Here is a 52740-nt window from a genome sequence, read left to right on the forward strand (position 1 = left end):
ACCTCTTCGAGGTAGCCGGCCCGGGCCGTGCCCTCGACCACCCCGGCCACGTACTGGCCGCGGACGGTGTCGTGCGCCACGTTGTCCTTGGTGAAGGGCCGCAGGGACCGCAGCACCTTGACCTTCTCGTCACGGACGGCGTCGGGATCGAAGCCCGACGGCGCCTCCATGGCCACCAGGCACAGCAGTTGCAGAAGGTGGTTCTGCAGCATGTCGCGCAGGGCGCCGTACTCGTCGTAATAGGGCCAGCGGTCGCCGACCTTCTCGGTCTCGGCGATCGTGATCTGGACGTGGTCGATCGACTTGTTGTCCCACAGCGGCTCGAACAGCACGTTGGCGAACCGCAGGGCCGTCAGGTTCTGGACCGTCTCCTTGCCCAGATAGTGGTCGATGCGGAAGATCTGGCTCTCGTCGACCACGGCGCCGACCGCGGCGTTGGTGATCTTGGAGCTTTCGAGGTCGCGGCCGATCGGCTTTTCCAGGATCAGACGCGTCGTGGGGCCGGTCAGGCCCGCGCTTTGCAGCGCCTGGCAGGCGGACGGATAGAGGCTGGGCGAAACGGCGAAGAAGATCACCAGCGAGTCGTGCGGGCCGATCTTGTCGGCCAGGGCCTTGGCCCCCTCCTCCTTGGTGATGTCGACCGGAAGATAGTCGAGGCGGGCGGCCAGGCGCTCCCAGGCGGCCTCTTCCACGTTGGCGCGCTTGCCCAGGTGCTCGCGCACCAGCTCGCGGTAGCCAGCGCCGGTGAGGTCGCCACGCGCCACGCCGAAGATGCGCAGGTCATGCGGCAGCAGCCGGTCGACTTCCAGGAAATACAGCGATGGCAGGAGCATGCGCAGGGCCAGGTCGCCGGCGCCGCCCAACAGCACCAAAACCTCGCGGCCCGCTTCGCCGTCTTCGGTCTTTTTCTTGGTCACTTTTCGTCCACCCTATGACAACGTTGTCATGACACGCCCGTGCGCGCTTGGCAAGCACGCGGTCGACCCGGCCCCTGGGTCGCCTCTGGCGCGCGCCCTACCTAGGCGGTTTGTCGGCCGGTCGCCATAAGACCAATCGCTTTTCGAAAACGCGCGAGGGCGCTTGTCCGCCCAGCCTTTTTCGAGGCATCACCTGCCCATGAGCACGACCCTGCGCCGCGCCGTCCTCGATGACGCCCCGATCCTGTCGGCGCTGGGGATGTGCACCTTTTCGGACACCTTCGCCCATCTCTATCCGCTCGAGGATCTCGAAGCTTTTCTCGCCTACGCCTACAGCCTGGAGCGCACCGAACGCGACCTCGCCGATCCGCAAAAGGCCTGCTGGATCCTGGAGAAGGACGGGACGGCGATCGGCTACGCCCTGGCCGGCCCCTGCGCCCTGCCCCATGCCGACGCATCGCCCGACCATGGCGAGCTCTACCGAATCTACGTGCTGAAGGCCCATCAGGGCGGCGGAAACGGCTCGCTGCTGCTGAACACGGCCCTGGACTGGCTGGAGAAGGACGGCCCGCGCCCTCTGTGGATCGGCGTCTGGTCCGAGAACTTCGGCGCCCAGCGTCTCTACGGCCGCCTGGGCTTCGAAAAGGTCGGCGAGTACTTCTTCCCTGTCGGCCGGGTGCAGGATCTGGAGTTCATCCTGCGTCGGGGGTGATCGCTCTCTTCCTCCAATCCCGTCATCCCGGCCGCAGCGAAGCGGAGAGCCGGGCCCCAGGGGGACTGGGTGCGGCAGTCAGATCAGGCGACTTCCGCAGAGGCCATCGCACTGCGGCGGCCCTGGGTCCCGGGTCTGCGGCCCGCTGCGCGGGCCTCCGCCCGGGATGACGGCTTAGAAGGTCAATGCCCCGGACGCGGCTCGAACGAGCGCTTCTCGTCCTTCAGGTCCACGCATTCCTTGGCCGGCTTCTGGCCGTGCTGAGCCTTGGGCTCGGACTTGGGGATGCAGTAGTTGGTCATCGGGTTCTGGTGTTGGAACGTCTTCGTCATCATGGCCTCGCCTCCCGTCTCAAATCTCATCCTGCGCGCCTTGCCGGCGTCTGTCGTTGATCCTGGTCACGCCGCCTCGCACAGCGCGTCCTGCTGCTGCACGTCGACAACCACGCTGAGCTCCGAAAGCCCCGGATCGCCGATCACCGTGCCCGACACCGGCAGGGCCTCCGCCGGCGTGCGGGTGGCCGCCACGCGGATCAGGTCCTCGGACTCCGCCAGCCCATTGGTGGGGTCGAACTCGGTCCAGCCGAGGTCCGGCAGGAACACCTCGCACCAGGCGTGGGTGGCCCCCGCCCCCCTGATGCCACCGTGCGAGGGGCTGTAGAGGTAGCCGGTGGCGAACACGGCGGCGTAGCCCAGCCGCCGCAGCGCCTCGACCATCAGCCAGGCGAAGTCGCGGCAGGTGCCCGCCCCGCGCGCCACGGTCAGGGCGGGGCTCTGGGTGCCTTCGGCCGCGCGGGCCTGGTACTCGAACTGGTCGTGGATGGTGGAATTGAGCCGCAGCAGGAACTCCAGCGCCGGCTCGTCGGGCCGCTCCATCTGCTCGCGCAGCCAACGCAGCATCACGCGGTCGGCGTCCTCGGTCGCCGGGCGGATGAAGGGGTCCAGCACCGCCCGGTCCTCGCGCCCGTAGACGATCGGCGACACCGTGTGCGGGTCGGCCACGGCCTGATCGGTCAGGGGCGCCGGATAGCGGTCGATCACGAGGCGGCTGGTGATGGTCAGATAGTCGGCCCGCCCTTCCGGCTGGAAGGTGCAGACGCAGTTGCCGTTGGCGTCGTAGCTCCACCGCGTCTGGCCGGGCAGCGAGGTCGCCAGCGAGGCGTCGACGATGCGGATGGCGTGGCTGTCGCGCGGCCGGATCAGCAGCCGGTGCGGCCCGAACGCCACCGGGCGCTCGTAAGCGTATCGGGTCTCATGGGTGATGCCGAGCCGAGCCATGGGGCCACCTTAACCCTCGGCCCCGACGAACGTTCCTCACATACCGGTGATTTGTGCAGATGATCGGAATGAGCGGCGGTGCGCGTTTTGCAAACCGCCGGCCCCTCCTCCATCCGTCCGTCATTCCCGCCCTTGTGGCGGGAACCCCTCTTTCAGCCGCAGGTGCAGATGTGGCGGCGTGCTCAGCACGCCGCTTGCGCCTCACGTGGAAGCGGACCCAGGGTTTCCCGCCACAAGGGCGGGAATGACGGGAAGGAAGAAGGCGAGGCCTAAGCCGCGAACCCGGCGTCGGCGAAGCCCAGCATCCGCTCCAGCAGCGACACCACGTCGGCCTCGCTGGTCTGGCCTTCCGACAGCACGTTCAGGCGGTCGAACTCGGCGAAGCGGTTGTTGTGCAGCATCCCCAGGGTGAAGTGCAGCCGCCAGTAGACCTCCTCGGCCGACAGTTCGGGCCGCGCCTTCAGCAGGGCGTCGGAGAAGCGGCGCAGGTGCGAGACGTCGGTCTTCAGCACCTGGCGGATCTCGTCGGTGCCCTCGCTGCGGGCCCGGATCAGGAACTGCAGCGAGATGCGGCGCTCGTGGTCGGGGGCCAGCCAGCGCAGCGGCGGGGTCAGCAGGGCCGCCAGGATCTCGCGCACCGGCGGGGTCCCGGCGTTGCGGTCGTTGGCCTCGTGCAGCATCTTGGCCCGCTCGCGATTGAGCTCGGCCGTGCGCCGCTTGAAGATTTCGAACAGCAGGGCGTCCTTGGAGCCGAAGTGATAGTTCACCGACGCCAGGTTCACGCCCGCGGCGGCGGTGATGTCGCGCACCGACACGTTCTGGAAGCCGTGCAGCGCAAACAGCCGCTCGGCGGCCGTGAACACCAGGTTTTTGGTGACGGCTTCGGTTTCCTGGGCCTCGACCTCTTGGCCGGCGGCGATCTCGGTGGTCGAACTCAAGACTTCAATCCCCTTACCCATAGGGAACCCTTACAAGCGTTTGATTTCGGCGCAAGCGGCAAGATGCGCCGCGGGCTGAGGAATTCTCCAACCGGAGCCAGGAAACGAAAAAGGCCCAGCGTCGCCGCCGGGCCTTTTCAACGTCTCGCGTGGTACCACCTCTCGGGCTCGAACCGAGGACCTCTAGATCCACAATCTAGCGCTCTAACCAACTGAGCTAAGGCGGCTCCGCGAGAGGCGTGTTCTTAGTCGGACCCGCCGTCGGGATCAAGCGGCGAAAAGCCCCGAAACGGAGAAAATCGCGCCCCGAAAACGCCCCGCTCCGACGGCATGAGAGCAGGCAAAGAAAAACGCCCCGGAGCGGATGCTCCAGGGCGTCTTCTTGGGATCGTTCCCAGGCCGTCGCTATTGCGGGACCTGGAAGGTGATCGGCACCGTGATCTCGCCGCCGTCCACCGGAGCCCCATCGAGGGTCTTCGGCTTCATGCGGAAGAGGCGCGACAGCTTCAGGGCCGCTTCGCCGAAACCGTAGTCGGCCGGAGATTCCGACACGACCGAGCAGTTCTCGAGCGAACCCTTGGCGTTCACCGTGCAACGGATCGTCGCACGACCACCGGTTTCCGTCCGCTGTGCACGGTCCGGATAGTACCGGGCCATGTCGTCGGCGTTCGGCTTACGCGCCCAATCGGGACGCGTCACGACCGAAGCCCGGGCGGGCGGAGCCGTCACCGGCGCCGGCGGAGCCGACGAGATGATCGGCGGCGCCGTCTGCTCGACCCGCTCCTTGACGGGCGGGATCGGGAGCGGCGGCGGCGGCGTCACGTCCGGCGGCGGCGCGATCGGCGGCCTCGGCTGCACCACCGCGGGAGGCGGCGGCGGAGCGTTGGTCGGCGGCGGCGGCGGGGGCGGAGGAGGCGGCGGCGGAGGCGGCGGAGGCGGAGGCAGCTCCACGTCCACAGCTTCGTCGCTGTACTCCTTCAGCACCGCTTCGAACTTCTGCTTCGCGAGGTACGCGAACAGAAGGCCGTGCAGCCCGAGGACGATGATCAGGGCCACGCCGAAGGTGCCGAGGCCCTTCTTGCGGCGCGGACCTTCCGAGGTCAGCGGATCGTAGTGGCGATGCTCGGGCGTTTGTTGTTCAGCCATGCATCACCCCTCAGCTGTTCTCATCCCGGCCGATAAGGGCCACGCTGTAGAACCCGTTGTCCTGGAGGGCGTTCATGACCTCCATAAACGAGCCGTAGCGAGTCTTTTCGTCCGCGCGGATGAAGATGCGTTCCTTGGAGGGATCGCGTCTGCCGATGTTCTTCGTCAGGTCTTCACCCATCGTGTCGATCGAGGTCCGGTCGTCGCCGATGTACAGCTGACCGTTCGCCTTGATGGAGATGTAGACCGGTTTCGGCGGGTTGGGGGTCGCTTTCGCCACCGCCGGCGGCAGGTTCACTTCGATCGACACGGAGGCCAGCGGAGCCGCCACCATGAAGATGATCAGAAGGACCAGCATGACGTCCACGAAGGGCGTGACGTTGATCTCGCTGTTCTGTTCGACGTTGAACCTGTCGCCGCCGCCACCCGAAAGTTTGGCGGCCATCGGTCTTACGCCCCCTTGTCGAGCTGACGCGAGATAGCGTTCATCAGTTCAGCAACGAAACCTTCCGAACGCGTGCCGTAGGCCGAGATGCGGGTCTGGAAGTAGTTGTAGAAGATAACCGCCGGGATAGCGGCGAACAGACCGATACCGGTGGCGAGCAGGGCTTCAGCGATACCCGGCGCGACGACGGCGAGGTTGGTCGTGTTGGTGTTCGCGATGCTGATGAACGAGGTCATGATGCCGTACACGGTGCCGAACAGACCGATGAACGGACCACCCGAACCGACCGAGGCCAGGAACACCATGCCGCCCGACAGGCGCTTGGCCAGCGAGGCCTGCACCGCGTTGATGGCGTAGGTGGCGCGAGCGATCGTCGAGTCGCGGTGTTCGCCGCCGACTTGCAGACCGGCTTGACGCGACAGTTCGACTTCTTGGGCGGCCGCGGCGGCCATGTCGGCCAGCGGGTTGCCTTCGAATTCTTCCGACGAGCCGATGCGGGCGATGTCGGCGATCGAGCGAGCGCCGCGGAAGGCTTCCAGGAACTGGTCGGTTTGCTTGTTCAGGCTGCCGAACTCGAGCAGCTTGGTGATCAGCAGAACCCACGAGAAGACCGAGGCCAGCAGCAGGCCGATCATCACGACCTTAACGACGATGCCGGCCGCGAGGAACATGCCGACCGGGGTCAGCGAGTGCGACTTCATCTTTTCGGTCGCGGCTTCACCGGCGTTTTCCTCGGCCGGAGCGGCGTCGGCGGCGGGAGCCGGGGTTGCGGCCGGGGTCGCGGCCGGGGCGGCGGCTTCGGCGGCGGCCGGCGCAGGCGCGGCGGCGTCCTGAGCGAAGGCCGGGGCGCTCGCCATCAGCGCCACGGCGCCAACGAGAGCGATGAGGGGGGTCTTCCGTTTAATGTCGAGCATCTGTCGCCAGTTCCTGATTGGTCTAGCACGTTTGGACCGAGGGTCGTCGCGCGAGAGCGTCTCCACCCTAACTTGAAAAGCCCGCTTTCCCATCCGATCTCTCGGATGTTGGGCAGACCCGCTTCGCTGCGCTCGACCCGTTACGCCCCCCTCGCCGAGCTCATGCCCGCCCAGAAGGATCGTTTCGAAGCGCGAGTGACCGCGGCCCCTTTCGAGGCTCTGGTCTTACCGCAATGTTAGAATTGCGGCATGGGTCCTTTGGCAACCCCTTTTCGCACCGTCAAGGGGGCGTCCAGGGCATAAATTTACGACAGTCAGCGCTAGAAACCGGTTATTGCTGCACTGCACAAAAGGCAAATCAGGAATTCAAGGCGGTTTTTCCCTAACAAAGGGAATATTGGCGCCGCATCGCAGCATGCCGACAAAACAGCGATCTCCCGGCGACTGCCTGGAAGCTGGTCAGACAACCTCCTGAGGAGGCGCCGCAGAATCCCTGGCAGCGCCCCCAGATGTCCTGACCGGACAAGAATCCGTCGGCCGGGCGACTTAAGGGAAAGCGATGCTTCTGGCCAGAACTGATCACCCGCACTCATAAGTGCGAAATCCCCGACTACCCGCTGCTTCCGACTGGTCTTCGTCTGGACGCCCGCCGGCCCGACCGACGTCGAGTTCGTGGACTATCATTGACGCATGTTCGGGGTCGCGCTCGGCTCGTATTTCAGAGGATTTTGCGATGGGCACGATCGCAGCCTCAGCAGCCCCCCTCTCCCCGGTGCACCCGGGCGAGATCCTGCTCGAAGAATTCATCAGGCCGCTCGGTTGGTCGCCCGGCAAGACGGCCGCCAAGCTGCATATCGCGCGGCCGCGCATCGAGAAGCTGGTGCGGGGCCTGACGCCGGTGACGGTCGACACCGCCCTGCGGCTCGAAAAGCTGTTCGGCGCCACGGCCCAGTTCTGGCTGAACCTGCAGAACCGCTACGACTTGGAGATCGCGCGCGCCAGGCTGCCCGAAGACATCGCCAGCATCGAACCGATGGACCACGCCGCCTGATCCGGCCGAGCGCGCGGAAGTCGCTTCGCGCGACTTGGATCGCCACCGCTCCAGAAAGGAAGCTGGAAACCGCTACTTTTGAGAAAAAAGAAGGTGGTGCCTGGGGCCGGAATCGAACCAGCGACACGCGGATTTTCAATCCGCTGCTCTACCAACTGAGCTACCCAGGCCCTTGGACCTTCGAGGCGGTTAAGGCCGCCCCGGCCTCGCCCTGCGGCGAGGAGCCGGGTCTATAGGAGAGCCCACCCGGCTTGTCCAGCGCCCTTTTCGACTAATTATCGAAGTCTGTGGACAGCGGGTTTTCCTCGTCGTCCTGGGCGCCCGGAACCACGTAGCGGTCCGACAGCCAGCGCTGCAGGTCGACGTCCGCGCAACGCTTGGAGCAGAAGGGCCGGGCCTCCGGCGTCGCCGGCTTGCGGCAGATCGGACAGGGGGCGCTCATGCCGGTTTCACCTCGATACGGTCGTTCGGCCAGCCGGGTTCGGCCGTGACCGTGAAGCGCCGGCCCAGGCGGTCGGCGACGCCGGCGTCGAGGTCGGCGAAGGAATCGGCCACAGACGGCGCGCAGCGGGCCGAGAGGCGGGCGCCGGGATCGGCCCGCCCTTCCCGCTCCAGCGCCCGCGCCAGGCGGCGCGCGGCGTATTGCGGCGTCCAGGCCCCGTCGCGCCCGACCAAGCGCTCCATGACCGGCGTGGCGCGGCGCGGCACGGCCATCTCCAGCGCCCCGAACTTGCTGAGCCCCCCGATGGCGACGCCCGGATTGTCCGGCGCGAAGGCCACCCGCGCGGCCGAGGTCAGGGCCTGGCCGTCATGGCCGCGCCCCACCAGGTCGAACACCACCAGCCCACCCAGCCCCTTCAGGCGCAGCACGCGGGCGGCGACGGCCAGGGCCGCCAGGTTGGCCTGGCGGGCGGCGCGCTTGGCGTCCCCCTCGCGGCCGCCCAGATCGACGTCGATCGACACCAGGGCGCGCGTGGCCTCGACGGCCACGTCGCCGCCGCCGGGCAGCGAGAAGACGGTCTCGAGGATATCGGCCTCGGCCGCCTCGACGGCCTCCATGGCGCGCTCGCCCTGGGTGGGCGAGCCGGCCTTCACGAAGTGGCGCAGCTGCTCCTCGAGCGTCGGAGCGGCGCTCAGCACGCGCGGCTCGCCCTCACCTTCGGCGATAAAGCGGGCCACCGCCGACTTGTCGGCGCGCGAGGCGGTGCGGATCTCGATCTCGACGAGGCCGCCCTGCACCAGCTTGGGCATGTCGGGCTTGATCGGCAGCAGCACGTCGGCGCCGCCCGGCAGGGCCACGAAGGCGGCCCCGAAAGCCCGCTCGATGGATTTCACCCGGGCCACGCCGCGAACGCCCTCGGCGTCCAGCGGATCATCGCCCGGCCACTGCACGATCAGCCGCTCGGGCCGGCCGTCCAGTGTGACGACGCCGACAGTCTCGCCGACGCCCTTGTGGAGGTATGCGCGGCGCTCGCTCATGCGGCGGCCGCGCGGCGGGTCCAGCCCCGTCCTTCGAGCATGCAGAGGGTCTCGTACAGCGGCAGGCCGACCACGCTGGGATAGGAGCCCTGCAGATCGACGATGAAGCCGCCAGCCACGCCCTGCACGCCGTAGCCGCCGGCCTTGCCGCGCCACTGTCCCCCGGCGACGTAGGATTCGAACTCGGCGTCCGACAGCCGCTTGAAGACCACGCGGGTCTCGATCACCCGCGAGCTGGTCCCGCCGTCCGGCCCGATCACGGCCACGCCCGTCAGCACCTTGTGGGCGCGACCGGTCAGCAGGCCCAGGCAATAGCGGACGTCAGCCTCGCTCTCGGCCTTGGGCAGGATGCGGCGGCCCACGGCCACCACGGTGTCGGCGGCCAGCACGAAGTCGCCCGGCGAACGCGCGGCCACGGCGCGCGCCTTCTCCTGCGCCAGGCGCAGGGCGTGGCGACGCGGGGTCTCGTCGCGCAGCGGCGACTCGTCGATGTCGGCGGGATCGACCCGGTCGGGCGTTACGCCGACCTGGGCCAGAAGGTCCAAGCGCCTGGGGCTCGCACTGGCCAGGACCAGCGAAGGCTGGGCGACCGTCATGTGCGCGCCCGGCTTACTTGAAGCGGTAGGTGATACGGCCCTTGGTCAGGTCGTAGGGCGTCATTTCCACGAGCACCTTGTCACCGGCCAGCACGCGGATGCGGTTCTTGCGCATCTTGCCGGCGGTGTGGGCGATGATCTCGTGATCGTTCTCGAGCTTCACGCGGAAAGTGGCGTTGGGCAGCAGTTCGCTGACCGTGCCGGGAAACTCGAGCAGTTCTTCCTTAGCCATCAGGCCTCTCAAAAGGGGTTCAATAGCAACGCGGCCCGCGCGACCCGGAAACGAGTCGTGACGCGAGCCGCGGCTGCGAGGCGGGGCTTATAGCGCATTCACCCCCCGAACGTCGATGGTGTCCCGAAACGCCGGCGAATCGCGGCCGAAAGCATGTCGCGAACCTCGCGATAGGCCGTCAGCATCGCCTCGCGCGACCCCTCGCTAACCAGCGTCGGATCGTGGGTCGGCCAGTACTCGATCTCGACCGCGCGGTCGCGCGACAGCTCCACGGCCCGGTGCTGGGCTTCCGGCGTCAGCGACACGACGACATCGAAGCTGTCGTCCTCCAGCTCGGCGAAGGTCTTGGGCTTGTGCGTAGCCACGTCGACGCCCAGCTCGTCCATCACCGCCACCACGAAGGGGTCGATCCCCTCCCCGGCCGGATCCGGCTTCAGGCCGCAGGAATCCACATACGCTCTCGTTCCATAAAAGCGCTTGAACAGCGCCTCGGCCATCGGCGAGCGCACGCGGTTGTAGTTGCAGGTGAACAGCACCGCATCGGGCAGGTCCGTCACCCGCTCAGCCCCGCCAGTGCAGCGCGCAGATCAGGGTGAACAGGCGCCGGGCCGTGTCGAGGTCGGTCTTGACCTTGCCCTCCAGCCGCTCGCGCAGCAGGCCCGAGCCTTCGTTGTGCAGCCCCCGTCGGCCCATGTCCAAGGCCTCGATCTGCTGCGGCGTCGAGTTGCGGATGGCCTGATAGTAGCTGTCGCAGATCATGAAGTAGTCGCGGATCACCCCGCGGAACGGCGACAGCGACAGCAGGTGCCGCTTCTCGTAGCCGCCGCCGGTGATGTCGAGCGCCAGCCGGTTCTCGATCAGCGACAGCTTCAGGTCATAGGGCCCGCCCTCGGCCTCGGCCGGCTGGAAGTAGTTGCCGTCCAGGAGATCGAAGATCGCCACCTGGCGCTCCTGCTCCTGGTCGCGCGAGGCGGCCGCCAACGAATCCTCGTCGATGGCGATGCTCTTCAGGAAGTGCTTGCTGCGGTCTTCGGACATCTTGGCGGCGAGGTTGGCGCGTCAGTCTTTGGAAGGCAACCGGCCCGGAAGCCGAATGGACGCCGACAGGGCGTGGGCCGGCAGCCCCTCGGCCTCCGCCAGCGCCGCCGTGTGCGGTCCAAGGATGCCGAACGAGGCCGCGTCGCACTTCACGATCGAGGTGCGCTTGATGAAATCGTAGATCGACAGGCCCGACTGGAAGCGCGCCGCGCGGCTGGTCGGCAGCACGTGGTTGGAGCCGGCCACATAGTCGCCGATGGCTTCCGGCGTCAGGCGGCCAAGGAAGATCGCCCCGGCGTGGCGGACGCGGTCCGACAGGCGTTCGGGGTTCTCCAGGGCGAACTCGACGTGCTCGGGGGCGATGGCGTCCACCAGGGCCGGGCTCTCGTCCAGCGGCGCGATGATCACAGCGCCGTGGTCGCGCCACGAAGCGGCGGCGTCCTCGCCGGTCGACAGGGTCTTCAGGCGCTCGGTCACGGCGGCCTCGACGGCGGCGGCGAAGCCTTCGTCGTCGGTGATCAGGATCGACTGGGCGGCCGGGTCGTGCTCGGCCTGGCTCAGCAGGTCGGCGGCGATCCAGTCGGGATTGTTGTCCTTGTCGGCGACCACGACGATCTCCGACGGACCCGCCAGGGCGTCGATGCCGACCACGCCGTACAGGCGGCGCTTGGCGGCGGTGACATAGGCGTTGCCGGGACCGACGATCTTGTCGACCGGCTGGATCGGACCGGCCCCGTAAGCGAGGGCGGCGACGGCCTGGGCCCCGCCGATGCGCCAGATCTCGGTGACGCCGGCTTCTTTCGCTGCGGCCAGCACGGCCGGCTGCAGCTTTCCGGGCGGGGTGACCATGGCGATGCGGTCAACGCCGGCGACCTGGGCCGGCACGGCGTTCATCAGCACGGTCGACGGATAGGCCGCCCGGCCGCCGGGCACGTAGACGCCCACGGCCTCCAGCGGCGTCCAGCGCCAGCCCAGCTCGACCCCGGCCTCATCGGTCCAGGCCTGGTCAGCCGGACGCTGGCGGGCGTGATAGGCGCGGATGCGCTTGGCGGCGAAGGCGATGGCCTCGCGCACTTCCGGCGACGTCTGGGCCGCGCCCGCCTCGATCTCCTCGGCCGTGACGCGCACGGTCTCGGCGGTCAGCTCCACCTTGTCGAAGCGGCGGGTGTAGTCGAGCACGGCGTCCAGGCCGCCATGCTTGACCGCCTCCAGCACGTCCGCGGTCGCGGCGTCGACATCGGCCGGCGAACCGCGGCGCTCGTCGAGGAAGGCCTTGAAGGCCCGGGCGAAGTCGGGGCTGGAGAAGTCGAACCTGCGCATGGCGCCTAGATGCGCGTTTTTACGGCCGGGGCAAGGGGATTTGGCCTTTTCCTTCTCCCCTTGCGGGAGAAGGTGTCGCCGCCAGGCGACGGATGAGGGGTCTCTCAAATGGCGCCGCAGCGCCCAGCCGCACCGCTTTCGCGGCGGCGCCGATCATCGACCCCTCACCCGACCTCGCTCCGCGAGGCCACCCTCTCCCGCAAGGGGAGAGGGATCGAAACCGGCTAGGCCCAGCCCGGCTTCCTCTTGGCCAGGAACGCCCGGACGCCCTCCTGCCCCTCGTCCGACACGCGGCGGCGGGCGATGCGGCGGGCGCTGTCGTCGATCAGGCCGCGGTCGATCTTCTCGAAGGCGAAGTCGTTGACCAGGGCCTTGGCGTCGCCGATCGCGCCGGGGGCGCAGGGGGTGACTTCCTCGATCAGCGCATCCTGGGCCGCGACCAGGCCGGCCACGTCGTCGAACACCTCATCGACCAGGCCGTAGCTCCAGGCGGCGTCGGCGTCGAACACCCGGCCGGTGGCGAACAGCAGCTTGGACGTGCGCGGCCCCAGGGCGGCAATAACGTAGGGGCTGATGGTCGCCGGGGTCAGGCCCAGCTTCACTTCCGAGAAGGCGAACTTGGCGTCGGCCGTGGCCAGGGCGTGGTCGCAGGCCGCCACCAGCCCCGCCCCGCCGCCGAAGGCCGCGCCCTCGACCAGAGCCACGGTCAGGGCCGGGATGTCGTGCAGGGCCTTCAGCATGTGCGCCAGCTCCAGCGCGTCGGAGCGGTTGTCGTCCTCGCTCCAGTCGGCGGCGGCGGCCATCCATTCCAGGTCGGCGCCGGCGCAGAACGTGCCGCCCACGCCGCGCAGGAACACCACCCGCACGCCCTCGGCCCCGTGCAGGGTCTCAAAGGCCTGGGCGAGCGCGGCGATGGTCGCCGAATCGAAGGCGTTCTTCTTGTCCGGACGGTTGATCCACACCGTCACCGCGCCCTCGGGCGTCGAGTCGATATGGACCAGCGGGCTCATGGCGTCGGTGTCCGGCACCTCGACGATCGGGTCGGCGATGGGATTGGTCATGAGCACGCTCCTTTGAAGAGTTCTGTGGTCCGTCGAATTTCGTGGCGAAAACCTCGTCCTTCGACAGGCTCAGGATGAGGTTTTTCCAACGCCGGCCCGTCCATGGACCTCACCCTGAGCTTGTCGAAGGGCGAGGTCCACGCAAGGTCCTCACCAACGATACGCCCAAAGCCGAGGTTCCGCTTGAACCGTCACATCCTGAAGACGCCGAAGGTCGTCTCGGGAATCGGCGCATTCAGACTGGCCGATATGGCCAGACCCAGCACGTCGCGGGTTTGAGCCGGATCAATGATCCCGTCGTCCCACAGCCGCGAAGTGGCGTGGTACGGATTGCCCTCGTCCTCGTAGCGCTGGCGGATCGGGGCCTTGAAGGCCTCGGCCTCTTCGTCGGTCCAGGTCGCCGCATCGCGGTGCACCGTGGCCAGCACGCTGGCGGCCTGCTCGCCGCCCATCACCGAGATCCGGGAATTGGGCCAGGTGAACAGGAAGCGCGGGCTGTAGGCCCGGCCGCACATGCCGTAGTTGCCGGCCCCGAAGCTGCCGCCGATCAGCACCGTGAACTTCGGAACCTCGGCCGAAGCGACCGCCGTCACCAGCTTGGCCCCGTCCTTGGCGATGCCGCCTGCCTCGTACTTGCCGCCGACCATGAAGCCCGAGATGTTCTGCAGGAACACCAGCGGGATCTTCCGCTTGCAGGCCAGCTCGATGAAGTGCGCGCCCTTCAGCGCGCTTTCGGAAAACAGCACGCCGTTGTTGGCCAGGATCGCCACCGGCTGGCCCCAGATCCGGGCGAAGCCGCAGACCAGGGTCGTGCCGTAGAGGGCCTTGAACTCGTCGAACACCGAGCCGTCGACGATGCGGGCGATGATCTCGCGCACCTCGTAGGGGGCGCGCACGTCGGTCGGCACGACGCCGTAAATCTCCTGCGGGTCGTACAGCGGCGGCTCGGCGTCGGTGACCACAGCCTCGTGACGCTTCTCGGCGTTGAGGTTGGCGACGATCGAGCGGACGATCTCCAGCGCGTGCTCGTCGTCGTCGGCCACGTGGTCGACCACGCCCGAACGACGCCCGTGGGTGTCGGCCCCGCCCAGTTCCTCGGCGCTGATCACCTCGCCGGTGGCGGCCTTCACCAGCGGCGGGCCGGCCAGGAAGATGGTGCCCTGCTCGCGCACGATGACGGTCTCGTCGCTCATCGCCGGCACATAGGCCCCGCCGGCCGTGCACGAGCCCATGACGCAGGCGATCTGGGCGATGCCCCGGGCGCTCATCCGGGCCTGATTGAAGAAGATGCGGCCGAAGTGGTCGCGGTCGGGAAACACCTCGGCCTGGTGGGGCAGGTTCGCGCCGCCGCTGTCGACCAGGTAGACGCACGGCAGGCGGTTCTGCTCGGCGATCTCCTGGGCGCGCAGATGCTTCTTCACCGTCATCGGGAAATAGGCGCCGCCCTTCACCGTGGCGTCGTTGGCGACGATCATCACCTCGCGGCCCGAGACCCGGCCGATTCCGGCGATGATTCCCGCGCCCGGCGCCTCGCCCTTGTAGAGGTCGAAGGCGGTCAGCTGGCCGATCTCCAGGAACGGCGAGCCGGGGTCGAGAAGCCGCTCCACCCGCTCTCGCGGCAGCAGCTTGCCGCGCGCCGTATGCTTCAGGCGCGCGCTCTCCGGGCCGCCCAGGGCCGCGGTCGCGACCCTTTCGCGCAGTTCCTCCGCCAGGGCCGTGTTGTGCGCAGCGTTTTTCGCGAACGAAGGGCTGTTCTTGTCAATAAGCGTGTTCAGCTTCGGCATAAGCGAGGCATAGCCTTTTCCATTTCCATCCGAAAGCAGCGATATTTCACCCGCATTGGCAAAGCTCGTCGCATCGGTCTAGCGTCCCGTCCGTGGTCACCCTTCCAGACTTCATGGCCGACACGGCCCTTGCCCGGTTGTTCTCGCGCGAACGGCGCGAGGGCGACGCCGCCTGGTTCTCGTTGCCGGGCGGCTCCCTACTCTATGCGCCGGGCGAGGCCTCCGACCACCTCTACTTCCTGCGCACCGGGCGCCTGGGCGCCTTCCGCCGCGACGAAGGCCAGGAGCCGCAGTTCCTCGGCGTGATCCGCCCGGGCGAGCCGGCCGGCGAGATGGCGATGATCGCCGGCGCCCCGCACTCGGCCCACATGGTCGCCCTGCGCGATTCCGAGATCCTGGCCCTGCCCCGCGCCGCCTTCTTCGAGGCGGTCGAGCAGGACCCAGACGTGATGATCGAGCTGTCGCGGCTGATGATCCGCCGCGCCCGCCAGGCCGGGGCCCACGCCTCCATTGGAGACCCGTCCGTCTACGGCTTCATCGCCGTCGGCGACTGCCACGCCATCCGCCCCATCGTCGAGCGCATCGGCCGCTGCATCGCGGCCCTAGGCTACGCCGTCACCGTCGAGGGCGGTGAAAGCCTGCTGGCCCCCACCGAGTGGTTCAGTCGCGTCGAGCGCTCCCACGACTTCGTGCTCTACGTCGCCGAGGCCCACGAGACGGCCTGGAAGCACGTGGTCGGCCGCCAGGTCGACCGATTGTTCCGCGTCGGCCGCGGCGACCAGGCTCCGCCGCCCGAACCGCCGGCCTACGCCTCGCGCCCGCTGCAGGCCCAGCGGCTGATCGACCTGATCCTGATCCAGCGGCCGAACGCCGAGCGTCCGCAGGGCTCGCAAGGATGGCTGGAGGCCACCGACGCGGCGCGCCTGTTCCACCTGCGCGAAAACCGCCTGGCCGACGTCGAGCGCCTGGCCCGGGTGCTCACCGGCCAGTCGGTGGGCCTGGTGCTCTCGGGCGGCGGCGCGCGGGCCTACGCCCACATCGGCGCCATCCAGGCCCTGCGCGAGCGCGGCGTGCCGATCGATTTCGTCGGCGGCGCGTCGATGGGCGGCATCGTCGCGGCGGGCCTAGCCATGGGCTGGGACGACGGCGAGATGGAGGCCCGCATCCGCAAGGCCTTCGTCGACACCAGCCCGCTCGACGACATCGCCTTCCCGCTGGTCGCCATGACCCGCGGCGAGAAGGTCAAGGCCCGCCTGCACGAGCATTTCGGCGACATCGATATCGCCGACCTGTGGCTGCCGTTCTTCTGCGTCTCGTCGAACCTGACCTCGGGCGCCTATCACCTGCACCGCTCGGGACCACTGCACCGGGCCCTGCGCGCCTCGATCTCGCTGCCCGGCGTGCTGCCGCCGGTGGCCGACGGCGACGCGGTGCTGGTCGACGGGGCGGTGATGAAGAACTTCCCGGCCGACGTCATGCGCGCCTTCCAGTTAGGCCCCATCATCGGCGTCGACGTCACCCGCGGCCGCAGCATCACCGCCGCCGACATCGCCCGGCCGCCGTCGCTGTGGAAATGGCTGATCTCGGGCGAGTGGCGCAAGGGTCCGCCGATCGTCGCCCTGCTGATGCGCGCGGCCACCGTCTCCACCGGCCGCGACCTCGCCGCCAGCCGCGAGGCCAGCGACGTCCTGATCACCCCCAAGCTCGACAAGATCGACATCCGCGACTGGAAAGCCTTCGAACCGGCCGTGGCGGCGGGCTTCGAAGCGGCCGCGATGGCGCTGGACAGCCTGGAGGTCCCGGTGGCGGAGCTGCGGCGCAGAAAGAGCCTGGCGGAGATGGAGTAGCTGTTTGATCCCTCTCTCTGAGAGAGGGATCAAGAGCCCCTATCGCCGCGCCACCACGAACAATCGCGTGAACGGCAGCAACGTGATCCCGTCGGCCCGCCTGGGATAATCCACCGCCAATCGCGCCCGCCAGGCCGTCAGGAACGCCGCCGTCTCGGCGCCCGCGTCCAGCCGCTCGAGATAGGGCCGCAGGCTCGTGCCCGAGGTCCAGTCGATGATCGGGTCCTCGCCCTCCAGGGCGTGGACATAGGTGGTCGCCCAGACGTCGAGGTCGCTGGCCAGGGGCGAGAGCCAGTCGTGATAGGCGCGGGGATCGTGGCCCGCCCGCACGCCGTCCAGGTCGGCCAGCTTGCCGGCCCATGGACCCTCGGCGGCGACCTCGCGCAGGCTGCGCCGCCAGCCGGCGTCCTCGACCTGCGGGATCTGGCAGGCCAGCACCCCGCCCGGCGCCAGGCTTTCCAGCAGGCGCGGAAACAGCGTCTCGTGGCCATCCAGCCACTGCAGGGCGGCGTTGGTGAAGATCAGGTCGGGCGGGATCTCGGGACGCCACGCATCGATGTCGCCCAGGATCCAGTCGACGTTCGCCCCCTGCCCCTTGGCGCGGGCCAGCATCTCCGGGCTCGAATCCAGGCCGTGGACCACAGCCTCGGGATGCCGCGCGGCCAGCAGGGCGGCGTGCTCGCCGGGACCGCAGCCCAGGTCCCAGATCTCGCGCGGGGCCAGGTCGCGGGGGATCTTCAGCATCAGGTCCAGGGCGGGACGATCGCGATAGGCGCGATAGCGGGAATAGACGTCTGGATCCCAGGCGGGCATGGCGCGACTCGCTGCGACAATTCGCGCGCGACCATGACGGCCCGCGACTGTTTTGTCGCATATGAAACTATCTCCGGGGTTCCTATCTTTACCAACAACAGGCGCCGGTCGACGGCGCCGTTTCGGACAAGGAACCTTCGCCGTGACCCGCATCGCCGCTTCCGCCGCCTCCGCCCAAGCCCAGCGCCCTCGCGCCGTGGCCATGGCCGCGCGCGTGAACGGCCCCCGCGTGGCGGCGCTGGCGCTCAATCTGGGTCTCTGGTCCCTGATCCTCCTGGCCTGGCGCGCCCTCTAGCCAGCCCCCGGGAGGTGCGGCCCCGGATCGTGCATCGTCCCCCCTTTGCGCGGTCCGGGGTTGCTCCCCTTCACAACCTCTCCGACCAGACGCCCGACGGCCCGCGACACCGCGCCCCTTGCCAACGCCCTCCGCGCACCCAAACTTAGTCTTGCGTCAGGGTGTGACGCGCAGCCGAAAGGAGGTGACCCAGTGTCTCATTTGTCGATCGCGAATGCGCTGGAAAGCTCCGTGAAGATCGAAGGTCTGAACTGACCCCAGCGCTTTAGCGGACAAATGCCGTCTTTCGGTCGTGCCTCAGCACAGACCGACGAGCGGATCGGAAGCCTCGGACGTCGTCCGGGGCTTCTTTCGTTTTGACTGCGAGGAAATCTGACAGCCCCAACGGGCGTCGCGGCCCGCATCGCGGGCGGAAGTCGAGACTCGCCAGGCGCTGTCCACGCCCCGGCGAGCCCCCCCATTGAATGGATCGTCCGCTCCCTTCCGGGATGCGGACGACGAAGTCGGACGCGCTCGCAACCCCTTGCGAAACCCGTCCCTGTGACAGCGTCGGTTGCGGCACAAAAACACAAGGCCGAGAACGCCGTCGATTTACCGCTGGTATCTAAAGACCGCTCAAAGACACCGGTGTCGTAACGGGCGACGTCGGGCCGTGAACTGACCCATGCGACACCGCCGAAGCGAACCGGTGGAAAACTTGTCCCTCCCTGCTGCCTACCCCAGACGGCCGGCGGCGAGGGCGGAGCGAGCGCAGGGACAAGGGGGGCGGAAAGCCATCTCCTGTCGTCTCCTCTCGATCCGATCTTGTCGTCGGCCGGGCGCGCGAACGCGCCGAATGTCGACACGATGAGCAGGATAAGCGCCAAAATCAAGCACTAATCCCGATTGTTGCGAGACCATTCCATCATATGGGAACAAAGTGCTTTAATTGTCACATGATTGCGGCCAGGGGGGCCTTCTACCTCAAAATGTCGCCGCGACATTGACTCTTTGCGTCAGGTTGGAAATGGATGGTTTTCGCCCGGCAGCAGAGACCAAAGGTCCGCGACCGGCGACAGACCGCCTCAATGAAGCGACGCCGCGTGTCCGCTCACGCCAGGGTCGCAATGGATCGAGAAACGAGACGATGCGGCGCGTGATCGCGCTCTTCGTCGACAGGCCGGCCCCTACCCCACGCCCAGCCGCCAGGACGTCCGCCCGCGCGCTCCGCGCCGTGGGCTGAACCGTTCGGATTCTCGACCCCTCCCGCCGCCTCGGTCCTGGTCCGGGCGCCTCCGACTCGACTGCCGGTCTTCGTCGGACGCGCTCGCCGCCTCGGTCTCCATTTCACCAAATCGGCCGGCTGCGCCCTCGGCGCCGCACGGCCTGCAAGACAGGGCGGAAACGTCCCCGCCCTTGGAGGAATACTATGAAGGTCAACAGCAAGATCCGGCGCGAAGCCGGGCTGATGCGCACCACCGGGATGACCGCCATCCTGCTGATGATCGGCGGCGGCGCCGCCTTCGCCCAGACCGCCCCGGCGCCGGCTCCTGCCCAGGTCGCCGCCGACGCCAACGTCGAGAACGCGGTCGAGGAGATCGTCGTCGTCGGCACCCGCGCCAGCCTGCAGTCGGCCATGAGCCGCAAGAAGCGCGCCGGCACCGTCTCGGACTCCATCGTCGCCGAAGACATCGGCGCCTTCCCCGACAAGAACGTCGGCGAAGCGCTCGGCCGCGTCACCGGCGTGCAGCTGGCCCGCGACTTCGGTGAAGGCAACGCCGTCTCGATCCGCGGCGTCGAGCCCGACCTCAACCGCGTCGAGATCAACGGCGTCAGCGCCCTGTCGACCGCCAGCAACCTGTCGGTCTACGGCGGCGGCGGCCGCTCGAACGACTTCCGCGAACTGCCGTCGGAAATGGTCAAGTCGATCGACGTGTTCAAAGGCTTCACCGCCGACATGACCGAAGGCGGCGTCGGCGGCACGGTGTCGGTGACGACCCGCAAGCCCCTCGACTTCAAGAAGCCGACCCTGTCGTTCACCGCCTCGCAGCAGAACCTCGACACCCTGCCCGGCTGGAAGCCGCGCGGCAGCGTGTTCGGCGCCACCCAGCTGTTCGAAGGGCGCCTGGGCCTGATGGGCAACCTGACCTACGACCGCGTCCTGACCCGCGGCGACTTCGTCGACAACAACGCCTGGGCCCTGCTGGGCGACTTCGACAACTCGGCCGAAAAGACCCTCGACTACTACAGCCAGACCTATGGCAAGGCCGTCAGCGACTACATCGCCGGCTTCAACACCGAGGCCAGCTGCGCCAACATCGTCACGCCCGACGCCGCCCTGCTGACCACGGCCCAGGCCCGCACCGCTTGCGAAAGCCAGTGGTACGACTACAGCCCGCGCGTGCCGCGCTACCGCGTCTGGACCCGTGACGACACCCGCACCTCCTACGAGCTGACCGCCCAGTTCAAGGTCAACGACCGGATCAACACGTTCGTCACCTACCAGAAGAACAAGCGCGAGCAGATCCTCAACGACATCAACTACGGCACGGGCCTGACCAACCTCGACCCGCTGAACCGTTCGGCCAACAACTGCGCCCGCGTCACCGCGGCCACGGCCCAGGGCGTCCCGGGCGTGAAGGTCGACGCCAACCACAACGTCGTCGAATATGTCGTCGGCGACTGCCTGACCACGGCCAACCGCGGCGGCAACAACGCCTTCAGCATCTCGTCGCGCGACTTCAAGCAGACCAACGATTCCGACTACGTCACCTTCGGCGCCAACTACCAGGACGACCGCTGGAAGATCGACTTCGTCGGTTCGCGCGCCAAGACCACGACGATGAACCTGACCAACAACGCCTCGGTGTCGTTCAACACCCCGGGCCTGAAGGTCACCATCGACCCGAACAACGGCTCGGCCCCGGTCTTCACCTTCGCCCAGGGCTTCAGCCCGTCGGACGCCGCCGCCATCAACCAGTGGCAGATCCAGTACCGTCCGTCGGACTCCAAGAACTCCGAGAACCAGTACAAGATCGACTTTGAATACCGCGCCGACCTGCCCTTCCTGAAGAGCATCAAGTTCGGCGGCCGCTATTCGGACGGCGAGACCAGCGGCTACGGCTACGGCGGCTTCATCGTCAACGGCGGCGCCAACCTGAACAGCGCCCTCGACGACACCGTCATCTACGCCAACTCGGTGAACTCGACCGCCACCGTGGTCAACGGCCAGATCGTCGACCAGACCAGCCCGGTGCTCGGCAACGCCTACCAGACCAACTACTGGAACTCGACCGAGAACTGGTCGCGCGCCTTCTCGAACGCCCTGTTCGCCCAGGCCATGGTCGATCTGCCCGACAACTTCTACTACAAGGGCTCGGGCCTGCCGACCTCGTGGAAGTATCCGTCGTTCAACGCGATCTCCCAGTACCTGGATACGTCGCACTTCAACCTGGACAACCTGTACACGACCACCGGCAACGACGGTAAGACGTACAACCAGATCCCCTACAACATCACCGAGAAGACCGACGCCCAGTACCTGCGTCTGGACTACGGCTTCCCGCTGCTGGGTCGCGACATCGTCGGCAATTTCGGCCTTCGCCGCGTCCACACCCAGACGACAGCCAGCGGCCAGTACACCCGCCGCGAGACCCGCCTGGTGAACGGCGTGGCCTCCACCGCCGTGGTGGCCAACACCCTGACCTCGATGACCAAGGACTACACGGTCTATCTGCCCAGCTTCAACATGCAGGCCTGGCTGATCGACAACCGCCTGAGCGCGCGCTTCGGCTTCGCCCAGCTGATGGCCCGGCCGCTGGTCAACTACCTGATGCCCAGCATGACCTGCACCATCAACTACGCCAACGACGGCACGGTCGATGACGGTCCCGACAGCTGCGACGCCGGCAACCCGGCGCTGAAGCCCTACCGCGCCAACCAGTACGACCTGTCGTTCGAGTGGTATCCGAACACCGACACCCAGCTGTCGGCCGGCTTCTTCTACAAGGACATCCGCTCGTTCTACCTGTCCTCGCGCTCGAACCTGGGCCAGCAGGACGTGTTCGGCGACGGCACGCTCTACTTCTACAACACCTACGTGAACGGCGACGGCGCCAAGATCTCGGGCGTCGAACTGACGGCCAAGACCGCCTTCACCTTCCTGCCGGGCCTCTTCTCGGGCCTCGGCGCGGACGTCAACTACACCTACCAGAAGGCGTCGGACGTGGGCGTCTACAGCGGCGTCGACGGCTCGGCCCTGCCCTATCCGGGCCTGTCGAAGAGCAGCTACAACGCCACCCTGTGGTACGAGAAGGGCCCGATCAGCGCCCGCCTCGCCTACAACTACCGCTCGGGCTACCTGCTCACCGCGTCCGACACCCTCGGCCAGCCGGTGTTCAAGGACGCCACGGGCTATCTCGACGGCAAGTTCACCTGGCGTCCGGGTCCCCAGGGCCTGTCGCTGTTCGTCGAGGGCAAGAACCTGACCAAGGAAGACGAATCCAGCTGGGCCGGCGACGTGCGCCTGATCAACAGCAGCTATTCGGGCCGCCGCTTCTTCGTCGGCGCTTCCTACAAGTACTGATCAACGGGCGAGCTCACGCTCGGCGTGAAGGGCCGCTCCGGGAAACCGGGGCGGCCTTTTCTTTGCTCCTGATGCGAACGGCGACGGGGCGCGGCCCGGCGAACAGGCGGAAGGCCAGGAGCAAGGCGAACGCCGTCGCCACGCAGGCGGCGGCGGTGATGAACAGGAACGTCATGAAGGGCCTTTTTTGATGCGGCCGGACGCCCGCGCCGTCCTGGCGGGGCGCCCGGCCTGACGACCCGAAGGTCTAGCGGTCGTCGCGAACGTCGCCGCTGATGCTGTCGCTCAGCCGATCCAGCCGCGCGGTGATGATCGCCCGGCCCTTGGGACCCAGCGCGCCCTGGCGGGTGCGCAGCGATCGCTCCTGGCGCTCGATCGCAGCCAGGGTCCGCGTCGCCTGGTGCGCCTCGGCCCGGCTCAGCCGGCCGCTATAGGCGCCGCGGTTGATGCGTTCGGCCAGTTGGGCCTGGCGGTCGTCGATGCTCAGCGCCCGCCCATCCATGGCGTACCGGCCGCTGGGATACTGGCCGGCGGGATAATCGACGCGCCGTGTGCGCCCATCCGTCGAGATCCAGGCGCCGCGAGCATCGTAGTAACCGACCGCCTCGCCGCGCACCCATCGCCCCCTGTCGTAGTAGCCGGGCTGGGGATCGGCGATCCAGGCGCCGCTGGCGTCACGCCGCCCGCTCGCCTGGCCGGCCATCCAGCGCCCATCGGCGTCGTAGCGGCCCGTCGCGGGACCCGCGACCCAGCGCCCGGAGCGGTCGTAATAGCCCGAGGCCGTCGCATCGACCCACTGGCCGCCCCGGCCGTAGTAGCCTTGGGCCGAGGCGGGCGCCCACAGGCCGTCGGCGTAGTAGCCGGCCGTGTCGGCGTCGGCGCTCGCCTGCACCCATCGCCCGTTCTCGGCATAGTAGCCGCGCGGGGCGCCCGCGACCCATTCGCCGCTGCGGTCGAAATAGCCGGCGGCCTGGCCGCGAGCGACGGCGTTGGCGTGCCACGCGCCTTGATTGTCGTAGTAGCCGTAGGCCCGGGCGCAGTCCGCTCCGCCAGCCCTACCCTTGGCCACCTGGTTGCCGATCAGCGCGCCCGCGACGCCGCCGATCACGGCGCCCTTGCCGCGATCGTCGCGGCCCGCCACGGCCGCGCCCGCCACCGCGCCGAGACCGGCGCCGGCGACCGTTCCGGCCACGCGGCTGCTCTGCCGCTGCTCGCAGGTCTGTTGAGCGAGCGCGACGGTGGGGATCAAGGCCGCGGCGCAGGCGCCGGCGACCAGAGTTTGAATACGCATTGTATGGGGTTCCTTGGGATGAGACAGGCTCCTCCCGACAGATCCATATGGCTATGAGCCGCATAATATTCAACGCTGCGCGGTAATTATTATTCAAATATTATAAAGCTTCACCTTGCATATAAGAAATTTGAAAATTTTCACTTCGAAAATACGAGTGAAAATTTTCAAACATGCGCACCCCTCCCTTATCTGTTTTATGGCGAGACGGCTGAACCATCGCCGTGTTCGAACGCTCTCCAATAGGCGCTTTGATATGCATCCAATCCGATGCGAGCCCCCGCGCGAAAGGGTGCGACATGCCGGCCTTCGAAGAGTCGCTTGAAGTCGTCCTCGGCTATCTCGACCACCCTCCGATCGAGGGCACGCTGGAGGACGCCGCCTTCCTGGCCGCGCTGGACCATGTCCTGACCGCGTCCATTCCGGAAGACGACGAGGATCCCGAAGACATCCCCGCCCTGGACGACGGCCTGCGCTCGCGGCTCGAAGCGGCCTCCCGTCGCCGCCACGCGTCCCATCCGTTCGGCGAACATCCCGGCGGCATCGGCCCGACGCTGAGCATGGACCTGCGCCTCAAGCGTCCGCATTAGCAGCCGGACCGCCGCCAAGCCGCGACCGCCCGCGCCCACGCTCGGGAGCAAACGCCCGATTGGCATAACGACGGTTTCCGAATAGCCTTTCCGTACGTTCGGAAGGGGGCTTTCGATGCCGTATCGGCGCGCGCACTTCTATGTCCTGGCGATCTTCCCGCTTGCGGTCCTGGCCTTCTGGCCGGCCTACCTGTCGCAGGTCTCCACGGCCTCGATCGACCTCCACGCCCATGGGATCACCGCCACCTTGTGGCTGTGCCTGCTGGTCGCCCAGAGCGCCCTGATCCACGGCGGAAACCGCGCCACGCACCGCACGCTGGGCTTCTGCAGCCTGGCCCTCTTTCCGCTGTTCCTGGCCGGCGGTTCGGGGATCTTCCTGGGCATGGCCCGCCGCCTGGTCGCCAACGTCTCGCCGTTCTACGACCTCTACGCCGCGCGTCTGGCCTGGCTCGACATCGTCGCCGTCGCCGGCTTCGCCTGGTTCTACCATCAGGCCCTCGCCCGCCGGCGCACGATCGGTCCGCACGCCGGCTACATGCTGGCCACCAGCATCTTCCTGCTGCCGCCGATCCTGGGCCGCCTGGCGCCGATCCTGCCGCCCCTGGCCATCGCCGGCCCGCAGGACTTCTGGAAGCTGGGAATCGGCTTCCAGCTGGCCAACGCGGTCACCGCCGCCATCGCCCTGATCGTCGCCTTCCGCGCCGGGCGCGACGGCCGGCCGTTCGTGCTAGCCGCCCTGCTGACCGCGCTCGGCGCGGCGCTCTTCCAATTCGCCGGCCCGCTGCAGGCCTGGCGCGCCCTCTTCGTCCGCGCCGCCGACCTGCCGCCCTTGCCCTTCGCCCTGAGCGCCGCCATCGCCGGCTGCGTCATCGCCTACGCCGGCTGGCGGGCCGGCGGGGACGCCCTGCCCAAGGCCGCCGCGGCCGCTTGAGGTAGCCGGCCCAGGCCAAAGCGCTAGACTGGGCGTGTCAGCAGTCCTCGGCAGGGAGATCCGCGGCATGGCCAGGCTCGTCTTCGGCATGAACCAGTCGCTCGACGGCTATGTCGACCACACGGGGTTCGCGCCAGGCCCCGTGCTCTTCCGCCACTTCATCGACCAGGCGCGCGAGCAGGCGGGCGCCGTCTATGGCCGCCGCCTCTACGAGATCATGGCCTATTGGGACGAGGAGCAGCCCGACTGGGGCGCGCCCGAACGCGAGTTCGCCCAGGCCTGGCGCGCCCAGCACAAATGGGTCGTGTCGCGCACCCTGAAATCGGTCGGCCCCAACGCCACGCTGATCCAGGGCGACCTGGCGACCGCGATCGCCGACCTCAAGGCCCGGATCGACGGCGAGATCGAGGTCGGCGGCCCGAACCTGGCGCGCAGCCTCACCGACCTTGGCCTGATCGACGCCTACCGGATCTACCTGCACCCCGTCGTACTGGGCGCCGGCACGCCCTACTTCGCCGCCGCCCGCCCACGCCTGCGCCTCGTCGCGACCGACAGCATCGACGACGACGTGATCAGGCTGACGTACGAGCCGGCGTAAAAGATCCTCCCCCTCTGGGGGAGGTGGCCCGGAGGGCCGGAGGGGGGACGCTTTCAGCTTCCCGGGAGGTTGATGGTTCGTAGCAACTTCCCCCTCAGTCGCTCCGCGACAGCTCCCCCTTCAGGGGGAGCATCTGACGCCTAAGCCCCCACCAGCTCCCGGCCGATCAGGAACCGGCGGATCTCATTCGTACCCGCGCCGATGTCGTAGAGCTTGGCGTCGCGCAGCAGGCGCTCGACGGGCCACTCCTTGGTGTAGCCGGCCCCGCCCAGGGCCTGGATGGCCTCCAGCGACACCTTCACGGCGTTCTCGCTGGCCATCAGGATCGCGCCGGCGGCGTCGAAGCGGGTGGTCTTGCCGGCGTCGCACGCCCGAGCGACCGCGTAGACATAGGCCCGGGCCGAGTTCAGGGCCACATACATGTCGGCGACCTTGCCCTGCATCAGCTGGAACGAGCCGATGGCCTGGCCGAACTGCTTGCGCTCGCGGACATAGGGCAGAACGTAGTCGAGGCAGGCCTGCATGATGCCCAGGGGACCGGCGCTGAGCACGGCGCGCTCGTAGTCGAGGCCGCTCATCAGCACCCCGACGCCGCCGCCTACCGGGCCCATGACGTTCTCCTCGGGGATCTCGCAGTCCTCGAACACCAGCTCGGCGGTGTCGCTGCCGCGCATGCCCATCTTGTCCAGCTTCTTGGAGACGCTGAACCCCTTCATGCCCTTCTCGACGATGAAGGCGGTGATGCCCCGGCTGCCGTCGCCGGTCTTGGCGTAGACCACCAGCGTATCGGCGTGCGGCGCATTGGTGATCCAGAACTTGGTCCCGTTCAGCACGTAGCGGTCGCCGATCTGATCGGCCCGCAGCTTCATCGAGACGACGTCGGAGCCCGCCCCGGCCTCGCTCATCGCCAGGGAGCCGACATGCTCGCCGCTGATCAGTTTCGGCAGATAGCGCTGCTTCTGCTCCGGGGTCGCCCAGCGGCGGATCTGGTTGACGCAGAGGTTCGAGTGCGCGCCGTACGACAGCCCCACCGAGGCCGAGGCGCGGGAGATCTCCTCCATCGCCACCACGTGCTCAAGATAGCCGAGGCCCAGGCCGCCGAACTCCTCCTCGACCGTGATGCCGTGCAAACCAAGGTCGCCCATCGGGACCCACAGCTCGCGCGGGAAGGCGTTGGTCTCGTCGATCCTGGCCGCCAGGGGCGCGATCTTGTCGGCGGCGAAGCGGGCCGTGGTCTCGCGAATCGCGTCGGCCGTCTCGCCCAGGGCGAAGTCCATCGAGGGTGCGGTTTGCAGCATCATGCGGCAACGCATAGCACAAACGCCCGCCGATCAACGAGACCGGCGGGCGTTCATGCTCTTTTCTTCGGCGATCCGGGGCTCAACCCGGTCTTTTCGAAACGGCGTTCGCTTGCAGCCTCACTCGCCGTCGTCCTCGATGTCCGGCCCACCCAGCTTGCGCAGCAGCAGATAGGCCGAGACCGCGAAGCAGATCACGCCGATCACGCTGGCGCCCCAGCCGAACATGCGGATCGGGGTCAGGCCGGGATCCGAGGCGACCGACAGGTTCCACAGCACGCCGCCGCCGAACAGGGCCAGGCCCAGCAGGCCCAGGCTGACCAGCAGGCTGGCGCCGCCGAACACCGGCTGTTCGGGCGGGTTCAGCGGCACGTCCAGGGTCTGGATATCGACCTCCGCGCCGCTGGTCGAGAAGCCGCCCAGATTGAACGGCGAGCGCGAGGGCGCGGACTGCTCGAACAGGGTCGGCTCCGGCGCGGCGGGCGGCGGCGCGGGCGGATCGGGCACGAACAGCGGGGCCTGGGCCGGGACCGGCTCTTCCGGCGTCAGGCGGAACGGCTCCAGGGTCGGCGGGGCCTCGACGGGCGCGTGCAGCACCGGGGCCGGCTCGGCGGCCGGCACGACCGGGGCCGGAGGCGGCTCGGGCACGATGAGGTCCTCGACCGGCTTGGCCGCCGGGCGGGCGGGCTCGTCGGCCAGGATCTTCTCCAGGCGGGCGCTGACGCCGGCGGCCGCCAGTTCGGTGGCGCTGGGACCGTCCTCTTCCGGGACGGCCGGGGTCAGCGGCGTGACGATCGAGCCTGCGGCGCGCTCGGCCACGGCCTTGTCGCCCTCCAGCCGCGTCGAGACGGCGGCCGGGGTCTGCTTGGGAATGGCGCAGGTCGCGTCGTAATCGACCTTGGGCCGCAGCACGGGGCTGGGCGCGGGCACCCAGTGGCCGTCCGGCGGAGTCAGGAACAGGGTCTTCTCGGCGGCGCGGCGACGCACCAGGGCGTCGATGACGATCCGCTCGCCCTCGAAGTCGGCCTTGCGCCACATCTCCATGGCGCAGGCGGCCTGCAGCAGCGAGCCCTCGTTGATCCGGCGCAGCACACCCGAACGGACGAAGTTCTCGGTGCCGATGTTGAACGCGAAGCAGGTCAGGGCGTCGAACTGGTTCTGGTTCAGCGGCGCATAGCTGTTTTCATTCACCGCGTGGGCCACGGTGATCAGGTCGTAGAGCAGCAGGGCCTCGGCGTCCTGTTCCGAGACGGTCGCGCCCCCCCGGGCGGTCAGGGTATGCCCGTAGCCGATCGTCCAGCGCCCGTCGGGCAGCTGGGCGGCTTTCTGCCGATAGCCTTCGAACCTCTTGATGAGATCGACGGCGGCGCGGGAGACCTGATGACGCGGCTTCATCGCGAGTTGACCCAATTTGAAACGCAGGCGGATGCCCTCGCCCGGTCCCGCGCAAGACCGGCGCCGTTTCTTAAGGTTCAGGTAAGGAAATTTGGCCGGGGATCAGTTGAACAGCAGCGCCGCGATCAGCAGCACCGAGAAGAAGCCCGCGAAGTCGGTCAGGAAGGTCACGAAGATCGACGACGACACCGCCGGATCCCTGCCCATCTTCTCCAGCGCCAGCGGCGCGAGGATGCCGCCGACGGCGGCGGTGAAGATGTTGGCCACCAGGGCCAGGGCCACGGTCAGCGACAGCTTGGGATTGTCATAGAAGACATAGACCGCCGCCCCCATGACGATCGCCAGGGTCAGGCCGTTCATGACGCCAACCAGCAGCTCGCGGGTGATGATCCGCGAGGCGTTGGCCGCCGTCAGCTCCTTGCTCGACAGGGCCCGCACGGCGACGGCCAGCGTCTGGGTGCCGGCGTTGCCGCCCAGCGACGAGACGATCGGCATCAGCACGGCCAGGGCCACCAGCTTGGAGATCTCTTCCTGGAAGAGCGCGATGCCGGAAACCGAGATCGTCGCCGTCAGCAGGTTCAGCAGCAGCCACGGCAGGCGCGAGCGCACGATCTCGACCACGCTGGCGTCACGGCCGACGTCCGACACGTTGGCGAGGGCGAGAATGTCTTCCTGCGCCTCCTCGCGGATGACGCCGACGATGTCGTCGACGGTGATCTGGCCCACCAGCCGCCCGCCGGCCTCCACGACCGGGGCGCTGATCAGGTGATACTTGTCGAAGATGTAGGCCACCTCCTCCTGGTCCATGTCGACGGTGATCTCGGTCACCGGCTCCATGATCTCGGCCAGGGGGGTCTCCAGCTTGCTGGTCAGCAGCAGGCTGATCGGCAGGGCGCCGACCGGCGTGAACGACGGATCGACCACATAGACGTCGAAGAACAGCTCCGGCAGGCTCTCGCCCGACTGGCGCACGTGCTCGATCGTGTGGCCCACGGTCCAGAACTGCGGCGCGGCCAGGAACTCGCGCTGCATCAGGCGGCCGGCGGTCTCGTCCTCATAGGACAGCGTCGTCTCGATGGCCGCCCGGTCGGTCTCGCCCATGGCCGCCAGCACCTGGAAGCGCTTGGTGTCGTCCAGGTCGTCGATGACGTCGGCGGCGTCGTCGGTGTCCAGTTCCTCCAGCGCACGGGCCAGGGTGACCGACGGGGTCGCCTCCAGCACCTCCTCGCGGATATTGTCCTCCAGCTCGGCGATGATCTCGCCCAGGGCCAGGGGATCGAGGACCGGGATCACCTCCTCGCGATAGGCGGCCGACAGAAAGCCCATCAGGTCGGCGACGTCGGCGGGATCCAGCGCCCCGACCAGCTCGGACAGGCGCGCGGTGTCGCCGCGATCGGCCGCGTCGACCACCATCTCCACATAGTCGGGATTGAGGGCGTAATCGTCGCCGAGCGCCAGGTCCTCGAGGTCCTCGACGACCTCGGGCTCGGGGATGCTCAGGGCGTGACGCGCGTCTTCGCTCAGGTCGGCTGTTTCCCGGGTCATGGGGACCTCCTGAAGTGCGTGCGCGTGATCCGAATGATTGAAAGCCGAAGCTCGGCGGGCGGTTGCCCGGAAACCTTGGCCGAAAAATGGTTAGAGCGCGGGAGGCGATTCGGAAACCGATGCCTGCCGCGCTCTACGCAAGTTCACCTGGTGCGGTCGAGAAGACTCGAACTTCCACGGGTTGCCCCACAGCGACCTCAACGCTGCGCGTCTACCAATTCCGCCACGACCGCTCGTGGTGAGGCGCGGCAGGTAGCAAACTGAATCGGCTTTGGGAAGAGGCGACTTACAAGATGTCCGTCATTGCGACCTCATGGCCGGGTTTATCTGGGGATAGGCTGGCGCTTCAGCAGCTTCTCGGGCGGATTCACTGAGAACTGGAGGATCAGGCCGTCCGGAACGAACCGCCCCGTGACCGGCAAGGCGGGCGCCGAGCTCAAGCCGCCCCGCGCATAGCCGAAGGAGATGCGGTCGCCCTCGATCCAGGCGGGAAACTCACGCACGCCATTGCATTTGCGCCGGCAGATCTCGAAGGCGACGGTGGGCTTGGCGCCCGTACGGACGGTGATCCGGTAGCCCGTCTGACCGCCCTCGACCGGGCGGACATTGTCATAATAACCGGCATGGTCCGGCGCGGCCTCGGCCGCACCAGCGGCGCACAGCAGGGCGAGTACAAGAGCGGACCACAGCAACATCATGGCGTGCAGCTTGATCGCGAAGCCGCGCCCGGGCAACGCGCCTTAGGCGCCGCCGGCCATGTAGTCGTAGACGTCGGCCGGGCCGGTCACCTGGATGGCGATGCGGTCGTCGTTGATCTGGATTTCGCCCCGGGCGATCGGGTGATTGTTGGCCAGGATCCAGACCTCGTCGTTGGTCTTGGCGTCCAGCGGGATCACCGCGCCGCGGCCCATGCGCAGCAGTTGCTGCATCGGCAGGATCGACCGGCCGAGCAGAACGGAGATCTCGACATTGACGGCGTTGACCTGGCTCACGAACTAAGGCCCCTGGAACTGAAATTGCCGATGGCGGAAAATCCCGCGCCTAGGCTCATGCAAGACTAAGGCCGCATGCTTGATCGCCCGTTAAACCTTGAAGATAAAGGTCTTCCCGATTTGTCGCGCCCGGACGGCCTGGCGGCGGGGTGGGCAGTTTCGACCTGTTACGTGCCCTACCCGGCAGCCGTCGCCGCCATGGAGGCCCGCGCGGCCGCCATCGCCGACGGCTCGGCGGGCGAACTGATCTGGCTTCTGGAGCATCCGCCGCTCTATACCGCCGGCGTCTCGGCCAAGACATCCGACCTGCTGGAGCCCGAGCGCTTCCCCGTCTTCGAGAGCGCGCGCGGCGGCCAGTTCACCTATCACGGCCCCGGCCAGCGCGTGGCCTATGTCATGCTCGACCTCACCCAGCGGGGCCGCGACGTGCGGGCCTTCGTCGCGGCGCTGGAGGCCTGGATCATCGACGCCCTGGACGCCTTCAACGTGGTCGGCGAGATGCGCGAGGGCCGGGTCGGCGTCTGGGTCGAGCGCAAGGGCGCGGGCTGGTCGCGCGAGGACAAGATCGCCGCCATCGGCGTCAAGCTGCGCCGCTGGGTCAGCTTCCACGGGATCAGCCTGAACGTCGAGCCTGACCTGTCGCACTTCTCGGGAATCGTGCCCTGCGGCCAGACCGAGCACGGCGTCACCAGCCTTGTCGACCTTGGCCTGCCCGTCACCCTCGACGAGGCCGACGAGGCCCTGAAGGCCAGCTTCCGCAAGGTGTTCGGGGCCGTGGAGGACGCCAAAGCGCCGATCTAAGCCCTGCGTCCTTCGAGGCCCGCTTCGCGGGCGCCTCAGGATGAGGACCTCTATTGCACTGAATGCCTCATCCTGAGGTGCGAGCCGGCGGCGAGCCTCGAAGGACGCACAGCGTATCAGATCGCAGGCGCCTTCAGCGGCGGCTGGCCGTAGCGGTTGGCGCCCTGCTCGCCGCCCATGACGCCCAGCTCGATGATCGCCCAGACCAGCACGATGGCGAAGGCGAAGTCGAGGAAGTGCTGCGGGGTCGGCCAGACGGCGACCATGGCCGCCAGCACCAGCGCCGCCCACCAGCCCGACCGGCCGCGATCGTGCAGGCGCTTGGAAAGCACGCAGGCGCCCGAATACAGCAAGGCCGAATAGACCAGCCAGCCGGTCAGCAGCCGCAGCACGTCTCCGGCGATGGCTTCGTACAGCACGGCCACGCCGATCAGCACGGCCGAGACGATCAGGAACGGCGTGCGCGCCAGCCTGCCCGTGGAGGACAGGAACAGCTCCGCCCAATCGATCCGACCGTTCATGCTCGCCAAGGCTCCGCGACTCTCTTCGAGCGGAACCTAGGCGCAGCCGGCCCGATGCGGAAGTCGCGACGGCGTCACACCTCGGCTCGAAAACGCGCTCAGCTCGTCAGGTTCAGCGGCGCCTCGCCAAGGCCCTTGGGCGACGGGCCGAAACGGTTCGGGCCGGGCGTGCCGTCGATGAAGCCGAGGTCGACGAGGCCCACGATCCAGCCGACGACGGGCACGAGCAGGCAAAACGCCGCCCACGGCCATCCCCGGTCGCGGTCATGACAACGCTTGAGGGTGACGGCGACCACGCCCCAGATCACCACGGCCGCGACGACCAGGCCGACGGCGTCCCATGCCGGCGACAACAGGAGGGTGAAGCCCCCGAAGCGCGACACCAGCCAGCTGACGAGGTCCAGCGACATCAGCAGAAGATAGAGCGCCAGGTTCAGCAGCCAGTAGTCGAGCCGGCGGATACGGCCCGAGAAGCCGAAGAACTTGTGCAGCGTGTTCATTGAATCACCCCGAACGGATCAACCGCGACGTGATCACATCGATCAGGAAAACTCCACCAGCACCTGGTCTGCCGCCACCGGATCGCCGGCCTTGGCATTGACGGCCTTGACCACGGCGTCGCGCTCGGCGCGCAGGATGTTCTGCATCTTCATGGCCTCGAGCACGCAGACGATCTCGCCCTCGCGGACCTGCTGGCCGATCTCGACGTCCATCGAGACGACGAGGCCCGGCATCGGCGACAGCACCAGCTTGGAGGTGTCGGCCGGCGCCTTGGCTGGCAGCTTCTCATGCAGCTCGGCGCTGCGGGCGGTCAGCACCAGCACCCGGGCCTTGGCGGCGCGGTGGCGGATGGTGAAGCCCTCGGCGGCCGGGGCGACCTCGGCGGTGAAGGCCTGGCCGTCGAGCACGGCGCGGAAGGTCGCCAGGCCCGGCCGCCAGGCGATGTCGGTCAGGACGAGGCTGCGGCCTTCGTCGAGCAGGCTGATGGTCAGGCCCCGGTCGCTCTCGGCCTCGAACCGCACGCGGCGCTTGGCGTGGCCGACCACCACCGTCCAGTCGGTGCGCCTGGAGCCCAGCCGGCGAGCCAGCACCCGCTGCAGGGCGCAGCCCGTGGCCGCCAGGATGTCGAGCTGAACCGGCGTCGGCTCGGTTCCGGAAAAGCCATCCGGGAACTCGTCCTTGATGTAGCTGGTCGCCAGCTGGCCGGAGATGAAACGCTCCTGGTCCATCACCGCGGTCAGGAACGGCACGTTGTGGCTGGGGCCCTCGATATGGAAGTCCTCCAGCGCCCGGGCCATGCCCGCCACCGCTGCGGTCCGGGTTGGCGCCCACGAGCACAGCTTGGCGATCATCGGATCGTAGAACATCGAGATCTCGTCGCCCTCGCGCACCCCGGCGTCGTTGCGCACGAGATAGCCGTCCTTCTGGCCTTCCTCGGGCGGGGCGTAGCGGACGAGGCGCCCGATGCTGGGCAGGAACTTGCGATAGGGATCCTCGGCGTAGATCCGGCTCTCGACGGCCCAGCCGTTGATCGACAGATCGTCCTGGCCGAACGCCAGCGGCTCGCCGGCCGCCGAGCGGATCATCTGCTCGACCAGATCCAGGCCCGTGATCAGCTCGGTGACCGGATGCTCCACCTGCAGGCGGGTGTTCATCTCCAGGAAGTAGAAGCTCTTGTCCTGGCCGGCCACGAACTCGACCGTGCCGGCGCTGTCGTAGTTCACCGCCTTGGCCAGGGCGACGGCCTGCGCCCCCATGGCCGCCCGCGTCTCCGGATCGAGTAGCGGGCTCGGCGCCTCCTCGATGACCTTCTGGTTCCGCCGCTGGATCGAGCACTCGCGCTCGAACAGGTGGACGACGTGGCCATGCTTGTCGCCCAGCACCTGGATCTCGATGTGGCGCGGGCTTTCGATGAACTTCTCGATGAAGATCCGGTCGTCGCCGAACGCGCCGGCCGCTTCGGCCCGCACGGCCGGGAAGCCTTCCTCGACGTCCTGCCGGTTCCACGCCACCCGGATGCCCTTGCCGCCGCCGCCGGCGCTGGCCTTGATCATCACCGGATAGCCGATGGTCTCCGACACCGAGAGCGCTTCGGCGACGTCGGCGATCTCGCCGATGTGGCCCGGCACGCAGGAGACCCCGGCCGCCGCCGCGAACTTCTTGCTCTCGATCTTGTCGCCCATCGCCGAGATCGCGCCGGGATTGGGACCGATGAACACGATCCCTTCGCCGGCGCAGCGCTGGGCGAACTCGGCCTTCTCGGACAGGAATCCGAAGCCCGGATGCACGGCCTGCGCGCCCGTCTCTTTGCAGGCGGCGATGATCTTGTCGGCCACCAGATAACTCTGCGCGGCCGGCGAGGCGCCAATGTGCACGGCCTCGTCGGCCATCTCCACCGCCAGGCTGTCGGCGTCGGCGTCCGAGTACACCACCACCGTCGCGATCCCCAGCCGACGGCACGTCTTGATCACCCGCACCGCGATCTCGCCCCGGTTGGCGATCAGGATCTTTGAAAACATCGGCCCATCCCTGCGCGGCTTTTCGCCTTGTCCCTAGGCGTAACAGGCCAAGGCCGGTTTGCAACGCGGACGGCTCGCGCTAAAAGCGTCGCAGGAACCATGACACCGGTTTCCAATAAGAACGACTTAGGGAGTGACGCGTGGTGAAGCAGGCGCTTTTTCTGGCCTCCGCCTTTTCGGTCATCGCCGCCGCCAGCGCGGCCGCCGCAGCCGGTCAGGCTGAACCCGCCCTCCTCTTCCACGTCTCCGGCGACAAGGGACTGAAGGCCGACTACGCGGCCGGCGACGCCATTCCCAACTTCGCCGACAAGGTCGCCGTCATCCCGACGGGCAAGGCCGGCCCGGCCCTCTCGGCCCAGGACGACGGCGTCCTGGCCTGGAACGCGCCCGGCAACATCCAGGCCCAGCGCGGCACGCTCTCGTTCTTCTGGCGCTCGGGCTATCCGGTCGGCGTCGCGCCGTTCGTGATCTTCCGCGTCGGCTACGCCGACCACACCAGCTGGGACATGGCCTTCCTGCGCATCGACTGGAACGGCCACGGCTTCGACGCCTTCGTCACCGACAACGGCCTGGCCCGCACCCGCGTCTCGTTCAAGCTCGACAAGCCCCCCGCCGCCGACGCCTGGACGCACCTGGCCTTCACCTGGGACGAGCAGACCGGCGTACAGCTGTTCGTCGACGGCAAGGCGGCAGCCAAGAAGGAGGCCAAGCGGGTCTATGACGCGGGCCTGGACCAGTTCGGCGTCGCCGGCCGGGTGATCGCCCCGCACCAGGTGCAGAGCCGCTACAACTTCCTGCGCGGCGGCGACCTGGACGAGATCCGCGTCTACGACCGCGCGCTGGACGCGGCCGGCGTCGCCGCCCTGGCCCGCAACGAAACCCCTGCTGCGACAGCCCCGGTCCCGACGCTGGACGATCCCGCCACGCACGCGGCCTGGAAGCTGCGCTACGGCTGGACGGGCGAGGCCCCGCCCCTGCTGACCGATCCGGCCACCCGAATCCGCAAGGTCGAGTTCACCGACGCCAAGGACCTCAAGGAGTGGATGTGGCGGGCCAACGACGGCATCCCCGAGACCACCTGGCCCGGCGTCTACAACCGCTCGCGCCTGGAAGGCCGCGACGACTACTTCCAGCTTCCCGACTGGAACACCTACGTCGAGGGCGGCAAGGCCCTGACCCTGGCCCTGCCCGACGAGCCGATCAGCCGCCTGGAAATCCAGGGCACGGCCTATGGCGACCTGACCTGGGCGGCGAAGGCCGGCGACAAGGGTGCGAAGGTCGGCGTCCGCGCCAAGGGCCTGACCCGGTCGGTCACCACCCTGGCCCAGCCGCTGAAGGGCGGGGTGCTGACCTTCACCAACACCGACCAGGAAACCCCGATCCAGGAGATCTGGGCCTATGACGTCAACGCCGGCAAGGAGCCCGACGGCGTCTTCAAGATGAACTACACGGTCCGCGCCGACGTCGCGCCGGACTATCTGAACCTCGCCGACCTCAACGCCTATGTCGCCGGACGCCATCCGGCCGGCGAGCGGGCGACGGTCGTGGCCATTCCCGACGCGGCCCCGCAGCGCAAGCGTCCGGCCGGCGACCTCACGACGAAAGGCCTGCCGATCGTCCACGTAATGATCCCGTCGGGCTTCGGCGACGCTCCGGCCGCCCAGGCCCTGGCCCGCAACTGGGCCTATGGCTGGGAGAACGCCCGCGACGGCCTGGACGGCGTCGCGCTGGACATCCCCGCCCTGCCCGGCGCGGCCGGAACGACGATCCCGCTGAACATCCAGGTCAAGGACCCGATCTGGCCGGGCCGCAACATGATCGACGTCTCGGTCTCGGTGAAGGCCGGCGAGGCGCGCACGCTGTGGCTCGACCTACGCGACCGCATCCTGACCGCCGACAGCCTCTACCTGACCATCGCCGCCGACAGCGCAGAGTTCGGCCCGAAGGCCCTGGACGGCGCCAAGATCCGCCTGGTCTTCAAGGCCCGCGAGGAGGCCAAGGCCGAGCACGTGGCCGACCGCTTCAACCAGGTGAAGGACAACTGGGCCTTCCTGGTCGAGGAGCACACGACCTCCAAGCGCCAGGGCCTCTATCGCCGCCTCTACGCCGACATCTCCGACCTGCTGCGCGTCGATCCCGACCACAAGGAAGGCCGCGAGTACTGGGGCGACATCACCTATGGCAGCCAGGGCTGGCCGGCCTTCGAGCAGCCCAAGGCGCCGGACGGCGTGCCCCTGTGGGCCTTCCGCCAGACCGAGGACCTCAAGCGCGTCGCCAAGTTCATCAACTGGTGGATCGACGAGCGCCAGGTTCCGCACGGCGACTTCGGCGGCGGCCTGTCCGACGACAGCGACTTGCTGCAGCAGTGGCCGGGCCTGGCTCTTATGGGCGTCGATCCCGACAAGGTGCGCGACTCGCTGAACCGCCTGACCGATGCGGTCTACCGCAACGGCATGTTCACGAACGGCCTGTCGACCATCGTCACCGACGAGCTGCACGCCTACGAGGAGGGCATCAACTCCAACAGCGAGGCGATGTATCTCGACTACGGCGACCCGCTGGCGGTCGAGCGGCTGTTCACGACGGTGAAGGCCCTGCCGGGGATCATCGATCGCAATCCGGCCGGCCACGTCCACTTCAACACCAACTGGTACAGCGGCGCGATCTCGTACCGCGAAGGCCCGTGGGAGTGGCAGAAGCCCTATTCCTTCGGCGTCGTGCACCCGGCGATCCTGATTGGCGACTACAACGGCGACCGCACGGCGCGCGACATCGTGCTGGGCCTGGCCGACGGCTATCTGGCGCACGTGAAGCCCGACGGCTCCTATCCCAACGAGATCAACTGGCGCACCGACGCCGAGCGCGGCGGCACGGTTCTGCAGGGCTCGGGCGCCAGCGGGCCGTTCCAGATCTTCTGGCAGGCCTGGCGCTGGACGGGCGACGCCAAGTACCTGGCGCCGATCCAGTGGCGGATGGGCAAGAACGGCGTCAAGTCGCTGAACGACCTCAACGACAACGCCCTGTCTATGCTCGGCCTGGGCGAGGCCAACAAGGACGCCATCGTCAAGTCGGCGGCCAAGGGTGGAGCCATCGAGCGCTTCGCCGCCTGGAGCCTGACCGGCGACAAGACCTGGCTCGAAAAGGCCTATGCCGACGAGATCCAGTGGGCCGACCAGCACATGTACATGCACACCGACGGCCACTGGTGGTCGGACCGGGTGGAAATCCCGTCGGACGTGCTGCAACGCTCGCGCCTGGGCGGCATCGCCAACAAGCGCGGCCAGATGAACCCGGGGCACCTGGTCAGCTGGCGCTTCGAGGCTGGGGCGAAAGGCGAGGACGTGGCGATCCTGATCAAGGACGGCGCGGCGAAGGGCTTCAAGGTCTTGGCCTACAACCTGTCGGACAAGCCGGTGACGGCGGTGATGACCGGCTGGAATGTCGCGCCCGGCCAATGGACGCTGACCCAAGGGATCGACACGACCGACGACGACAAGATCGACGGCGCCGGCGAGACCCGTCAGGTCGCGTTCGAGCGCACCAAGGCCGTGACCGTGATCCTGCCGTCGGGCCGGACGAGCATCATCGACATGGCGCTAGCACAAGCGGGCGACGATCCCGCCAAGCGCGCCGATCTCGGCATCGGTCGCGGCGACGTGACGGTGAAGGGCTCGAGCATTACCGCCAAGGTCCACAGCCTGGGCGCCCAGGATGCGACGGCCTCGCGCCTGGAGCTGGTCGACGCCGGCGGCAAGGTGCTGGCCTCGGCGGTCGTGCCCGCCCTGGCCGCGCCGAAGGACCTGCTGCCCAAGACCGCCACGGCCCGGCTGAAGATCCCGGCCGGCGCCAAGCCCTCTGAGCTGCGCCTGCGCATCGTCACCGCCCAGCCGCAGATCACCGCCCTCAACGACGAAGTGAAGTTGCCATGAGCCGCGCCCTCGCCGTCCTGACCGTTCTTGGAGTTCTCTCGATGTCCGCCCCCGCCGCCCTCGCCGCCGACGCCCTGGAGTACGGGCGCAACGTCACCCTGGCGGAAGCCAAGGCTGCGGCCGGCGCCGCCGAGGCCGAGGCGCTGAAGAACGGCTGGGCCGCCGTCATCACCGTGGTCGAGCCCAACGGCCAGACCGTGCTGTCGTGGAAGATGGACGGGGCGTCCTACGCCGCTCCCGGCGTCGCGCGCCGCAAGGCCGAGACCGCCGCGGGCTTCAAGCGCCCGACCAAGGCGTTCCAGGACGCGGTCAAGGCCGGCAACCTCAACGCCATCTCCAACGGCGCCCTGGCCATCGAAGGCGGTGAACTGCTGCTTTCAGGCGGCAAGATCGTCGGGGCGATCGGCGTCTCGGGCGCCACGCCGGAGCAGGACGGCATCATCGCCCGCGCCGGCGCGGCGGCGGTGAAGTAAGGGGCGTTCCCGCCTAGCCAGGCCTCTTTTCTGCTTTCCTCGCCCTTGTGGCGAGGACCCATGCGTCCGCGCGATCGCTTTCACCGGCGCGAGCGCGGCCGCCTGCGCGAAATCCCGCAGCGCACAGCCCACCGCAGGCCTGGATCCTCGCCACAAGGGCGAGGAAGGCAGCTTTGGGGTGGCGGAGGATTGGAGGATCTCCGTTCAGCCCTCGCCAAACTCCTTGGCGAACATGGCGATATAGCCGTCGAGCCGTTCCGAAGCTTCGGGCGCGACCAGACGCGTGACCTCGGCCGAGAAGGTGACCGGCGACGATCCGGCAGCGGTGACAACCTTGCCGTCGACCACCGCACGGGGGCTTTCGACATAGCCTTCGCTGCCCGCATAGCCCGGCGCCTGTTCGGCCAGCCAGTCCTTGCCGTTCGAGGTATGGGCCTTGCCCGCCAGCAGGCCGGCCCTGGCCAGGGCGATGGTCGCGCCGCAGATGCCGGCGACGATCTTGCCATCGGCGTGAGCCTGGCGGAGCAGGCCGAACAGGGCGTCGCTCTGATAGGTCTGCCAGGCGTCCGAGCCGATCAGCAGGAAGACGTCGGCGTCGGACAGCACCGGATCCTCGAAGCCGTAGTCTGCGGCGGCCAGGATTCCACCGATCGAGGTCTCCGGATCCCCGGTCGGGGTGGCGATCTCGATCTGGACCTTGAAATATTCGCGCAGGGAGGCCAGCACGGGACCGGCTTCCCAGTCGGCCCAGCCGGGCTGGAGAAAGGCGACGGCGACGGTCATCAGCGCAGCTTCACGGCGGTGCCGGCGGCGGTGACCATCAGCATGCCGTTGTCGACGCCGAGGGCCTCGTAGTCGAGATCGACGCCGACCACGGCGTCGGCGCCCAGGCGGCGGGCCTCGTCGATCATCTCCTGCAGGGCGATGTCGCGCGCCTCGCGCAGGGCCTTCTCGTAGCCGCCGGCGCGGCCGCCGATGATGTTGGTGATGCCGGCGAACAGGTCGCGGAAGATGTGCGCGCCGATGATCGCCTCGCCGGAGACGACGCCCAGGGTGGCCACCGTCTCGCGCTCGGCGACGTACGGAGTGGTCGAGGTGATCATGCGTTTCCATCCCTTGCATGCCGCGCGCCCTACCGGCGAGCCGTTCGAAACCCTAGATTGGCATCCATGACCCAAGCCGCCACCCTGTCTTCCACAGGTTTCGACCTGACCCCGCCCACCGAGCCCGAGCGCGAGCGCCTGGAGGGCGATCTCACCGCCGAGGAGGCGCGCGTCCTGCTGCACCACGGCACCGAGGCCCCGTTCTGCGGCGGCCTGCTGGGCGAAAAGAGCCCCGGCGTCTACGGCTGCCGGCTGTGCGGCCTGCCGCTGTTCAAGCACGAGACCAAGTTCGAGAGCGGCACCGGCTGGCCCAGCTTCTACGCCCCGTACGACGAGGAGCACGTCAAGGCGGTGCGCGACACGTCCTACGGCATGGTCCGCATCGAGACCCGCTGCGCCCGCTGCGACAGCCACCAGGGCCACGTCTTCCCCGACGGCCCGGCCCCGACGCGGCTGCGCTACTGCATCAATTCGGTGTCGCTGCAATTCGTGGCCAGCGGCCAGCCCCTGCCCGATCCGCTGCATCGCGGTGATCGGCTACCCTGACCACGGCAAAGCTTCCGTAAGGGAAGTTCGACCGTCGGTGGAAAAAATGGGTTGTCGCACACAACTATAAAGAGCACATTCGCGCTCGACGCCGACGGATCGGCGACTCGCTCGGGCGACGTCCCCTAGACGACCGCCCGAACCGCCCGCGCTTAGCCTCCGGCAGGGTTATAGCGCTCCATGGCGGACGCGTCGGGAGAAGGCCCCTTCCCCCCAACCTTCTCCCGACGCGAACCCCTAGTCTCCCGAGGCGGCGACCGGGCCGTAGGCGACATAGCCGCGCTCGACCATCCGGCGCAGGGCCTCATAGGCCGCCGACAGCTCGTCATAGGCGGTGCGCAGGGCGGACAGCTTCTCGACTTCCGCCGGCTCGGGCGGACGGCCCGACTGGCCGATCGCCAAAGCCGCCGCGGCCCAGCGCGCCCGGGACTGGGCCGTGCTCACGGCCAGCTTCTGGAAGTGGCCGGCGTCGAGCCGTCCCAGAGCCTGGGCCATGATCTCTCGATTGGAGATGAAGGCGGTGTAGTCGATCTGCTCCAGATGGCCGCGCAGCCTGCGCTGCTCCTGCGGATCGATGTCCTGCGGCTCGAAGTGATCGCTGAAGCGTCGAGTGCTGGAGGTGACGGTGGACGACATGACGGCCTCCCTGACCGCTCGTACTGGCCAGGAGTCTGCGCCTTCGCCCTTAAGCGGTCGTTACTCGTCAATCGGGCGTCAGCAAGCCCTGCAACCCGACGATCATGGCGATGATCCCGAACACCGCCAGGACCAGGCCCGCGCCTTGCGAGCCGCTGGCCGGCAGCTCGCCGCTGGCGCCCAGTCGGCGGGCGACCGCCCCGGCCCGCAGACGATCCCACAGCAGCAGGACGCCGACCGCCAGGCCGACGATCTCGAAATGGAAGACGCGCGGTCCCGAGACCAGGTGGACGATCAGGAAATAGCCGCCGCAGACCAGGGCCGCGATCCCGACGATCCAGCCGAACGGCGCCAGCCTGCCGGCGAACCGCGCGAGGTCGTCGCCCGCGCGCGGCAGCAGGGCCAGAAGGCCGATCGCCAGCAGGAAGCCGCCGAGGATGTTGCAGAGGTCGAGGAGCAGTTCGAGCATATCCCTGGAATGCCGACCGCGAGGCCGGCGTTCCAGGAAGCGTCGATCAGTGCTCCACGATGCTCTCGAAGCCGCCGAAGATCATCCGCTTGCCGTCGAAGGGCATCGATTCCATGTACGGCTTGAGGCGCTCGTCGGCCATGACCTTGGCCATCACCTCGTCGCGCTTGGCGCGGCTCTCGTAGGTGATCCACGAGAAGATCGTCACCTCGTCGTCCTTCAGCTGGACGGCGCGAGGGAACGAGGTCAGCTCGCCATAGGGCACGTCGTCGGCGATCGCCTCCACGTAGGAGAGCGCGCCGTGCTCCATCCATACCGTACCGCCCAATCGGGCCATGTCCTTGTAGGCCTCGATATTGGCCTTGGGCACGGCGACCACGAAACCATCGACATAGGTCATGGGGTATCCTCCCTGGATGTTGTCGTTCCCCCAGGACGATCGAACGCCCGGAAGGCCGACAACGGCGAGGAAAAAATTCAGCGGGCGCGGATCATTGCCACAAGACGGGTCAGGGCCCTGGCGTGGCCGTGGCCGGGATCGTCGGGCGGATGGACGATCAGCGGGACCTGCGGGGCGATCCCCACGCCCTCGACCACACGCCCTTCGGCGTCGCGATGGATCTCGGCCGGCAGGGCGAAGCCCCAGCCGTTGGGGAGCGGCACGGGAACCTGGTCCGACAGGGCGCCGCGCGTGGCCTCCCCGACCTGGCGCACATTGGGCAGGCCGCGCATCATCAGGGTGAAGGTCTCGCCGGCGCTGACGGTGATGTGGCTGGTCAGCAGCCAGACCGGCCCCAGATAGCGTGGGCGGTCCGACGGCTCGACGACCAGGTCCTGCCACGGCCCAGCCACCCCGGTCGGGACCTTGGAGGCGGCGACGACGCGCCCGGCCGCGAACCGCGCCGCGATCCGCCGGCTGATGGTGTCATAGCCGCCGCGGTTGTTGCTGACGTCGACGATCACCGCCGAGGCGCCGGAAAAAGCGGTCATGGCCTCGTCGAGGACGGCGTCGAGCGCGGCGATGTCGTCGTCTCCGGCCGTCGGATCGAAACCGCCCATCGAGACGATCGCCAGATAGCCGACCTCGCCGTCGCGCCCCCAGAAGATCCGGCCGTTGGCGACCTGGCGGGCGTGGAACGGCGCGGCCAGCACGCCCTCGCGCCAGGCCTTGCGCCAAGCCGCCTCGCCGCCGGGCCTGCCCTGCGCGCCGAGCAGTACGGGAGCCTCGCCGAACCGGCGCGATCGCGGCTCACCGGCGATGACGCCGTCGAGCTGGACGTGCGGGTCGGAGATCCCGCGCAGCAGGACGCCCAACGCCTTCCATAGGGCCGCCTCGTCCGGCGCCGGACCAAGCGCCGCGAAGGCCTCGCGACGACGGGCGGTCCAGTCGAAGCCGCGCTCGGCCGACAGGGGATAATAGGCCGCGAAAGCGTCGGCGACGGCGGCAAGGGTCCGCTGCGGCGTCCAGGGGCGCTCGTCCGAGCAAGCCTTCGGAAAGGCCTTCAGCCGATCGAAGCGATAGACCGTGCCATCGGCCTCGCCGACGATCTCGACCGTTCCCTTCCCGGCCGGCCGCCACATCTTCAGCACGCCGTCGGGATCGGCCTGCGGCCGGGGATCACGCCAGCAGTCATCGCCGGCTACGTGGTAGAGGCTGGGTCCCTCGGCGTCGAAGCGCACGATCCAGCCATAGCCCCGCGACCGCCAGACGCCGTGTAGAGCGGGGGCGACGACGCCGTTCTCAAGGACGGGGCGCCCCGCCTGCGCCGCCAGGGTCGGCGCGCCGACGGACAGTCCCGTGATCAGGGCGACGTAGGCCAGAGCTTTCATGAGGCCGGCTCGGTCAGGGTTTGACGGCCGGCATGGCGCGCCTTCCTGAAGACCTCTTCGACGCGCTCGATATCGGTTTGTGGCTCATGGCGAGCGCGAAGCTAGCAACTGCCGGCCGTCTTCGCCACAGAGCCGGATCCGCCATGCGAAAAGGCCCGGCTCTGTGAACCGGGCCCATCCGTTTTCCATCGCAGGCGGCGTTCGCGCGCCGCGCGCGGATCAGCCCAGCGCGGCCAGGACGGCCTTCTGCTTGGCCGCGTCCAGGTGCGGGACCAGGGCCTTGACGATGTCGATCGTGGCCTTGTTGACCACCCGCACGTCGGGCGCGGGGTCGCCGCCGTGGATCTTGAGCCAGAGTTCGATGATCCAGTGCGGATCGTTGGCATGCGCGAGGACGATGGGGCGGAGCGCCATGACGGTAGCCTCATGAGTTGCAACTCGCGAACAATACACCCATGAGAGCAATCTTTCAGCATGCGCGGCGGCCCTTCACCGGAGCGTGAAGAGCCGCCTCGCATCGCCTCACTCGGCCTTGAGATAGATCTCCGAGCCCTGCTCTTTGAACTTCTCGCTCATCTCCGCCATGCCCAGCTCGGCCGTGTTCGGCGCCTGAGCGGCGGCGAAGTCGCGGACTTCCTGGCTGATCTTCATCGAGCAGAACTTCGGGCCGCACATCGAGCAGAAGTGCGCGGTCTTGTGCGCCTCCTTGGGCAGGGTCTCGTCGTGGAAGGCCCGGGCGGTCTCGGGGTCGAGGCCGAGGTTGAACTGGTCCTCCCAGCGGAACTCGAACCGCGCCCGGCTGATGGCGTCGTCCCACATGGCAGCGCCCGGGTGGCCCTTGGCGAGGTCGGCGGCGTGGGCGGCCAACTTGTAGGTGATGACGCCGGTCTTGACGTCGTTGCGGTCGGGCAGGCCCAGGTGCTCCTTGGGCGTGACGTAGCAGAGCATGGCCGTGCCGAACCAGCCGATCATCGCCGCCCCGATCGCCGAGGTGATGTGGTCGTAGCCAGGGGCGATGTCGGTGGTCAACGGACCGAGGGTGTAGAAGGGGGCCTCGTGGCAGTGCTTCAGCTGCTCGTCCATGTTGGCCTTGATCTTGTGCATGGCCACGTGGCCCGGCCCCTCGATCATCACCTGAACGCCGTGTTTCCAGGCCACCTTGGTCAGCTCGCCCAGGGTGCGCAGCTCCGAGAACTGGGCCTCGTCGTTGGCGTCGGCGGTCGAGCCGGGACGCAGGCCGTCGCCCAGCGAGAACGACACGTCGTAGGCGCGCATGATCTCGCAGATCTCTTCGAAGCGCTCGTAGAGGAAGTTCTCCTTGTGGTGGGCCAGGCACCACTTGGCCATGATCGAGCCGCCACGGCTGACGATGCCGGTCACGCGCTTTGCGGTCATCGGCACGAACGGAAGCCGCACGCCGGCGTGGATCGTGAAGTAGTCGACGCCCTGCTCGGCCTGCTCGATCAGGGTGTCGCGGAAGACTTCCCAGTTCAGGTCCTCGGCCACGCCGCCGACCTTCTCCAACGCCTGGTAGATCGGCACGGTGCCGATGGGCACGGCGCTGTTGCGGATGATCCAGTCGCGGATGTTGTGGATGTTGCGGCCCGTCGACAGGTCCATGACCGTGTCGGCACCCCAGCGGGTGGCCCAGACCATCTTGTCGACCTCGTCGGCGACGGTGCCGAGCACGGCCGAGTTGCCGATGTTGGCGTTGATCTTGACCAGGAAGTTGCGGCCGATGGCCATCGGCTCCAGTTCGCCGTGGTTGATGTTGGCCGGGATGATGGCCCGGCCGCGGGCCACTTCCTGGCGCACGAATTCCGGCGTCACGAAGTCGGGCACGGAGGCGCCGAAGTCCTCGCCGTCGCGCACGCAGGGGGCCGACTGCTCGCGGCGCAGGTTCTCGCGGATGGCGACGTATTCCATCTCGGCGGTGATGATCCCGGCGCGGGCGTATTCCAGCTGGGTGACCAGCTTGCCCTGCGTCCCGCGATAGACCTTGCGGCCGTTGTCGGGGAACTGCGGAGCCAGGTGCTTGCCCTGAGCGAAGCCGTTGTCCTCGGGCTTCACTTCACGCGGATTGCTGACGACCTCGACGTCGCCGCGAGCGACGACCCAGGCGTCGCGGGCGCGCTGCAGGCCCTTCTCGATGTCGATGGTCGCAGTCGGGTCAGTGTAGGGGCCGGACGGGTCGTAGATGGTCACCGGCGGCTCGTTGGCCGACGGGTGGACGGCCACCTCGCGGAACGGCACGCGGATGTCGGGAAACAGCTCGCCGGCCTGATGGACCTTGCGCGACCCGGGAATGGGGCCGGTGGCGACGTCACTGGTCGCCGGGATGATGGGGGTTTGGGCGTTCATGTTGCGGGCTCCTCAAGCATTGAAGAGACCCGGACGTGTCGAGCTAAGTCGGTTTACGGGCTGGAATAGACGCCTCCAGACCGCGTTCCCTCCCTTCGCCGGCATGACCCGGATCAGGTTCGACGGGTCAGGGCTCAAGCCCAATCTCAGCCGCGACAGCGACCCCCCGGTGAACAGGGCGGACACTAGGGCGATTGACGCTTGGGTCAAGTGCGCAAGAACGCTGTTTCGCCAACGCATTTACAGGTTGCACAATCAGGCGGATACATCTTCGGCGACACAGGGCCGCGGCGAGGGGAGCCGGCATGGGCGAGCGTTCCGAACTTCTGGCCTTCTTCCAGCGATCGAAGATGCCGCTGGGCCTGCCCCTGCTGGCCGCGGCGGCGGTTCCGGCCGCGATCGTCGGCCTCCTGCTGTTCTATCTTCCGGACCTGCCGCTGGACCTGGCCTTCTTCGGCGGCTGGCTGGCCCTGCTATCGCTGGCGGCCCTGGTCTGGGCGACGATCTTCTGGGGGCTTGCCGTCGCCGTGACGCCGCAGCAGCAGTCGCTGACCAGCGCCTCGGTGGTGGCCGTGGCCATGTCGCTGGCCATCGCCTCGGTCGCCTCGCCGCCGGCGATCGGCTCACTGGCGCAGAAGACCGGACGGGTGGTCGAGGCGGCCCTGGCCTGGACGCCGGCCCTGGTCTCGCAAGCGGTCAGCGGCTTCGACCCCTGCTCGGGCGACGCGCTCACCCGCCCCGACCAGCGCCGGCAGACCGTGCTGAAGGGCCGGATCACCGGCGTGCTGCACGGCTTCATCAGCCGCGGCGACCGGGCCTGCACGCCGGCCGACCTGATGCCCGCCGGCCTGCTGGCGGCCCGCGCCCAGGCGGCGACAGGCGGCGCCTGGATCTGGTTCCTGATCGTGTTCGGCCTTTGCCTGGTCCTGGCGCGCGCCTTGGCCGAGGCGCGGCTGCAATGGTACCCGGGCGACGGCTCGCGCGAGCCGATCATCGCCTATCCGAAGTGGATCGCCGCCGTCGTCTACACGGCGATCCTGATCCCGGCCTCCTACCTCGCCATCGGCTCGCTGCTGCTGCTGACCCAGGAGACCACGGCGGTCGACCAGGCCGAGCTGAACAAGCGGCTCGACGAGGTCGAGGCCAAGGCGATGTCGAACCAGAGCATGGAGCCGCTGACCGTCAACACCGGCCTGCTGCTGGGCCAGGCGGTGAACGCCGCCAACGCCGTGCCGCCCTCCGCGAGCGTCCGGGGACCGGAGGTCGGCGGAGAGCCCGCGCCGGTCGTCGCCGGGACGGCCGCCCTACCCGTCACGCCGGCGGTGGACCAGGCCGAGCAGCTGCGGATCATCGTCCAGGGCGTGAACGACTACCAGAAGCTCAGCCAGCGCTTCGAGCAGTACCGGGTGTCGCGCAAGCTGGAGATCGTGGCCGCCTACAACGAGGCGGTCGGCCGGTTCCCGCCCAGCCAGCTGCCCGGCTATGTCGACATCCTGGTCGAGCGCTATCGCGAGCAGGTGGTCTCCCGCCGCCTGCAGCTGCGCCAGTGCCTGGGAGCCCTGGCCGGCGTGCAGACCGTGTCGATCGTCGACCGCAAGATGAACCTGCGCAACCTGGCCGCCGCCGCGCCCTATACCGAAGAGATAAAGAGGACCTGCAAGGCGCCGACCGAGACGACGGTTCAGGCGGGCGCCGACGACGTGGCGGCCGATCGCAACCTGCGGCTGGGCAACCTGATCGAGCGGGTGCTGTACCGCTGGCTGATCGGGGTGCCGGCCTCGACCCTGCTGATCCTGGGCCTGATCGGCTTTGGCCTGTTCGGCGCGGCGATCCGCATGCTGGGCCGGCCCGATCGTCCCGAAGCCGCCAACGAGCCCGACCAGCCGGTCGACGCCGCCGCCCGCGCCCGGGTCGAAGACCTGTTCGCCCGCAGCGAGGCCCTGACCCAGACCCCGCCGCCGGCCGACGACGACGCCTCGCCCCAGGCCGAACGCCGGCGCCAGATCCTCCGGCAGGAGATCCTGGCCCTGAAGGCCCTGGCGTTGCGGATCAACGCGGCCTCGCGCAGCGACCACGCCGGCAGCAACAACATCGTCTATTTCCGCGCCAACTACGTCGTCGACGACGACGGGCTGGTGCGGGTGGGCGAGCGGGTGGCGGTCAGCGGGGCCCCGGCCCGGGTGCTGGTCCACGGCATGGGCGCGGCCTTCACGATCTTTCTGCTCAGCGAATGCGGCGCCCGCCTGTTCAACGAGGGCGGCCAGACCAACCCGATCGGCATGCTGGCCATGGGCTTCATCGGCGCGGTGTTCGCCGAGGACATCTGGAAGCGGGCCCGCGAGGTGCTGGGCGACAACCTCAAGCGCAAGCCCGAGCCGAAGTCGCCGCCCGAGCCCGCGCCCCAGCCGGCCGCCGTGCCGGCCGAGTAACGTCGGGGCGAAAACCTCGCCCTTCGACAAGCTCAGGGTGAGGTTTTCTACTGAACCGCCGCATCAATGGTCCTCATCCTGAGCCTGTCGAAGGACGAGGACCACGCAATGCGGCTCCCTTAAAGCTCGCTCGCCGAGAAGGTGTCGCAGGCCGCCGGCTTGCCCGCGTCGTAGCCCTTGCCGAACCAGCGCATGCGCTGGGCGCTGGTGCCGTGGGTGAAGCTGTCGGGCACGACGCGCCCCCGGGCCTTTTCCTGGATGGCGTCGTCGCCGACCGAGGCCGCGGCCCCAAGTCCGTCCTCGATGTCGGCGCGGGTGATCTGGATGTTGGAGACCTCGGGCGCGTGCCGGGCCCAGACGCCGGCGTAGCAGTCGGCCTGCAGCTCCAGCCGCACCGAGCCGCTTTGCGCGCCCTGCCGGCCCAGCCGCTGGGCCTGGCGGTCGGCGCCCAGCTGGTTCTGGATGTGGTGGCCGATCTCGTGGCTGATGACATAGGCGCGGGCGAACTCGCCCTTGGCCCCGAACTTGCTCTCCAGCTCGTTCCAGAAGCTGAGGTCGAGATAGACCTTGCGATCGGCCGGACAATAGAACGGCCCCATCGCCGCCTGGCCCGCGCCGCAGCCGGTGCCGGTCGAGGCGTCGTACAGCACCACGGCCGCCGGCGGGACATACTTGCCGCCCGAGCGGGCGAAGATCGGCCCCCAGACGTCGGTGTTCGAGGTCTCGATGACGTCGACGAAACGGCCGCCCTCGTCCTGCACCGAGCCACGCTGGCCCTCCTGGGCGGCCGGCTGCTGGGCCCCGTTGACGACGCTCAGGGTCGTCTCGGGATTGATGCCAAACACCAGATAGCCGACCACGGCCAAGGCCACGGCGCCGATGCCGCCGCCGGCCACGCCGACCGGACCCAGGCCGCGTCGATCCTCGATATTGCCGGAACGCCGGCCGCCTCCCCATTCCATGCGCGCAAGGCTCCCTTTCAGCGTTCCGAAGCGGGCTTGACGGCCCGGATGGCGGCATTGCTCCGCGCCAGGCGGGCGTCGGTCAAGCGGTCGAGTTCGTCGAGGCGCAGCGACATAGGCGCCGCCGGATCGCCGCGCTCGGGCAGGACCTGGGCGGGCGCGGGCCTGACCAGGGCGGGTCCGACCGGAACTTGCGGCGTTCCCAGGGTCGCGGCGGCGGCGGCGCGATCACGGGCCGCCTGGGTGCGGCGGGCGGCGGCCAGCTGGTCCTGGCGCAGGCTATCGGCCTCCATCCGGGCGGCCTGCCGCTCGCGCAGCAGGCCCGGATCGACCTGAGCCGCGGCCCCAGCGGCGCAGGCAAGCGCCGAGAGCGCCGTTCCCGTCGCCAGGAGGATCCTTCCAGACCTTCGCCTCATGCCGTCTCCGTCGCTGTCGTCATCGGCTCTGGACGGTGAAACGCGCCAGTTCGGCCTTCGGCGCCGCCCAGGTCGGATCGAGTTCGGCCGCGCGGCTGTAGTCGCGATAGGCGGCAGACAGGTCGCCCATGTTCTCGTGCGCCAGGCCGCGGTTGTAGAAGGCCCGCTCCGGATCCTTGACGCCCAGGGCCAGGCCCCGGTCGATCTCGGCCAGGCCGTCGGCGAACCGCTCCTCGGCCACATAGGCCGCGCCGCGATTGACATAGGCCTCACCCAGGGTCGGGTCGATGCGGCCGGCGGCGTCGAAGTCCTCGCGGGCCTGGACATAGGCCTTGCGGCGCAGCTGGATCACCCCGCGATTGACGAAGGTGCGGGCGCGGTCGCCGGCCTTCAGGCTCTCGACCTCGAGGGCCGTGGTGCACAGGCGCAGCGTCGGGTCGTCGGAGCGGCCCTTGATGACGGCCTCGGAGCAATCCTTGGCCATGCCTCCGCCGATGATCAGGACCGAGGCGCTCGCCCCGCCTGCGGGGGCGATGAGGGCTAGGGCGGCGACGCCCATTATCCAGCCGCGAGCGCGCGGCCGAGACGGAATGGTCTTGGCTTCCATGCGTTTCTCCCAACGTTCACCCGGCCTTCCGGCAGGCCCGCGGGGATGGGAGAACCCAAGCCGCGGACGCGCGGGGACGGGCTTTTCGAGCCGGGCGGCGTCGAGGCCGGCCGGCGAGCGCCAGCATAGCACCGCCAGCTTCCGAAGACCCGCCAAAACGCCGTGAAACGCTTTGCCAGCCCGCGCGGCGCGGCCTATCTCCAAGCGTCCGGATAGGAGTTTCGCATGCACCTGGCCCGCTTTCCCCGCGCCCGCTTCGCCCATCTGCCGACGCCGCTGGAGCCGCTGCCGCGGCTGGGCGCGGAACTGGGGATCGACCTTTGGGTCAAGCGCGACGACTGCACGGGCCTGGCCGGCGGCGGCAACAAGACCCGCAAGCTGGAGTTCCTGCTCGGCGAGGCCCTTGCCCTCGGCGCCGACACCCTGGTGACCCAGGGCGCGGTGCAGTCCAACCACGTGCGCCAGACGATCGCGGCCGGCGCCCGCTACGGCCTGGCGACCGAGGTCATCCTCGAGGAGCGCACGGGCTCGAAGGCGGCCGACTATGTGGGCAACGGCAACGTGCTGCTCGACAAGCTCATGGGCGCGGCGATCCGCTTCGTGCCGGGCGGGACCGACATGAACGAAGAGCTGGAGGCGACCGCCGAGATCGTCCGCCGGCGCGGCGGCAAGCCCTATGTGATCCCCGGCGGCGGCTCCAATACGGTCGGGGCCCTGGGCTATGTCGACTGCGCCCGCGAGCTGGTGGTGCAGGCCGACGGCCTTGATCTGAAGATCGACCGGCTGGTCACCGCCACCGGCAGCGCCGGCACCCATGCGGGCCTGGTCGCGGGCTTCGCGGCGCTGTCGGTCGACGTGCCGATCCTCGGCTTCGGGGTGCGGGCGCCCAAGGCCAGGCAGGAGGAGAACGTCTTCAACCTGGCGGTCGCCACGGCCGAGACGATCGGCGCGGCGGGCCGGGTCAGGCGCGAGGCCGTGGTCGCCGACTGCGACTATGTGGGCGAGGGCTATGGCCTGGTCGACCAGGGGGTGATCGACGCCCTGGCGCTGGCGGCGCGGACCGAAGGCCTGCTGCTGGATCCGGTCTATTCGGGCAAGGCGATGAAGGGGCTGATCGATCAAGCCCGCAAGGGCGCGTTCAAGAACCAGCGCGTGGTGTTCCTGCATACCGGCGGGGCGCAGGGCCTGTTCGGCTACCAGACGGTGCTGGAGCCGGCGCTGGGTTAGGAGTTTCCGATGAGCAAGGTCCTCGGCGTGCTGGGCGGCATGGGTCCGGCCGCCACCCTCGACTTCCTGGCCAAGCTGCAGGCGGCCACGCCCGTGGTCCGCGAGCAGGACCACATCCGGGTGCTGGTCGACATCAATCCCAAGGTTCCCGACCGCAACACCGACGGCGACGTGGCCGGGCCTGTGCTGGCGGCCATGGCGGCGGGCCTGCGCGACGCGGGGGCGGAGGTCCTGGCCATCGCCTGCAACACCGCCCACGCCTTCGCCGAGCAGGTGAAGGCCAGCGGCCTGCCGCTGATCGACCTGCCGGAGACGGCGGTCGAGGCCGCGCGCGTTCACGGCGCGACGCGGATCGGCGTGCTGGGCACCGGGTCGGCGCTTTCCATCTATCGCGACCGCCTCTCGCACCTGGGGCTGGAGGCGGTGAGCCTGGGCGACCACGAGCAGGTCGAGTTCATGGCTCTGCTCTATCGGATAAAGCGCGGCGACCTCTCGGACGCCTCCCGCCAGACCATGGCGGCCCTGGCCCACCGGCTGGTCGGTCTGGGCGCCCAGGCCGTGGTGGCCGGCTGCACCGAGGTTCCGCTGGTGATGGGACAGGCGGATCTGGCGGTGCCTTTCGTGGACGCGACGCAGGCGCTGGCGGAGCGATGCGTGGCGGTGTGCAGGTAGCAGGGAACCTCCCCCTATGGGGGAGGCGATCGCGTAGCGATCGGTGGGGGGTGTTCTTGGGACGACGGCCGACGCCTCGGAAGCTGAAAACGCCCCCCCACCGGCCTTCGGCCGCCTCCCCCACAAGGGGAGGTTCCCCCTCAGTCGCTCCGCGACAGCTCCCCCAGAGG

The 52740-nt window shown here is 68.5% G+C and carries 52 protein-coding genes, 3 tRNA genes, 1 pseudogene and 1 riboswitch (1 of these 57 running past the window's edge); of the genes and pseudogenes, 15 read left to right on the forward strand and 41 right to left on the reverse strand.

The features are described 5' to 3' along the window. Positions 1–917: the 5' portion of a glucose-6-phosphate dehydrogenase gene (zwf, locus tag AC07N1_RS14770; RefSeq protein WP_494672503.1), read on the reverse strand. Its footprint begins 550 nt before the window's first position; 917 of the gene's 1467 nt are visible here — the first part of the coding sequence; it begins with the start codon at positions 915–917; its stop codon lies off the left edge, out of view. Positions 918–1116: 199 nt separating this feature from the next. Here zwf and AC07N1_RS14775 point away from each other — a divergent pair, with 199 nt between their 5' ends. After that, positions 1117–1629 (forward strand): GNAT family N-acetyltransferase, encoded by a 513-nt coding sequence (locus AC07N1_RS14775; RefSeq protein WP_494672504.1) that lies wholly within the window; start codon positions 1117–1119, stop codon positions 1627–1629. A gap of 182 nt (positions 1630–1811) precedes the next feature. On the opposite strand, the gene AC07N1_RS14780 is transcribed toward AC07N1_RS14775, so the two are convergent. The 7 genes from AC07N1_RS14780 to AC07N1_RS14810 all read right to left on the reverse strand — a co-directional run bounded on the left by AC07N1_RS14780 (position 1812) and on the right by AC07N1_RS14810 (position 6349). Next, positions 1812–1964 carry a hypothetical protein gene (locus tag AC07N1_RS14780; protein ID WP_494672505.1) on the reverse strand — a complete coding sequence of 51 codons (153 nt, stop codon included), beginning with the start codon at positions 1962–1964 and terminating at the stop codon, positions 1812–1814. Positions 1965–2027: 63 nt separating this feature from the next. After that, positions 2028–2906: a transglutaminase family protein gene (locus AC07N1_RS14785; RefSeq protein ID WP_494672506.1), complete on the reverse strand. Its 879-nt coding sequence runs from the start codon at positions 2904–2906 to the stop codon at positions 2028–2030. 269 nt (positions 2907–3175) lie between these two features. Next, positions 3176–3844, reverse strand: coding sequence for a TetR/AcrR family transcriptional regulator (locus AC07N1_RS14790; RefSeq protein WP_494672507.1), 669 nt, complete (start codon positions 3842–3844; stop codon positions 3176–3178). 150 nt (positions 3845–3994) lie between these two features. Further along, positions 3995–4071, reverse strand: a tRNA-His gene (locus AC07N1_RS14795). A 178-nt stretch (positions 4072–4249) separates the two neighbouring features. Then, positions 4250–4990: an energy transducer TonB gene (locus tag AC07N1_RS14800; RefSeq protein ID WP_494605183.1), complete on the reverse strand. Its 741-nt coding sequence runs from the start codon at positions 4988–4990 to the stop codon at positions 4250–4252. A gap of 10 nt (positions 4991–5000) precedes the next feature. After that, complete coding sequence (locus tag AC07N1_RS14805; RefSeq protein ID WP_110133137.1) at positions 5001–5435, reverse strand: biopolymer transporter ExbD; 435 nt, start codon at positions 5433–5435, stop codon at positions 5001–5003. Between the two features lie 5 nt (positions 5436–5440). After that, on the reverse strand, positions 5441–6349 hold the full coding sequence (locus AC07N1_RS14810) for a MotA/TolQ/ExbB proton channel family protein (RefSeq protein WP_110133138.1): 909 nt from the start codon (positions 6347–6349) through the stop codon (positions 5441–5443). Between the two features lie 733 nt (positions 6350–7082). Here AC07N1_RS14810 and AC07N1_RS14815 point away from each other — a divergent pair. Then, positions 7083–7400: a HigA family addiction module antitoxin gene (locus AC07N1_RS14815; protein ID WP_494672508.1), complete on the forward strand. Its 318-nt coding sequence runs from the start codon at positions 7083–7085 to the stop codon at positions 7398–7400. A gap of 94 nt (positions 7401–7494) precedes the next feature. On the opposite strand, the gene AC07N1_RS14820 is transcribed toward AC07N1_RS14815, so the two are convergent. The 10 genes from AC07N1_RS14820 to AC07N1_RS14865 all read right to left on the reverse strand — a co-directional run bounded on the left by AC07N1_RS14820 (position 7495) and on the right by AC07N1_RS14865 (position 14910). Further along, positions 7495–7570: transfer RNA gene (locus AC07N1_RS14820), tRNA-Phe, on the reverse strand. Between the two features lie 101 nt (positions 7571–7671). Next, positions 7672–7842 (reverse strand): DNA gyrase inhibitor YacG, encoded by a 171-nt coding sequence (gene yacG, locus AC07N1_RS14825; protein ID WP_494672509.1) that lies wholly within the window; start codon positions 7840–7842, stop codon positions 7672–7674. Further along, positions 7839–8879, reverse strand: coding sequence for a ribonuclease E/G (locus tag AC07N1_RS14830; RefSeq protein WP_494672510.1), 1041 nt, complete (start codon positions 8877–8879; stop codon positions 7839–7841). The genes yacG and AC07N1_RS14830 overlap by 4 nt, the downstream gene beginning before the upstream one ends. Further along, on the reverse strand, positions 8876–9475 hold the full coding sequence (locus tag AC07N1_RS14835; protein WP_494672511.1) for a Maf family nucleotide pyrophosphatase: 600 nt from the start codon (positions 9473–9475) through the stop codon (positions 8876–8878). The genes AC07N1_RS14830 and AC07N1_RS14835 overlap by 4 nt, the downstream gene beginning before the upstream one ends. A gap of 13 nt (positions 9476–9488) precedes the next feature. Further along, entirely contained in the window at positions 9489–9707 is a 219-nt protein-coding gene (infA, locus tag AC07N1_RS14840) for a translation initiation factor IF-1 (protein ID WP_004617696.1), read from the reverse strand. 98 nt (positions 9708–9805) lie between these two features. Continuing rightward, entirely contained in the window at positions 9806–10264 is a 459-nt protein-coding gene (locus tag AC07N1_RS14845) for an arsenate-mycothiol transferase ArsC (RefSeq protein WP_494672512.1), read from the reverse strand. A 4-nt stretch (positions 10265–10268) separates the two neighbouring features. Beyond that, a complete protein-coding gene (locus AC07N1_RS14850) occupies positions 10269–10745 on the reverse strand; it encodes a UPF0262 family protein (protein ID WP_494672513.1) in 477 nt (158 codons plus the stop codon). Between the two features lie 21 nt (positions 10746–10766). Continuing rightward, positions 10767–12065, reverse strand: coding sequence for a histidinol dehydrogenase (gene hisD, locus AC07N1_RS14855; RefSeq protein ID WP_494672514.1), 1299 nt, complete (start codon positions 12063–12065; stop codon positions 10767–10769). Positions 12066–12289: 224 nt separating this feature from the next. Continuing rightward, entirely contained in the window at positions 12290–13126 is an 837-nt protein-coding gene (locus tag AC07N1_RS14860; protein ID WP_494672515.1) for an enoyl-CoA hydratase-related protein, read from the reverse strand. Between the two features lie 191 nt (positions 13127–13317). Next, positions 13318–14910 carry a carboxyl transferase domain-containing protein gene (locus AC07N1_RS14865; RefSeq protein ID WP_494672516.1) on the reverse strand — a complete coding sequence of 531 codons (1593 nt, stop codon included), beginning with the start codon at positions 14908–14910 and terminating at the stop codon, positions 13318–13320. Positions 14911–15023: 113 nt separating this feature from the next. Here AC07N1_RS14865 and AC07N1_RS14870 point away from each other — a divergent pair, with 113 nt between their 5' ends. After that, a complete protein-coding gene (locus tag AC07N1_RS14870) occupies positions 15024–16757 on the forward strand; it encodes a patatin-like phospholipase family protein (protein ID WP_494672547.1) in 1734 nt (577 codons plus the stop codon). Positions 16758–16796: 39 nt separating this feature from the next. Here AC07N1_RS14870 and AC07N1_RS14875 read toward each other — a convergent pair whose 3' ends face one another. Beyond that, complete coding sequence (locus AC07N1_RS14875; protein ID WP_494672517.1) at positions 16797–17570, reverse strand: methyltransferase domain-containing protein; 774 nt, start codon at positions 17568–17570, stop codon at positions 16797–16799. 142 nt (positions 17571–17712) lie between these two features. Between AC07N1_RS14875 and AC07N1_RS14880 the strand changes: the two genes are divergently transcribed. Together AC07N1_RS14880 and AC07N1_RS14885 are read left to right on the forward strand one after the other, a co-directional pair. Continuing rightward, on the forward strand, positions 17713–17865 hold the full coding sequence (locus AC07N1_RS14880) for a hypothetical protein (RefSeq protein WP_494672518.1): 153 nt from the start codon (positions 17713–17715) through the stop codon (positions 17863–17865). A 1408-nt stretch (positions 17866–19273) separates the two neighbouring features. Then, positions 19274–22429, forward strand: a complete 3156-nt coding sequence (locus tag AC07N1_RS14885; protein ID WP_494672519.1) for a TonB-dependent receptor — start codon at positions 19274–19276, stop codon at positions 22427–22429. Between the two features lie 247 nt (positions 22430–22676). On the opposite strand, the gene AC07N1_RS14890 is transcribed toward AC07N1_RS14885, so the two are convergent. Continuing rightward, positions 22677–23720: a glycine zipper 2TM domain-containing protein gene (locus AC07N1_RS14890; protein ID WP_494672520.1), complete on the reverse strand. Its 1044-nt coding sequence runs from the start codon at positions 23718–23720 to the stop codon at positions 22677–22679. A gap of 299 nt (positions 23721–24019) precedes the next feature. Here AC07N1_RS14890 and AC07N1_RS14895 point away from each other — a divergent pair, with 299 nt between their 5' ends. The 3 genes from AC07N1_RS14895 to AC07N1_RS14905 all read left to right on the forward strand — a co-directional run bounded on the left by AC07N1_RS14895 (position 24020) and on the right by AC07N1_RS14905 (position 25839). Beyond that, positions 24020–24310, forward strand: coding sequence for a hypothetical protein (locus AC07N1_RS14895; protein ID WP_494672521.1), 291 nt, complete (start codon positions 24020–24022; stop codon positions 24308–24310). A gap of 115 nt (positions 24311–24425) precedes the next feature. Continuing rightward, positions 24426–25241: a hypothetical protein gene (locus AC07N1_RS14900; protein ID WP_494672522.1), complete on the forward strand. Its 816-nt coding sequence runs from the start codon at positions 24426–24428 to the stop codon at positions 25239–25241. A gap of 67 nt (positions 25242–25308) precedes the next feature. Next, positions 25309–25839, forward strand: coding sequence for a dihydrofolate reductase family protein (locus AC07N1_RS14905; RefSeq protein WP_494672523.1), 531 nt, complete (start codon positions 25309–25311; stop codon positions 25837–25839). Between the two features lie 140 nt (positions 25840–25979). Here the strand turns inward: AC07N1_RS14905 and AC07N1_RS14910 are convergent, their stop codons facing one another. The 6 genes from AC07N1_RS14910 to AC07N1_RS14935 form a co-directional block, all read right to left on the reverse strand. Beyond that, positions 25980–27140: an isovaleryl-CoA dehydrogenase gene (locus AC07N1_RS14910; protein WP_494672524.1), complete on the reverse strand. Its 1161-nt coding sequence runs from the start codon at positions 27138–27140 to the stop codon at positions 25980–25982. A 117-nt stretch (positions 27141–27257) separates the two neighbouring features. Beyond that, the gene (gene spmX / locus AC07N1_RS14915; RefSeq protein WP_494672525.1) at positions 27258–28532 is read right to left on the reverse strand and encodes a lysozyme-family localization factor SpmX; all 1275 of its coding nucleotides are present in this window, start codon (positions 28530–28532) and stop codon (positions 27258–27260) included. A gap of 102 nt (positions 28533–28634) precedes the next feature. Beyond that, positions 28635–30077 carry a magnesium transporter gene (gene mgtE, locus AC07N1_RS14920; protein WP_494672526.1) on the reverse strand — a complete coding sequence of 481 codons (1443 nt, stop codon included), beginning with the start codon at positions 30075–30077 and terminating at the stop codon, positions 28635–28637. Between the two features lie 148 nt (positions 30078–30225). Beyond that, positions 30226–30310, reverse strand: a tRNA-Leu gene (locus AC07N1_RS14925). A 90-nt stretch (positions 30311–30400) separates the two neighbouring features. Next, complete coding sequence (locus AC07N1_RS14930) at positions 30401–30775, reverse strand: hypothetical protein (protein WP_494672527.1); 375 nt, start codon at positions 30773–30775, stop codon at positions 30401–30403. 42 nt (positions 30776–30817) lie between these two features. After that, positions 30818–31069: a FliM/FliN family flagellar motor switch protein gene (locus AC07N1_RS14935; RefSeq protein ID WP_058349571.1), complete on the reverse strand. Its 252-nt coding sequence runs from the start codon at positions 31067–31069 to the stop codon at positions 30818–30820. A 75-nt stretch (positions 31070–31144) separates the two neighbouring features. Here AC07N1_RS14935 and lipB point away from each other — a divergent pair, with 75 nt between their 5' ends. Next, on the forward strand, positions 31145–31870 hold the full coding sequence (gene lipB / locus AC07N1_RS14940; protein ID WP_494672528.1) for a lipoyl(octanoyl) transferase LipB: 726 nt from the start codon (positions 31145–31147) through the stop codon (positions 31868–31870). Position 31871: 1 nt separating this feature from the next. Here the strand turns inward: lipB and AC07N1_RS14945 are convergent. The 4 genes and pseudogenes from AC07N1_RS14945 to AC07N1_RS14960 form a co-directional block, all read right to left on the reverse strand. Then, a pseudogene (locus AC07N1_RS14945) lies at positions 31872–31990 on the reverse strand (hypothetical protein); the annotation flags it as partial. After that, on the reverse strand, positions 31987–32391 hold the full coding sequence (locus AC07N1_RS14950; RefSeq protein ID WP_110121014.1) for a DUF805 domain-containing protein: 405 nt from the start codon (positions 32389–32391) through the stop codon (positions 31987–31989). The pseudogene AC07N1_RS14945 and the gene AC07N1_RS14950, both read right to left, overlap by 4 nt. Positions 32392–32489: 98 nt before the next feature. Beyond that, positions 32490–32891 carry a DUF805 domain-containing protein gene (locus tag AC07N1_RS14955; protein WP_494672529.1) on the reverse strand — a complete coding sequence of 134 codons (402 nt, stop codon included), beginning with the start codon at positions 32889–32891 and terminating at the stop codon, positions 32490–32492. A gap of 42 nt (positions 32892–32933) precedes the next feature. Next, on the reverse strand, positions 32934–34910 hold the full coding sequence (locus AC07N1_RS14960) for an acetyl-CoA carboxylase biotin carboxylase subunit (RefSeq protein WP_494672530.1): 1977 nt from the start codon (positions 34908–34910) through the stop codon (positions 32934–32936). A 143-nt stretch (positions 34911–35053) separates the two neighbouring features. On the opposite strand from AC07N1_RS14960, the gene AC07N1_RS14965 reads away from it, so the two are divergent. Then, a complete protein-coding gene (locus AC07N1_RS14965) occupies positions 35054–38839 on the forward strand; it encodes a LamG-like jellyroll fold domain-containing protein (protein WP_494672531.1) in 3786 nt (1261 codons plus the stop codon). Positions 38840–38880: 41 nt separating this feature from the next. After that, positions 38881–39312 carry a GlcG/HbpS family heme-binding protein gene (locus AC07N1_RS14970; protein ID WP_494672532.1) on the forward strand — a complete coding sequence of 144 codons (432 nt, stop codon included), beginning with the start codon at positions 38881–38883 and terminating at the stop codon, positions 39310–39312. A 204-nt stretch (positions 39313–39516) separates the two neighbouring features. Here AC07N1_RS14970 and AC07N1_RS14975 read toward each other — a convergent pair whose 3' ends face one another. Then, on the reverse strand, positions 39517–40095 hold the full coding sequence (locus AC07N1_RS14975) for a type 1 glutamine amidotransferase family protein (protein WP_494672533.1): 579 nt from the start codon (positions 40093–40095) through the stop codon (positions 39517–39519). After that, entirely contained in the window at positions 40095–40415 is a 321-nt protein-coding gene (locus AC07N1_RS14980; RefSeq protein ID WP_494672534.1) for a heavy metal-binding domain-containing protein, read from the reverse strand. The genes AC07N1_RS14975 and AC07N1_RS14980 overlap by 1 nt, the downstream gene beginning before the upstream one ends. A gap of 66 nt (positions 40416–40481) precedes the next feature. Between AC07N1_RS14980 and msrB the strand changes: the two genes are divergently transcribed. Next, positions 40482–40961: a peptide-methionine (R)-S-oxide reductase MsrB gene (gene msrB, locus AC07N1_RS14985; protein WP_494672535.1), complete on the forward strand. Its 480-nt coding sequence runs from the start codon at positions 40482–40484 to the stop codon at positions 40959–40961. A 237-nt stretch (positions 40962–41198) separates the two neighbouring features. Here the strand turns inward: msrB and AC07N1_RS14990 are convergent, their stop codons facing one another. The 6 genes from AC07N1_RS14990 to thiC all read right to left on the reverse strand — a co-directional run bounded on the left by AC07N1_RS14990 (position 41199) and on the right by thiC (position 46257). After that, entirely contained in the window at positions 41199–41597 is a 399-nt protein-coding gene (locus tag AC07N1_RS14990; protein ID WP_494672536.1) for a hypothetical protein, read from the reverse strand. A gap of 67 nt (positions 41598–41664) precedes the next feature. Next, positions 41665–42066 (reverse strand): hypothetical protein, encoded by a 402-nt coding sequence (locus AC07N1_RS14995; RefSeq protein ID WP_494672537.1) that lies wholly within the window; start codon positions 42064–42066, stop codon positions 41665–41667. Positions 42067–42112: 46 nt separating this feature from the next. Continuing rightward, entirely contained in the window at positions 42113–42466 is a 354-nt protein-coding gene (locus AC07N1_RS15000) for a DUF1428 domain-containing protein (protein ID WP_494672538.1), read from the reverse strand. A gap of 77 nt (positions 42467–42543) precedes the next feature. After that, complete coding sequence (locus AC07N1_RS15005; RefSeq protein WP_494672539.1) at positions 42544–43896, reverse strand: S41 family peptidase; 1353 nt, start codon at positions 43894–43896, stop codon at positions 42544–42546. Between the two features lie 219 nt (positions 43897–44115). Then, positions 44116–44310: a hypothetical protein gene (locus AC07N1_RS15010; RefSeq protein ID WP_110133296.1), complete on the reverse strand. Its 195-nt coding sequence runs from the start codon at positions 44308–44310 to the stop codon at positions 44116–44118. Positions 44311–44418: 108 nt separating this feature from the next. Beyond that, positions 44419–46257: a phosphomethylpyrimidine synthase ThiC gene (gene thiC / locus AC07N1_RS15015; RefSeq protein WP_494672540.1), complete on the reverse strand. Its 1839-nt coding sequence runs from the start codon at positions 46255–46257 to the stop codon at positions 44419–44421. A 73-nt stretch (positions 46258–46330) separates the two neighbouring features. Next, a riboswitch (TPP riboswitch) is annotated at positions 46331–46436 on the reverse strand. A gap of 126 nt (positions 46437–46562) precedes the next feature. On the opposite strand from thiC, the gene AC07N1_RS15020 reads away from it, so the two are divergent. Next, positions 46563–48686, forward strand: coding sequence for a hypothetical protein (locus AC07N1_RS15020; RefSeq protein ID WP_494672541.1), 2124 nt, complete (start codon positions 46563–46565; stop codon positions 48684–48686). 119 nt (positions 48687–48805) lie between these two features. On the opposite strand, the gene ypfJ is transcribed toward AC07N1_RS15020, so the two are convergent. The 3 genes from ypfJ to AC07N1_RS15035 are packed head-to-tail and all read right to left on the reverse strand — an operon-like array spanning position 48806 to position 50671. Then, entirely contained in the window at positions 48806–49648 is an 843-nt protein-coding gene (gene ypfJ, locus AC07N1_RS15025; protein ID WP_494672542.1) for a KPN_02809 family neutral zinc metallopeptidase, read from the reverse strand. Between the two features lie 17 nt (positions 49649–49665). Then, complete coding sequence (locus tag AC07N1_RS15030) at positions 49666–50064, reverse strand: hypothetical protein (protein WP_494672543.1); 399 nt, start codon at positions 50062–50064, stop codon at positions 49666–49668. A gap of 19 nt (positions 50065–50083) precedes the next feature. Continuing rightward, complete coding sequence (locus tag AC07N1_RS15035; RefSeq protein ID WP_494672544.1) at positions 50084–50671, reverse strand: tetratricopeptide repeat protein; 588 nt, start codon at positions 50669–50671, stop codon at positions 50084–50086. Between the two features lie 225 nt (positions 50672–50896). Here AC07N1_RS15035 and cuyA point away from each other — a divergent pair, with 225 nt between their 5' ends. Next, positions 50897–51898 carry a D-cysteate sulfo-lyase gene (gene cuyA, locus AC07N1_RS15040; protein ID WP_494672545.1) on the forward strand — a complete coding sequence of 334 codons (1002 nt, stop codon included), beginning with the start codon at positions 50897–50899 and terminating at the stop codon, positions 51896–51898. A 9-nt stretch (positions 51899–51907) separates the two neighbouring features. Next, entirely contained in the window at positions 51908–52570 is a 663-nt protein-coding gene (cuyB, locus tag AC07N1_RS15045) for a cysteate racemase (RefSeq protein ID WP_494672546.1), read from the forward strand. Positions 52571–52740: the final 170 nt, after the last annotated feature.

Source organism: Caulobacter sp. GW821-FHT09B11 (assembly GCF_059418205.1).

Bases quoted from the DNA above. Each gene is read 5' to 3' on its own strand.
- AC07N1_RS14775 (WP_494672504.1), top strand. From the start codon at position 1,117: ATGAGCACGACCCTGCGCCGCGCCGTCCTCGATGACGCCCCGATCCTG.
- AC07N1_RS14780 (WP_494672505.1), bottom strand. From the start codon at position 1,964: ATGATGACGAAGACGTTCCAACACCAGAACCCGATGACCAACTACTGC.
- AC07N1_RS14785 (WP_494672506.1), bottom strand. From the start codon at position 2,906: ATGGCTCGGCTCGGCATCACCCATGAGACCCGATACGCTTACGAGCGC.
- AC07N1_RS14800 (WP_494605183.1), bottom strand. From the start codon at position 4,990: ATGGCTGAACAACAAACGCCCGAGCATCGCCACTACGATCCGCTGACC.
- AC07N1_RS14805 (WP_110133137.1), bottom strand. From the start codon at position 5,435: ATGGCCGCCAAACTTTCGGGTGGCGGCGGCGACAGGTTCAACGTCGAA.
- AC07N1_RS14810 (WP_110133138.1), bottom strand. From the start codon at position 6,349: ATGCTCGACATTAAACGGAAGACCCCCCTCATCGCTCTCGTTGGCGCC.
- AC07N1_RS14815 (WP_494672508.1), top strand. From the start codon at position 7,083: ATGGGCACGATCGCAGCCTCAGCAGCCCCCCTCTCCCCGGTGCACCCG.
- yacG (WP_494672509.1), bottom strand. From the start codon at position 7,842: ATGAGCGCCCCCTGTCCGATCTGCCGCAAGCCGGCGACGCCGGAGGCC.
- AC07N1_RS14830 (WP_494672510.1), bottom strand. From the start codon at position 8,879: ATGAGCGAGCGCCGCGCATACCTCCACAAGGGCGTCGGCGAGACTGTC.
- AC07N1_RS14835 (WP_494672511.1), bottom strand. From the start codon at position 9,475: ATGACGGTCGCCCAGCCTTCGCTGGTCCTGGCCAGTGCGAGCCCCAGG.
- infA (WP_004617696.1), bottom strand. From the start codon at position 9,707: ATGGCTAAGGAAGAACTGCTCGAGTTTCCCGGCACGGTCAGCGAACTG.
- AC07N1_RS14850 (WP_494672513.1), bottom strand. From the start codon at position 10,745: ATGTCCGAAGACCGCAGCAAGCACTTCCTGAAGAGCATCGCCATCGAC.
- hisD (WP_494672514.1), bottom strand. From the start codon at position 12,065: ATGCGCAGGTTCGACTTCTCCAGCCCCGACTTCGCCCGGGCCTTCAAG.
- AC07N1_RS14860 (WP_494672515.1), bottom strand. From the start codon at position 13,126: ATGACCAATCCCATCGCCGACCCGATCGTCGAGGTGCCGGACACCGAC.
- AC07N1_RS14865 (WP_494672516.1), bottom strand. From the start codon at position 14,910: ATGCCGAAGCTGAACACGCTTATTGACAAGAACAGCCCTTCGTTCGCG.
- AC07N1_RS14870 (WP_494672547.1), top strand. From the start codon at position 15,024: ATGGCCGACACGGCCCTTGCCCGGTTGTTCTCGCGCGAACGGCGCGAG.
- AC07N1_RS14875 (WP_494672517.1), bottom strand. From the start codon at position 17,570: ATGCCCGCCTGGGATCCAGACGTCTATTCCCGCTATCGCGCCTATCGC.
- AC07N1_RS14885 (WP_494672519.1), top strand. From the start codon at position 19,274: ATGAAGGTCAACAGCAAGATCCGGCGCGAAGCCGGGCTGATGCGCACC.
- AC07N1_RS14890 (WP_494672520.1), bottom strand. From the start codon at position 23,720: ATGCGTATTCAAACTCTGGTCGCCGGCGCCTGCGCCGCGGCCTTGATC.
- AC07N1_RS14895 (WP_494672521.1), top strand. From the start codon at position 24,020: ATGCCGGCCTTCGAAGAGTCGCTTGAAGTCGTCCTCGGCTATCTCGAC.
- AC07N1_RS14900 (WP_494672522.1), top strand. From the start codon at position 24,426: ATGCCGTATCGGCGCGCGCACTTCTATGTCCTGGCGATCTTCCCGCTT.
- AC07N1_RS14905 (WP_494672523.1), top strand. From the start codon at position 25,309: ATGGCCAGGCTCGTCTTCGGCATGAACCAGTCGCTCGACGGCTATGTC.
- AC07N1_RS14910 (WP_494672524.1), bottom strand. From the start codon at position 27,140: ATGATGCTGCAAACCGCACCCTCGATGGACTTCGCCCTGGGCGAGACG.
- spmX (WP_494672525.1), bottom strand. From the start codon at position 28,532: ATGAAGCCGCGTCATCAGGTCTCCCGCGCCGCCGTCGATCTCATCAAG.
- mgtE (WP_494672526.1), bottom strand. From the start codon at position 30,077: ATGACCCGGGAAACAGCCGACCTGAGCGAAGACGCGCGTCACGCCCTG.
- AC07N1_RS14930 (WP_494672527.1), bottom strand. From the start codon at position 30,775: ATGATGTTGCTGTGGTCCGCTCTTGTACTCGCCCTGCTGTGCGCCGCT.
- lipB (WP_494672528.1), top strand. From the start codon at position 31,145: ATGCTTGATCGCCCGTTAAACCTTGAAGATAAAGGTCTTCCCGATTTG.
- AC07N1_RS14950 (WP_110121014.1), bottom strand. From the start codon at position 32,391: ATGAACGGTCGGATCGATTGGGCGGAGCTGTTCCTGTCCTCCACGGGC.
- AC07N1_RS14955 (WP_494672529.1), bottom strand. From the start codon at position 32,891: ATGAACACGCTGCACAAGTTCTTCGGCTTCTCGGGCCGTATCCGCCGG.
- AC07N1_RS14960 (WP_494672530.1), bottom strand. From the start codon at position 34,910: ATGTTTTCAAAGATCCTGATCGCCAACCGGGGCGAGATCGCGGTGCGG.
- AC07N1_RS14970 (WP_494672532.1), top strand. From the start codon at position 38,881: ATGTCCGCCCCCGCCGCCCTCGCCGCCGACGCCCTGGAGTACGGGCGC.
- AC07N1_RS14975 (WP_494672533.1), bottom strand. From the start codon at position 40,095: ATGACCGTCGCCGTCGCCTTTCTCCAGCCCGGCTGGGCCGACTGGGAA.
- AC07N1_RS14980 (WP_494672534.1), bottom strand. From the start codon at position 40,415: ATGATCACCTCGACCACTCCGTACGTCGCCGAGCGCGAGACGGTGGCC.
- msrB (WP_494672535.1), top strand. From the start codon at position 40,482: ATGACCCAAGCCGCCACCCTGTCTTCCACAGGTTTCGACCTGACCCCG.
- AC07N1_RS14990 (WP_494672536.1), bottom strand. From the start codon at position 41,597: ATGTCGTCCACCGTCACCTCCAGCACTCGACGCTTCAGCGATCACTTC.
- AC07N1_RS14995 (WP_494672537.1), bottom strand. From the start codon at position 42,066: ATGCTCGAACTGCTCCTCGACCTCTGCAACATCCTCGGCGGCTTCCTG.
- AC07N1_RS15000 (WP_494672538.1), bottom strand. From the start codon at position 42,466: ATGACCTATGTCGATGGTTTCGTGGTCGCCGTGCCCAAGGCCAATATC.
- AC07N1_RS15005 (WP_494672539.1), bottom strand. From the start codon at position 43,896: ATGAAAGCTCTGGCCTACGTCGCCCTGATCACGGGACTGTCCGTCGGC.
- AC07N1_RS15010 (WP_110133296.1), bottom strand. From the start codon at position 44,310: ATGGCGCTCCGCCCCATCGTCCTCGCGCATGCCAACGATCCGCACTGG.
- thiC (WP_494672540.1), bottom strand. From the start codon at position 46,257: ATGAACGCCCAAACCCCCATCATCCCGGCGACCAGTGACGTCGCCACC.
- AC07N1_RS15020 (WP_494672541.1), top strand. From the start codon at position 46,563: ATGGGCGAGCGTTCCGAACTTCTGGCCTTCTTCCAGCGATCGAAGATG.
- ypfJ (WP_494672542.1), bottom strand. From the start codon at position 49,648: ATGGAATGGGGAGGCGGCCGGCGTTCCGGCAATATCGAGGATCGACGC.
- AC07N1_RS15030 (WP_494672543.1), bottom strand. From the start codon at position 50,064: ATGAGGCGAAGGTCTGGAAGGATCCTCCTGGCGACGGGAACGGCGCTC.
- AC07N1_RS15035 (WP_494672544.1), bottom strand. From the start codon at position 50,671: ATGGAAGCCAAGACCATTCCGTCTCGGCCGCGCGCTCGCGGCTGGATA.
- cuyA (WP_494672545.1), top strand. From the start codon at position 50,897: ATGCACCTGGCCCGCTTTCCCCGCGCCCGCTTCGCCCATCTGCCGACG.
- cuyB (WP_494672546.1), top strand. From the start codon at position 51,908: ATGAGCAAGGTCCTCGGCGTGCTGGGCGGCATGGGTCCGGCCGCCACC.